A 54,898-nucleotide genomic window follows, 5' to 3' on the forward strand; every position below is an offset into this window, starting at 1 on the left:
GCAACCGGCTCGTCGGCATCCTCCACGGATGCCTCAAAACCCACACCCACTACGACCAAGCAACCGCATGGTCACACCGGCAACACGACCTCGCCGCTTGACATTCCGGCTCCAGGGATGTCTGTCCCGGTGGTGCGGACACCACTGGGGGCGGGGACCGGGCGCCAGTCAGGCCCTGGCCGTCTCCAGCAGCAGGTCGCACAGTGCGTCGGCGGCGTCCACCCGCCCGAGCTTGGCCGCCGCCTGTCCCATCGCCTGCCGCAGCCCCGGGTCGGCCAGCAGCGGCATCAGCTCGGCCAGCAGCTGCTCGGCCGTCGGATGCGGCTCGAGCAGCGCCCGCGCCGCCCCCGCCGAGACCAGATACCCCGCGTTCTTGCGCTGCTCGTCACCCCCGGTCGGGATCAACGGGATCAGCACCGCGGGCTTGCCGATCGCGGTCAGCTCTGACACCGTGCCCGCCCCGCTCCGCGCGATCACCACGTCTGCGGCGGCGAAGAGGTCGGCCAGCTCCCCGCCCACGTACGGCACCGGGTGGTAGCGGTCGGCCAGGTCGGCGGGCACCTCCACGGCCCGCATGTGCTCGATCCAGGCGGGACCGCACTGGTGCACGACCTGCGCGTGCGGCAGCAGCCGCGGCAGGATCTCCGCGATCAGCGTGTTGATCTGCTTGCTGCCCTGCGCGCCGCCCGTCACGTAGATCAGCGGCACCTCGAACGTCAGCCCGAACAGGTCGTACGCCGCCGCCCGGTTGCCCTGCAGCAGCTCGGGCCGGACCGGGTTGCCCGTCACCACGGCCCGCTTCCTGGCCGAGGCGGGCAAGTGCTCCAGCGACGACTCGTGCGACAACGCGATCCTGGTCGCCAGCCTGGCGAGGATCCGGTTGGCCAGCCCCACGACGGTCGTCTGCTCGTGCATCACCAGCGGCCGCCTGATCAGCTTGGCCGCGACCCCGATGGGCACCGCCACGTAACCCCCGGTCGACAACACCACGTCGGGCAGATAGCGGGCCGCGTGCCCGATCGCCTGGCAGACCCCGACCGGGATGCGGAACACGTCGGCGATGTTGGTGCCCAGCTCCTTGAGGTTCGGGCGCCGGCGCAGCTTCCCCGTGGTGATCGCCTTGAACGGGATGCCGTGCTCGGCCGTGATCCTGGCCTCCAGGCCGCCGGCGGTGCCCACCCAGAGCACGTCGTGCGGAATCTGCCGCCGCTGGATGGCCGACAGTGTGGTCAAGGCCGGATAGGTGTGGCCACCGGTGCCGCCGCCGGTGATCAACAGTCGCAGGGTTCGTGACATGCGATCAGACTATGGCCGCACAGCGGAAACCCGTGTGCCCGGTCGAGGAGTCCGGTGTGTTGGCGGTGCGGGCCGCCACCCGGTAGCGGTTGCAGTAGGAATCGTGGCACATGTACGAGCCGCCGCGGATCACCTTCGCCGTCCCCTCGACGGGTCCCGCGGGGTTCTCGGTGTGCGGCTCCCACGTCGTGCCCCACCAGTCGGCGGTCCACTCCCACACGTTGCCGGACACGTTGTACAGGCCGTATCCGTTGGGCTGGAACGACTTGACCGGCATCGTCCCCCTGCTCGGCGCGGTCGGGAAGCGGCCCTGCCAGATGTTGCACCGCGGCCGCCCGCTGGGGGCGAGCTCGTCGCCCCACGGGTACCTCTTCTGCTCCAGCCCGCCGCGGGCCGCCATCTCCCACTCCGCCTCGGTGGGCAGCCGCTTGCCCGCCCACGTGGCGTACGTGGTGGCGTCGTGCCACGACACGTGCACGACCGGGTGGTTCTGCCGGTCGCCGATCGACGACCCCGGGCCCTCGGGGGAGCGCCAGGTGGCGCCCTCCACGCCGGCCCACCACGGCGCGCCCGGCACGGTCGCGTCCATCACGCCGCCCGTGACGAACTGACGGAACACGAACGACCAGCCGATCCGCTCGGCCTCGGTGACGTAGCCGGTCTCCTTGACGAACGTGGCGAACTGCGCGTTCGTCACGCACGCCGGATCGATCATGAACGGGTCGAGCCGCACCTCCCTGACCGGACCCTCGCCGTCTTCGGGCCGGCCGTCCGGGTCGTTCCCGCCCATGAGGAACGTCCCGCCGGGAACGCGTACCATCCCGCGCGGCGCCGCCCGCCGCGTGGTGATCCCCACCGGCTGCTGGTGCGTCGCGGCGGCGGCGCCGTCCCTGCTCGGACCACAGCAAGCGCTCAAAGATCCCCCCAAACGTGTCACGACACCAAGGAAGGGTAGTCCCTGGAGCGTGCGCACCGGAGTTCGGATCACCGGGCCGCCTGCTCTGGTCGTCGTCCATCCGGATCTTCGCGACCACGGGGGCCCCGGGCGTTTCTGCGTGAGCGCTCAGTTAAGCCGTCCGTCACGTTGGAGGATCCGATGCCGGCACTCACCCTCTGTTTCGTAGTAAAAGCGGCAGAACGGTAGCGTTTGCCCATGCGACTCGGCGTGCTGGACATCGGCTCGAACACTGTTCATTTACTGGTCGTCGACGCCCACCGCGGCGCCCGGCCGATGCCCGCGTTCTCACACAAGGAGGGGCTCCGCCTGACGGAGTACCTCCGCAAGGACAACCGGCTGGCCGACGAGGGCATCGAGCGGTTGTGCGACTTCGTCCAGGAGGCCGTCCACCTGGCGGAGGACAAGGGGGTGGAGGACCTGCTGGCCTTCGCCACCTCCGCCGTGCGCGAGGCGGCCAACGGCGAGGAAGTGCTCGCGCGCGTCGAGGAGAGCTGCGGCGTGCACATCGAGGTGCTGTCGGGGCGCGACGAGGCCAGGCTGACCTTCCTGGCCGTGCGCCGGTGGTTCGGCTGGTCGTCGGGGCGGCTGCTGGCCTTCGACATCGGGGGCGGCTCGCTGGAGATCGCCGGCGGCGTGGACGAGGAGCCGGACGTGGCCGTGTCGCTGCCGCTGGGCGCCGGGCGCCTGACGCGGGACTGGTTCACCACCGACCCCCCGGCCGCCGACGAGGTGCGCAGGCTGCGCAAGCACGTACGCACCGAGATCGCCCGCACCGTCGGCGACGTCGTCAGGTACGGCGAGCCCAACCGCGCCGTGGCCACGTCCAAGACCTTCAAGCAGCTGGCCAGGATCGCCGGGGCGGCGCCGTCCAGCGACGGACCGTACGTGCCGCGCTCGCTGTCCAGGCAGGACATGGCCGACTGGGCGGTCAAGCTCACCACCATGGACGCGGCCGAGCGGGCGCAGCTGTCCGGCGTGTCCGAGGGCAGGGCGGCGCAGCTTGCGGCCGGGGCGTTGGTCGCCGACGCGGCCATGGACCTGTTCGAGGTGGACCGGCTGGAGGTCTGCCCGTGGGCGCTGCGCGAGGGCGTGATACTGCGCCGGCTCGACCTCCTGCCCGGGCGTCACGACCAGTCCTCCGCCGCACCGGAGAAATCGGAGTAAGAGTGATATAGCCCCGAAATCGGCATAAGGCACTGGTGGCCGGGCACCTTCCGGCGAATGTTGGACGTGTTCGGCACCATCGGGTCCGTGCTGGTCGTACTCCTGCTGATCGTCCTGGCCACCCTCGTCATCGCGGTCGTCGCGCTGGTCGCGCTCGCGGTCATGGCCGGGTCGATGACCAACTGGCGCAGGCTGTGGCGGCGGCTGACCGGCAGGCAGGCACGGCTGACGCTGAAGCTCAGCGGGAGCGCGGTGCCAGAACGGCGCCGGGCGGAGCTGAGCGGGGGCACACCGCGGCTGCGGCGGCGATTCTCGCTCGGCGGCACCGCAGCCAGGAGGCGCCTCGGCCTCCGCGCCTCGCGCCGTTCCGCGCCCCGCGGGCACCGGCCGGTGGAGCGGCACTCCAAGCTCTCCTAGGGCCGGGTCACGATGCCATGAGGGGTGGGCCGGCCGCTCCCGGTGCGTACCGGAGCCTCTTCTCCAGGCACACCACCGCCCCGTTCTCGCGTTTGTTGGTGAAACGGATCTCGTCGGCGAGCGCCCGCATGATCTGCAGCCCTCGTCCGTGCTCGGCCCCCGGCTCGGGTTCGATCACCTTGCGCGCGTCGAAGCCGTCGCCCGTGTCGACGACCTTGATGACGCACAGGTCGTCGTGGACGGTGGCACTGACCGTGTAGTCGTCGCTGGGCGTCGCATGCTTGATCACGTTGGAGCACGCCTCGGACAGCATGAGCTCGATGTCCTCGCGCACCTGCTGCTCGACGCCGAGCGAGCGGAGCGTGCCGTCCAACATCTGCCTGATCAGCGGGACGCTCGCCGCATCCCTGGGCAGCCGGAGCGCGATTGTGGCTTCCACGGCGCCTCCTCCCGAATGGATGCGTTTGTGCCCCCTGCCCCCGATCCTCCGCCCCAATCGTCCCCTTTAAAGGCGAAAAGTCCGGAAACGTTAGAGCTCGAGCAGCCGCCGGGCCACCTCGATGGACGCCTTGTCGATCTCATCCTGGGTGAGGTCTCCCTGTAGCGTGAGCCACTTGCCCGCGTGCAACGCGAACAACGCCAGGGAACGGCTGATCCGCTCCACCGGCGTGGCGCCGGGATCGCTCATCTGGTTCGTCAGCTCGAACATCATGTCGCGCATCCTGATGAGCTTCGGATGGTCGCGCAGCGCCGTCTGGTTGCGCTCGAGGAACCTCACCATCTCGAGGTGGCGGGGCCCCCGGAGGTTCGCCGCATAGCGCTCCAGCAGCTCGCGCCGCATCTCCGGCGTCCTCGGCTGCGTCTTCGCCCACTCCACCAGCTCCTCGATCTCGGCCACGCGGAGGTCGACCAGGCTCGTGACGATGTCGTCCTTCGTCTTGAAGTGGTAGTAGAGCGCGGCCTTCGTCACGCCGAGCTCCTCGGCGATCTCCCGCAGTGAGGTCGCCTCGTACCCCTGCTCGGTGAAGAGCCTCAGTGCGATCTCCTGGATCCGGGTTCGCGTGTCTTCCCGCACCTTGCACCTATTTCCAACTTGACGGCCGACAAGTAAGTATCTAGCTTAGTCTATGCTTGCCGGTCGGCAAGTAAGCAAGATCTTAATGCTGGGGGTGTGCGGGTGGCGGAAGCAGTCGGGCGGCGCCGTGAGGTCATGGTGGTCCTGCCGGGGCTGATGCTGGCGATGGTGCTGGCGATGCTGGACAACATGATCGTGGGCACGGCCATGCCACGCATCGTGGGCGAGCTCGGCGGCCTGTCGCAGCTGTCCTGGGTCGTGACGGCGTACGTGCTGGGCACCACGGTCTCGACGCCCATCTGGGGCAAGATCGGCGACCTGTACGGGCGCAAGAGCATCTTCATCATCTCGATCGTCATCTTCATGATCGGCTCCGCGCTCTGCGGCATGGCCGGGTCGTCGATGTTCGGCGGGCCGGGCGGCGGCATGGCCGAGCTGATCGCGTTCCGGGCGGTGCAGGGCCTCGGCGCGGGCGGCCTGATGGTGAACGTCATGGCGATCATCGGCGACCTGGTGCCGCCCCGCGAGCGCGGCCAGTACCAGGGCATCATGGCCGGCGTCATGTCGCTGGCGATGATCGCCGGCCCGCTGGTCGGCGGTTTCATCACCGACAACCTCGACTGGCGCTGGGCGTTCTACGTGAACCTGCCGGTCGGCGCGGTCGCCCTGGTCCTCATCGTGACGAACCTGCACCTTCCCAAGCTGCACAACAAGGTACGGATCGACTGGGCGGGCGCGATCCTGCTGTCGATCAGTATCACCGCGATGGTGCTCATCACGACCTGGGGTGGCAACCAATACCCGTGGGGCTCCTGGCAGATCCTCGGCCTGGCCGCGCTCGCCGTGGTCACGCTGGCGGCGTTCGTGGTGGTCGAGCGGAAGGCCGTCGAGCCGATCATGCCGCTGCAGCTGTTCAGGATCCGCAACTTCACGCTGATCTCAGCCATCGGCTTCCTGCTCGGCTTCGCCATGTTCGGCGCGATCAACTTCCTGCCGCTGTTCCAGCAGACCGTGCAGGGCGCCAGCGCCACCAACTCCGGCCTGCTGCTCCTGCCGATGATGGGCGCGGCCATGGTCGTGTCGCTCGTCGTGGGCAAGGCCATCACCAGCACCGGCAAGTACAAGATCTACCCGGTGCTCGGCGGTATCGGCATGGCGGTCGGCATGTGGCTGCTGTCCACGATGGGCGTCAGCACCCCCACCTGGCTGACCGGCGTCTACATCGCGGTGCTGGGCCTCGGCATGGGCTTCCTCATGCAGACCACGCTGCTGATCGCGCAGAACAGCGTCGAGCAGCGCGACCTGGGCGTCTCCAGCAGCGCCACCACGTTCTTCAGGTCGATCGGCGGCTCGTTCGGCGTCTCATTGTTCGGCGCGGTCTTCAACAACACCTTCCAGTCCGAGCTGACCGCCAGATTCGGGGCACGCGCGGCGGAGGGGATCGTCGCGGGCGGCGGCAGGATGGATCCCGCGGCCCTCGCCCAGCTGTCGAGTGCGGAGCGGACCGGGATGCTGGAGTCGCTGGCGACGTCGATCTCCGGCGTCTTCTGGTGGGCCATCGCCTTCGCCGTGGTGGTGCCGGTGCTGGCGGCGTTCATCAAGGAGATCCCGCTGCGCGGCGCCGATCCCGTGGCCGCGTCGCCGAAGGAGCCCGTCACTCCGGCGGCAGGCTGAACAGCAGGTCGAGCGCGGTCATGGCGAGGAGCTTGCGCAGGTAGGGCGTCAACGCCACCACTTGCACCACCGCGCGGGCGTCCGCGGCCCGCTGCTGGAGGCGCACGAGCGCGGCCAGGCCGGAGGAGTCGATGAAGGTCAGCGCCGACAGGTCCACGTCGATCCTGCGGTAGCCGTCCGCGAAGGTCAGGGCCGCGAGCTGGGACGCCGAGCCGTGATCCAGGTCGCCGCCGAGCACGAGCGCGACGGTCGTCGCGTCCTGAGTGGTGACCTCGATGCGCAACGGCATCCTCTCCAGCACCCCAACAGCTTAACCGTGGAAAAATAGGAGGCGCGGCAGAGGGTGGCAGGTGCACAATCCAGCCCATGCACACTCTCCGCCGGCCCCGCGTGGAAGACGCTGCCGCCATGTACGACCTCATCTCGGCATATGAGACAGCGGTCCTCGGCGCGCCGGACATGACACTCCAGGACGTCCAGGACGAGCTGGTGGAGCCGGACTTCGACCGCGACAAGGACGGTTGGCTGGCACAGGACGCCGATGGCAGGCTCCTCGCCTCGGCCTGGGCGTGCAGCAACGGCGACAGCGACCTGGTGGACGTGGACGTCATCGTCCGGCCCGGCGTCGAAAGGCTGGGGGAGCAGCTGTGGCCGCTGGTCATGGGGCGCGCCCGCGAGCTGGTCGCCGAACGTGGGCACGATGGCGTCACCCTGCACATCGGGATCTACCGCGCCGACCATAGCAAGCAGGGCATGGCCAAGGAGCAGGGCTTCGAGCCCGGCACGAGCTTCCATCGCATGCGCATCGACCACGAGGGCCCCGTCGAGGCGCCGGCCCCGCCGACCGGGCTCACGCTGCACTCCGGTGAGAGCGAGGACGTGCGGCGGGAGGCGCACAGCGTGCAGCAGCAGGCCTTCGCCGAGCACTTCGGCTTCGTGAAGCTCGACTACGACCTGTGGCATGAGCGCAGGCAGGCGCAGAGCATCAACGACTGGAGCCAGCTGGTGCTCGCCAGGATCGAAGGGCGCGCGGCGGCGGTGCTGATCGGCAACAACCAGTTCCTGCCCGACCAGGACTGCGGATATGTGGCCACGCTGGGCGTGCTGCCCGAGTTCCGGGGGTTGGGGCTGGGGCGGTTCCTGCTGCGGCACGCCTTCGCCGCCGACGCCGCGCGCGGGCGCAAGGGCACGATCCTGCACGTGGACTCCAACAACACCACGCCGGCGCTGGGGTTGTACGAGTCGGCCGGAATGCGTCCGGTCATGGCCATCGACGTCTGGCGCCGCCGCCTCTGACCCGGCTCCCCGCCCGCGCCGGGTCAGACGCGATGCCGGGACAGGTGTTCCAGCACCGACTGGTTGGCCTCCCACCCGTCCGGGAACTTCACCGGCACGCCGAGTTGCACCGGCTCGGCCGACGGATGGGCGTCCAGCAGTTCGGCGATGCCTGCCCTGGCCACCACCACGCACGCGTGCCGGTGCCGCGAGGCCAGCACGCACAGCCGGCCCGACTCCAGGTGGAAGGCCGTCGCGTCGCGCCGCCCGGACAGCGGGTGCAGCACGATCGTCACGTCGTACTCCCGCCCCTGCAGCCGGTTGGCGGTGTCCACGGTGATCTCCGGTGGCAGGCCCGCCGCCCGGATCGCCGCCACCTGGTCCCGGTGGGCGGCCCCGACCGCGATGCGATCCGCCGTCACCGGCCGCTCGCCCTGCTCCGAGTTCGCCACCGCGCCCCGCTGCAGCAGCCGCTCGGCCAGCAGCGCCACCGCCTGCACGGCCTCACCGTCGGTACGCACCGTGTGCCGGTTCGGGAGCTCCAGCAGCGCCCACCCGGACCGGGCGGCCTCCTCCAGCGCCCGGTCGTGCACGGTCCCCATGCCGCCCGTGACCAGCTCCAGCCGCCGGTCCCCAGGCCCCGTCCCCGACCTGAACCCGGTGAACGGGTAGAACGCCCGCGACACCACCGGTGCCGCCGACGCGGGCAGCCGCCACGACACCGGCAGCCGGTGCACCGGCAGGTCCGGATTGTGCCGCAGCAGCACCGACACCGCGCTCTGCAGCGGGTCCCACGACAACCCCGACCAGCGGTCGCCGTCCACGATCGAGAACGGGTCCAGCTGCCCGGGATCGCCCACGAACAACGCCCGCTCGAACAGCCCCGCGATCCGCAGCAGCTTGTCCGAGCGCATCTGGTACGCCTCGTCCACGATCGCCCACGGCCACACCCGGTCGCCGATCCACGCCCACTTGTCGGCGGTGGCGATGACGATGTCCGGGTCGCCGAGATCCTGGATCCTGGTGCCGAACCGCACGCCGGGTAGCTCCAGCAGCCGCAGCGGCGGCACGTACCCGCTCGCCGACAGCCGGCCCACGCTCAGCCGCGGATGTTTGTCGGAGATCCTGGTCACCAGGTCGTCGACCTGCTCGTTGGTCTGGGCGACGATCATCAGCGGCTCGCCGGTGGCCGCGATGTGCGCCGCCGCCCGCACGACGAGGGTGGACTTGCCCGCCCCCGGCGGCGAGTCGACGACCACGCCCCGGTGCCGCGGCAGGTCGGCCAGCACGTTCGCGATGACCTGCTCCGGGCTGCCGGTCACGACCATTCCTCCTGGGCGTCGTCGTCATCGGGCGTGTACTCCTGGGGCGGCCCACCGTGTGTCCACGGCGTGGCCTCGGAGTCGGGCAGGTTCGGCGAGCCCTGGAAGTCGTCGGTGAGCGAGGTGTAGCAGACCCGCTCGCCGACCTCGGGCACGGCCCCGGGGGTAGGCGTCTTGCCCCGCCCCATCCCCTTGGTGATCTTCACGGTGACCAGGCCCTCGTCCGCGGACACCAGCTCGGCGCCCTGGCCGCGGCGCTGCGGGGTGCCGAGAGACGCGCCGGGCGGCAACCGTACCGGATCGTCGGTTTTGATCACCACGAGCGGGCGGAGCTTGCGCGAGCGGCCCTCGCCCTCGACGTTGTCCGGGACGGTCTCGATCACCTCGCCCGCGAACGCCTCCCCGGTGAGCCGGTACTCCGCCATGATCAGCGGATCGTCGTAGGCGCGCTGCACGTCATAGGCGGCCTGGGCGCGTTCCATGCGGGCCAGTTTGGCGGCGGCCGCGACCGCGCCGTCCCTGCGGGCCTGCGGTGGCCCGCCTTCGGCGATGCTCTGCGCCATGCCGCTGAACGACCCGCGGTCCTGCTCCCACCGCTGGGCCACGCTCGCGCCCGCCTCCAGGCCGGCCAGCAGGTCGACGGCCTGCCACATGAGCCGCCACGTGGGTTCCAGCTGGCTGCGCAGCGCCTCGGTGATGCGCTCGGCCGACCCGCTGTCGATGGCGGGCGCGAGCACCTCCGCGTCGAACCCCGGGTCGGTCGCCGGCCCGGCGGGCGGCCAGCTCAGCGGGTCCTCGGCGGCGTCGCTCGGCCCCTCGGTGATCCAGCCGAGCAGCGCGGCGAGGTTGGCGTCCTCCAGCGAGCTCTGCCCGCTCGCCCAGTGCCGGCCCAGTTCCTCGGTCGCGGCCGGCATGAGCGAGGAGCCCGGGTGCGCGGCCCGCTCCCCGAAATAGGTCAGCCACCTTCCCAGCAGCGGCAACTCGGGTGGCACGGGGTAGGGCCCGTCGGCGCGGCGGAAGCGGGTGGAGCGCCCGAGGAGCCTGGTGAAGGCCACGCCGGCCGCGTTCGGCACGACGAGCTGCGGCGCGTCCAGCGCCCGCTCGTAAGGGTCGGCGCCGCGCCGCTCCACCGTCTCGGTGTCGGCGAGGAAACCCTCGATGTACGGCAGCAGCACCCCGGCCAGCTCGGCCGCCCAGGCGAAGCGCAGGTCGCGGTTGCGCGGCTGGGTCACCACGAGCAGGCGCGGCCGGTCGCGTTCGGTGCCGAGCATGGCGGCCAGCGGCGCGGCGGCCTCGCCCGACAGCTTCAGCGGGATGAACACCATCGGCCGGTCCGACAGGTGGCAGTGGCGGACGGTCGCGATGGGCTGCGCGATGCCCTCGTCCAGGGCCCGCAACCGGGCGAGCGAGGTCAGCAGGCTCACGTCCGGCACCCCCAAGGCGTCCGCGGGGTCACGTCAGGCACTCCCTGCGCAGGCGTTCGGCGTTGCGGAGCAGCCTGGCGATCTCCTCCTGGCCCTCCCGGGGATCCCGGACCCCGTCGGCCAGGCCCAGTGCCTCCGCCACCGACGCGACCCCGCCCAGCTCGTCACGCACCTGCCGCCCGAGCTGGTCGGACGCGCCTTCCTGCCGGGCCTCGTCACGGCAGAAGAAGCACAGGTCGCAGGCGGACAGGCAGTCGGGCGCGTACCGCGCCGTCGTCCTGCGCAGCGCGTCGGCCAGCTCGGCGACGGGCCTGGTGGGCCGGCCGTCCTCGCCGGGCCGCAGGTCGAACGTGAGATCGTCGGGCAGCCCCTCGAGGAGCCGGTCGAGCGTGGTCATCCTGGTGAGCTGGCGCCTCAGCACGGCCAGCTGCTTGCGCACGTCGACCAGCGTCGCGACGGGGCGGTTGGCGAAGTTCTCCGGGCAGACCAGCACCACCTCGTGGGAGACCCGCAGGGGGTCGTGGCCGAGGTCCTCCAGCAGCGTGCGCAGCGCCAGCACGTACACGGCCGCCTGCCGGGCCGCCGCCGCGACCGCCGACGGGTCGGCCTGACCGTCGATCACCGCGAACGACTTGATCTCCACGATGTGGAAGCGGCCGCCCAGCTGGAAGGCCACCACGTCGGGCTCCAGGTAGGCGGTGTGGCCGGCGATCTGGAGGGTGAGCAGCGGGTGGTCGTACAACGTGCCGGCGTCTTGCTCATCCCGGGCCGCCCGGTCGATCAGCGCGCGGGTGTGGGCGTGGCGCAGGTGCGCGCCGACGTTCTCGACGTCGTGGTAGGCCACCTCGGCGATCGGCAGGCCGAGCAGCTCGCGCAACATGCGCAGCAGCTCCGCGCACCCGTCGGCCTTGACCAGCGCCTCGAACACGTTGCCCCGCGTGATCGCGAACGGCGACTGCCCGAACGGCGCGGGGAACCCCAGGTGCCGGGCCGCGGCGTCCTTGTCGACACCGGCCCCGTCCATGAGCGCCCGGCGGGTGCAGCCGGGGTTGGCGGCCAGGGCCGCGATGGCGCGGGCGTCATGCGGCTGCGGCGGCGTCGTACCGCGCAACGCGTCGAGCCGGTGCACAGTGTCGCCTTGGCGCTTCAAGCCGCTCACGTGACGTACTCCTTCTTGATCGTGCTCAGCGTAGCGGCGCCGAACAGGCGGGCGGCGTCATCCAGCTGCTCGGCGGCGCGTCGCGCCAGCTCGGCGCGATCGTGCGTGTCGCGCTCCGCGTGCACCGCCAGCTCGGCGCGGGCCGCCTCGATCACCCGCTCGGGGTGGGGCGGGCCCAGCGGGGCGGAGCTCGCGCCGGTGGCGCCGGGGATGTTCCTGGCCATCCGTCCCAATAACCTGACCGCCCGCTCGTCCTCCGACCCCTGTGAAGCCACCGCGATGGCGCAGGTCAGGAAGTCGACGCGAGGACTGAGCGGCCCGACCACGCGCCGCTCCAGCGGCCAGCTGCTGAGCGTGAGCAGGCCGCGGCCGGGGGAGAGGCGGTCCGTGAGCGCCGCGCACAGGTAGTAGGGCCGCCCGTACGGCGAGGACCGGAACGAACGCTCCTCGTCCCTGCGCAGGCTGGTGAGCTGGGTGCTGCGGATCATGCCGCCGAGGAACGCCTCGCTCACGGCCACGATCAGCCTGGGCTGGGCGGTCGCCCCCAGCAACCGCAGCCCCTGGTGCACCTGCTCGCGCACGGTGACCAGCGGCGTCGGCTCGGGCCCGCCCTCCGGCCGCTCGCCGCTGACCAGGGCGTCCCAGTCCCGCTCGGCGGTGCGCAGCTCGGCGCGCAGCACACGGGCCTTCGCGCCGTCCCTGGCCCGCATGGCCTTGCGCACACCGGCCCGCAGCTCGTCGATCCGCCGCTCGAGATCGTCCAGCCGGTCACTCATGGCGGCGAGCGTACCAACAGTCCCAGCATTTTCCAGTAATTACACCAAGACCGAGGCCAATGTGTGATCTACGATGTAAAGGGCGCCGCGACGAGCCACGTCCGATCCTCGGTCAGGAACCGCTCCAGCCGTAGCCCCACGGCGGCGAGATCGGCCGCCAGGTCGTCGTCGGTGAGCCGTTTGGAGGAGAACGACTGGGTCCAGAGCTTGTCCTCGCCGTACCTGTACCGCATGGTCGCGTGGTGGACCCCGGGCGAGACCTCCTCGACGGCGGCCATCGTGATCGTCACATCCCCGTCCACCCGCCCCATGCCGACGTGCCAGCGATCGTGCGCCTCGGCGGGCATCCACTGGATCAGCACCGCCCCGCCCGGTTTCACGTGCCGGGCGCAGGTGCCGAGCAGCGCGTGCCTGACCGCGTCGTCCACGGTGTTGACCAGCTGGGAGGCCATCATGACCGTGTCGAAACGCCGGTCGAGCCGCAGCTCCTCGACCCGCGCCAGCACCGTCTCAGCATCGCGCACCCGGGCCAGCATCTCGGGCGACTCGTCCACGGCCACCACCTGGAAGCCGCGCTCGATGAGCGGGTGCGTCACCCGGCCCACGCCGGAGCCCAGCTCCAGCACGGAGCCGCCGGGCGGGGTCACCTGGGCGACGATCTCGGGCTCGCCGCCGGGTTTGAGCACGCTGTAGAACTCGACCGAGGATCCGTCGGGGGTGATGGGCCCGGGGCCCGTTCCGGTGTTCGCCATGATCCGACGCTAACCCGCCAGTACCACCACGTCGGCCGACTTGCCGGGCGCGAGGGAGCCGATGCGGTCCTCCATGCGCAGGGCGTGTGTCCTGTGCCCACGAACCTTGAGCGTGTGACAGCGATGTTTGAGTGAGGTGCTCGCTCGTTGGCGTGGTCAGCTAGCCGTCCGAGCCCGCAGTCGACGGCGGTACCTCGACGACGAAGAACAGGAAGCTGAGTTTGGTTGAAAGGTCATGGAAGTCGTCGGGGAACAGCTCACGGGCGGCCGGGTCGGGCTGCGGCTCGCTGATGACGGTAAGGCGGAAGCCGGCGGTGGTGAAGGCATCGGTCATCGCGTGCAATGGCTTGCGCCAGAACCTCATCGGGAAGGACTGTCCATTGAACGTCCAGTCGAAGGTATAGCTGGTGGTCGCGAAATAGTTGGGCCGAGGATCCTGGATCGTGTAGGCCACGAAAGGGTGGTCCACCGACGCGATCAGCCGGCCGCCGGGCCTGAGCACTCGCCGTATCTCGGCCAGCGTCGGCCCCCAGTCCTCCAGGTAGTGCAGGACCAGCGACGCGACCACGTCGTCGAACGCACCGTCGTCGAACGGCAGGCGGTCGCTCAGGTCGACCACGTGCAGGGCCGCGTCGTCACCGAGCCGCCGCCTGGCCAACGCCAGCATCCCGGCGCTGGCGTCGATGCCGGTGACGACCGCACCGCGGTCGCGCAGTGCAGCGGACAGAGGGCCTGAGCCGCAGCCGGCGTCCAGGATCCGGCGGCCGGCCACGTCTCCGGCGAGGGCTAACATCGCGGGCCGCGCGTAGTACGCGTTCACGAGGTTGTTCTCGGTTTCCGCCGAGTACGCCTCGGCGAAGCTGTCGTAGTCATTCACCTGGGCCGTCGGATCTGCAGGCTGGGTTGCGGTCGAAACCGAGGCGGGACGCCTTGGTGCGGAACTCTCGGGCACGTCGGTTACGCGTTCCATCGTCGCAGCCTAGCGATCTTTGGTCGCATTCCTGGACGTTCCGTTATGACCCTGCTGGACGCCTGCTGACCAAGGCGCTCACGGAGATCGTCATCGGGCTTGATCGCGAAGATGACAACGCTCCTCATTCGCGGCGTTCGGGGGCGCTGAGGACGTCGGCGAGGTCGTCCACCGACAGTCCCCGGCCCGGCTTCGCCTCGCCGATCGATACGAGATGGGCTCCGATTACCTGAGCCGAGGCTTTGGGCCGGCATCCGGCTACTGTTGCTCCGCATGACCCACACCGAGACCGAGATCACCGCGGAGTTGGTGCGGGATCTGCTGCGCGACCAGCACCCCGATCTGGCCGATTACCCGGTGAGGCTCGGCGCGCGTGGCTGGGACAACCAGCTTTGGCGGCTCGGCGACGACCTGGCCGTCCGGTTGCCCTGGGCGACGCAGTCCGCGGACGCGCTGCTGCGCAATGAGCACACCTGGCTGCCCGCCCTCGCCCCGCGCCTTCCGCTGCCGGTTCCCGTCCCGCAGCGCCTCGGCGAGCCCTCCGCTCTGTTTCCACGACCCTGGATCGTCACCACCTGGGTGCAGGGCGAACCTGCCGACCGCGCCCCCGTCACGCGCGCCGCGGAGGCTGCTGACGTCCTGGCCGCTTTCCTGACGGCTCTGCACCAACCCGCCCCCGATGGGGCGCCCGCTGGCCGCTTTGGCCGCGGAGGGTCGCTGGCCGACTGCTCTGAGGGGTTCGCCAAGCAGCTCGCCGAGGCCACTGAGCTGGGGCTCATCCCCGACCCAGACGCTGTTCGCGCGGTCTGGGACGACGCCGTCGCCGCGCCCGGCTGGGCCGGCCCGGCGCTCTGGCTTCACGGCGACCTGCATCCGGCAAACGTCCTCACCGCGGACGGCACCATCTGCGGCGTGATCGACTTCGGCGACCTCTGCGCCGGCGATCCGGCCGGCGACCTCGCCGCCGCCTGGACTCTGGTGCCGGACGGCGCCGCCGACCGCTTCCATGCCGCCTACCAGCCGACCCCGGACGCCGCGACCCTGCGCCGCGCCCGCGGATGGGCGGTGGGGCGGGCCCTCGCCGGCATCCTCATCGGAGACGCCGGCGTCCGCGGCCGCCCAGGCGGCAAGGCCACGTGGGGCCCACCCGCCCACGCCGCGCTGCGGCGCCTCATCGCAACGACCCATCGCTGATCAATCGCTTCCCCACGCGCGAGAGGACCGTTGCGCCGGTCCCGGCCATGCTCGGCATCTACTTGCCTGTGTCATGCCGCCCTCGCGCTTACCCGGTGAAGGAGGTGGGGACGAAGCCGGTGTGACCCCTGAGAGTCGTCATGTGATGGGAGCCGCCGCCGGCCTGGCCGCCCTCGTTCCCGTCTACTACCTGACCGAGGCAGGCGCCAAGGCCCTGCGCATGGGCATGGCCGTGGCCGGTCCCGCGCCGGCCGGGCTGGCCTGTCTGGCGGCGGTGGCGGTGCTCGTCGCCGTCCTGGCCGCCTGGCCCGCGGCGGCGCTGACCTGCGGCGTTCCCCTGATCTCCGCAGGCGCGCTGTTCGCCCTGGACGCCGAGGCCGCCCTGGGCATGGCAGCGACCCTGCCGTGGGAGGGGTTGCTGTGGGACGGGTTGCCACCGGCAGAGCTGGCCGAGCCGCCCGGCACGCTGGCCGGCCTCACGGGCCTCTACACGCTCATCGGCGCCCTGCTGGTGCTCTCGGCGCTGCTGCCACCCCGTTTGCGATCTATTCTGAGCGGGTGAGCGGACGGGACCCGGATCGGCGCAGGGCGCTGCTGGACGCCGCGGATCGGGTCATCTCCAGCGAGGGCCCGGAGGTGTCGATGGCGGTCATCGCGGCCGCGGCCGGCGTCACCAAGCCCATCCTCTACCGCCACTTCGGCGACAAGAGCGGCCTGTACGAGGCGCTCGCCGACCGGCACGCGCGCACGGTGATCGCCCAGCTGCGGCCGCGGTTCGCCGAGCCGGGGACGGACCTGCGCAGCCGGGCCAGGGCGACGATCGGCGCCTACCTGGACCTGATCGCGGCCAACCTCAACCTCTACCGCTTCCTGTTCCACCGGGCCAGCGCCGAGGACACCAGGATCCGCTCCCACATGACCTCGCTGGTCCGGGGCCTGGGCGAGGAGCTGGGCGGGGTGCTCGCCGCCGAGCGGCCGGCGCTCGATCCGGTGCGGGCGCAGGTGCTCGGCCACGCGTTCGTCGGCATGGTGCAGACGACCGGCGACTGGTGGCTGGAGCATCCCGAGGTGGACCGGGATCAGGTCGTGGAGGGCCTGGTGGAGGTGATCGCCGCCGCGCTCAGTCCCCGAAGCGGGAGAGCTTCCCATGCCGTCGGGCGTACCTCAGCGCCCACGCGAACAAGCCCAGCGTCGCCGCCAGGTATCCCACGTTGAGCGCTGCCGCCCAGGCCAGCCGGTCCCACGGCAGCGCGCCGCCCGCCAGGACCGTGCGCATGCCCTCGAAGACATGGGAGGCGGGCAGGATCCACGACACGGCCTGCAGCGGCGCGGGCAGCACGGACACCGGGTAGAAGATCCCGGCGATCGGCTGCACCACGAACACCAGCGACCAGGCGATGACCTGCGCGTTCTCGCCGAAACGCAGCACGGCCGCGATGCCGATCAGGCCGAGTGACCAGCCGAGCACGAGCAGCACGCCCATGAACGGAACCAGTCCCACGCCGATGCTCGTCACGCCGAACCCGTAGAGGCCGAGCGCGAGCGCGGCCATCACGGCGACCGCGAAGGCCACCTTGCCCAGGGAGAACAGCATCAGCCCGATCAGGTATTCGACGCTGGACAGCGGGCTGACCTGCACGTTGAGCAGGTTGCGCGACCAGATGTCCTCAAGGAAGGCGATCGAGATCTCGTTGCTGGCCTTCTGCAGCAGCTGCCACAGCAGCACCGCGCCGAGCAGGAACGACACCACGAACGGCACCCGCTGCGCCTGCAGGAACAGCGTCATGAACCCCCACAGCACCAGCTCGACGGTCGGCCAGAACAGGATCTCGAACACCCGGACCGAGCTGCGCCGCAGCGCCGCGAAGTCGCGCCGGACCACGCCCATGACGCGCATGCGCCGCGCGGCCAGGCTCAGCGGAGGCAGGGTCAGGGTCGTCATCCGCGCGCCACCTTCAAGAACACCTCTTCCAGGTCCTCGGCCCCGTAGTGCCCGGCCAGCTCCGCGGCGCTGCCAGCGGCCACGATGAGGCCGTCCGACATGAAGTGGATGCGGTCGCACATGCGCTCGACCTCCCGCATGTTGTGCGAGGTGACCAGCATGGCGCTGCCGTTCTCCCTGGCCAGGCGGGACAGCAGGCCCCGGATGCGGTCGCCGGCGTCGGGGTCGAGGTTGGCGGTGGGCTCGTCGAGCACCAGCAGCCGGGGCGCGTTGAGCAAGGCTTTGGCCAGCTGCACGCGGGTGCGCTGCCCCGACGACAGCGCCATCGTCTGCCGCTTGCTGAGCGGGCCCAGCTCGAACAGCTCGATCACCTCGTCGACCCGCCGGCGCGGATGGCGTACGGCGTAGAGCCGGGCGAACGCGTCGAGCACCTCCCGCACCCGCAACACGCCGGGCAGGTCGACGTAGCTGGCGGCGAAGTTGACCTGGCTGAGCGCCTCGGTCCGGTGCTGGGCCAGCTCCATGCCGAACAGCTTGATGCTGCCGGCGTCCGGGGTGATGAGCCCGAGCAGCATGTGGAGCGTGGTCGACTTGCCGGCGCCGTTGGGGCCGAGCAACCCCACGACCTCGCCCTCGCCGACGGTGAGGCTCAGGTCGCGGACGGCCGTGACCGATCCGAACCGCTTGAGCAGATGGGATGCTTGCAGGATGGCCACCGGTCCAGCCTGCGATTCCGGGCCTGGTCAAGGCAACGGGTTTTCCGCCCGGTCGCGCAACATCCCGAGCAGGTCCCACTCGTTCTCGCAGACGCGGCGGCCGATCGCGGCCAGCTCGACGGAGCGGGCGCCGCCACGCAGGTGCCGCATGGTCTGCATGACGCAGATGACGCCCCACTTGAGCACGCCGAAGGTCTCCCACCAGCGCAGCGCGTCCCGGTCCACCGGGTCGCCGCCGGCCCGCTCGTAGGCGTGGACGAGGTCGTCGTACTCGCCGAAACCGCCGACGGGCAGCGGAGAGCCGAACCGCCAGGCCTTCACGCACAACCAGCCGAGGTCCTCCAGCGGGTCCCCGGCGTGGGCCAGCTCCCAGTCGAGCACCGCCCTGATGCCCTCGGGGCCGACGATGAGGTTGCCGTTGCGGAAGTCGCCGTGCACGACGGTGCGCCGGCCGGGGCGCGGCCGGGTCGCGGCGAGCCGGCGCAGCGCCAGTTCGAAAACCGGGTGCGGCTCGCCCAGCCGGTCGAGCACGTCCCGCCAGCGGCGCAGTGGATCGGTCTCGGGTCCGGTCTCAGCGGGTACGCACGACAGCGGCATGCGGTGGATGTCGGCCAGCGCCTGGCCGCACTGCGCGGCGAGTCTGGGCCGGGCCGTGGCGTAGGCGTCGTCGCGCAGGATCTTGCGCGGGATCGTCTCGCCGGGCACGCGGGTCATGAGGATGTGGGACTCGCCGCTGGAGACGATCCGCGGCACCGGCACCCCGGCTTGGAACGCGGTGCGCATCAGCACGGCCTCGGCCGCCAGCGTGGCGCCGGCCTCCAGGGCGGCGCCGGGGGAGTCGAGCCGCAGGACCAGCTCGTGCCGGGTGCCGTCGGCCGCGGCGACGTTCAGTGCCCACGTCTCGCGCGAGGCCCCGCCGGGCAGCCGCACCCGGTGCGGGATCGCCGACCCGGGCCCGAACACCGTGCGGACGATCTCCTCGAGCCGGCTCATCGCAGGCCGAACTCCCAGTTGCCGCCGGCCGCGTATGCGCTCAGGATCCGCCGTCCCACCGAGTCGATGTGCACCTCGTCGGGGCCATCGTAGATCCGCCCGGCGCGCGCGTGCCGGTACATCCGCTCCAGCGGCGTGTCCGGTGTCAGGCCCGCGGCCCCGTAGACCTGGATGGCACGGTCGATCACGTTGTGCAGCATTCGCGCGCCGGCGACCTTGATCGCCCCGATCTCCACCCGCGCCTCGGAGCCGGCGTCGATGGCCTCGGCGGCGTGCAGCGTGAGCAGTCTGGCGGCTTGGATCTCGGTGTAGGAGTCGAACACGTGGCGGCGCATGAGCTGCTTGTTCGCCAGCGGCTCGCCGAACGCGCTGCGCTCGTGCAGCCTGCGGCACATCAGGTCGAAGGCGCGTTGGGCCTGCCCGAGCCAGCGCATGCAGTGGAAGATCCGGCCGGGGCCGAGGCGTTGCTGCGCGATGACGAATCCGTGGCCGCGCCGGCCGAGCAGGTTGGCGGCGGGCACGCGGACGTCCTCGTAGCGCACCTCGCAGTGCGCCCCGTCCAGTCCCAGCACGGGCGTCTCGCGGATGATCGTGTAGCCGGGCGTGTCGGTCGGCACCAGGATCATGGAGAAGGCCCGGTGTGGCGGGGCGTCCGGCTCGGTGCGGCACATCACGGTCGTGTACGCCGCCCGCGAGGCCCCGGTCGTGAACCACTTGTGCCCGTTGATCACCCATTCGCCGCCGTCGAGCACGGCGGCCGTGCGGATCTGGGTGGGGTCGGAGCTGGACACCGACGGCTCGGTCATGGCGAAGCTGGGCCAGATGTCGCCGCGCACCAGCGGCTCGAGGTAGCGTTCGCGCTGCTCGGGCGAGGCGTGCTCGTGCAGCATGAGCGAGTCCTGCAGGGTGAACGTGCCCAGCGCGAGTTGCCCGTACTCGCTGCGGCCCTGCACCTCGTTGACGTAGACGTAGTCGAGGAACGGCAGCCCGCCGCCGCCCAGCTCCCGCGGGTGGCCGAGCGCCCACAGGCCTTCCTTCTTGGCCTCGGCCCGCAGCTCGTCCAGAGCGGCCGCGGCGGCCGGACCGCCCGCGTGCAGCACCGGCTCGGCGGGCTCGACCCGCTCGGTCATGAACGCGTGGACGGCGTCGCGGATCGGCCGGACGCCGGCGGGCACGGCGAAGCTCATGAAAGGATCTCAGCCGACAATCGTTGCCGAGTCAACGGTGTCAGGGCAGCCAGCTGACCCGGCCGCGCAGGAAGGCGTACCCGACGAAGGCGACGGCGTCGATGAGCGTGTGCGCCACCACGAGCGGCGTCGCGCGCCCCCACCGCTGGTACAGCCGCCCGAACACCACGCCCATCACAACATTTCCGACGAATCCACCGAACCCCTGATAGAGGTGGTACGACCCCCGCAGCAGCGACGAGACCGCGACGGCCTTCCACGGCCCCCATCCGGCCTGCCCGAGCCGGTGCAGCAGGTAGCCGGCGACCAGCACCTCCTCCAGCACGCCGTTCTGCGCCGCCGCGATCAGCAGCACCGGCACCTGCCACCACACCTCGGGCAGTGCCCCGGGAACGACGGTCAGGTTGACCCCGGACGCCCACACCGCCAGGTAGAACGCCAGTCCGCTGCCGCCGATCGCGGCGGCGAGCAGCGCCCCGCGCATCACGTCGCGCCGCGGCTCGCGCAGGTCCGCGCCGATCGTGCGCATCGACTCCCCTGAGCGCACCAGCAGGTACGCCACCAGCCCCACCGGCGCCACCGAGATCGCGATCTGGACCAGCTGCAACGTCAGGTCCAGCCACGGCCGCCCCGGTGCCATGGACCCGACGAGCACCGCCTGCTGGCTCTTCAGCTCCTTCGGCGCGGTGAGCGCCCCGATCAGGCGTACGAGCGCCACCAGGCCGCTGGCCCCGAGCGAGACCGACATCACGACGAAGATCTCGGCCCGGATCAGCTGGGGTCCGAGCACCGGGGCAGGTGCGGTGGGAGACTCTGTGCGCATGGCCGCAGGTTAGCCGCTCCAGGCTCGGATCTGGATAAAGGGAGATCAGATGACGAAGGGGCCGCATGACGTGCCCACGGCGGCGCAGCTGGTGGCCGCCGTGCGCGACTTTCTCGAGAGCGACGTGCTGCCGGCCGTCGAGGGCCGTGTGCGGTTCCACACCCGGGTCGCGATCAACGTGCTGGGCATGGTCGAGCGGGAGATCGAACTGGGTCCCACCCAGGCAGAGGAGCACGCCGCGCGGCTGGCCGCCCTGGGGGTGGCCGACGACGCTGAGCTGGCCGCCGCCGTTCGCGAGGGCCGGATCGCCGACGACCACGAGCTCGTCGGCGCCCTGGAGGAGGCCGTGCGGGCCAAGCTGGAGGTCGCCAACCCCGGCCACCTCGTGGCGGATTGACCGGCGGCCCGCCCCCCGGGGGGACGGGGGCGGACCGCCGGGGCTTTAGTGAGAGCCGGTCAGGTCCAGGTCCTTGACCTTGGGGTCGCCCTCGTCGGCGAAGTAGTCGTCGCGCGTGGTCGTGTCCTGGCCGTCGGCCACCTTGAGCGCCCGGAACAGCAGCGTGCCCAGCGCCGCCACCACCAGATTGACGATCACCGCCACGAACCCGACGTAAATCGTCATCTTGGTGTCGAACCCGAAGTTGGCCAGCGGGAACGCCGAGCCGCCGAAGTGCAGCTTGCCGCTGGCGGGGTTCGGGATGAGGTAGAGCATCCACATGCCCGCCGCCAGGCCGGCCGCCCAGCCCGCGATCAGGCCGCCCTTGTGGAACCAGCGCGTGTAGAGGCCGAGCGCCACCGACGGCAGCGTCTGCAAAATGATCACGCCGCCGATGAGCTGCAGGTCGATGGAGAACTGCGGGTCCAGCACCAGGATGCACAGCACCGCGCCCACCTTGACCACGAGCGAGACCAGCTTGGACACCTTGGCCTCCTGGGCGTCGGTGGCGTCCTTGTTGAGGTACTCGCGGTAGATGTTGCGGGTGAACAGGTTGGCCGCCGCGATCGACATGATCGCTGCGGGGACCAGCGCGCCGATGCCGATGGCGGCGTAGGCGACGCCGGTGAACCAGTCGGGGAACATCTGGTCGAACAGCTGCGGCACGATCGTGTTGGCGTCGGGCTTGCCGTTCGCGTTCATGACCGGCTTGGTGCCGGCCGCGATCGCCATGTAACCGAGCAGCGCGATCAGGCCGAGCAGGAGGCTGTAGGCGGGCAGCGCGGACATGTTCCGCTTGATCACGTTGCGGTTCTTGGAGGCCAGCACGCCGGTGAGGCTGTGCGGGTAGAGGAACAGCGCCAGCGCGGAACCGAAGGCCAGGGTGATGTACTGCAACTGGTTGGCGGCGTTGAGGGTGATCCCGTCGCCGGGCGCGGGGGAGGCGGCGAACTTGTCGGCCGCCGCGTCGAAGATCGATCCCCAGCCGCCCAGCTTGGCCGGGATGTAGATGACCGCCGCCAGGATCACGATGTAGATCAGCGTGTCCTTGACGAAGGCGATCAACGCGGGCGCGCGCAGGCCCGACTGGTAGGTGTAGGCGGCCAGGATCGCGAACGCGATGATGATCGGCAGATGCCCGGTGACGCCCATCGACTTCAGCACGGCCTCGATGCCGACCAGCTGCAGCGCGATGTACGGCATGGTCGCCACCAGCCCGGTGATCGCTATCAGCAGCGCCAGCGTCGGCGACCCGAAGCGGGCCCGCACGAAGTCGGCGGGCGTGACGAACCCGTGCACGTGCGACACCGACCACATCCTGATCAGGACCAGGAACACCAGCGGGTAGATGATCACGGTGTACGGCACGGCGAAGAAGCCCATGGCTCCCGCGCCGAACACCAGCGCGGGCACCGCGACGAACGTGTACGCGGTGTACAGGTCGCCGCCCACCAGGAACCAGGTGACCCAGGACCCGAAGTTCCGGCCGCCCAGCCCCCACTCGTTCAGGCTCTCGATGTTCTCAGGCCGCCGCCAGCGGGCCGCCACGAATCCCATGGCGCTGACGACCAGGAACAGCAGGGTGAAGACGACCAGCTCGGTCGTGTGCCCGCTCACTTGGTCATCCTGTACACGATCGTCGTGGACACGACGCCGACCGCGATGAAGGTCAGCTGCAGCCAGTAGAACAGCGGGAAGCCCAGCAGGCGGGGCTCGTCGCTGTTGAACAGGAACGTCAGCAGCGGCAGCACGATAGGCACGATCAGCAGCCAGTTCCAGGGGCTGCGGTCGGTGCGTGGCTGCCCGGGTTCCCCGGTAGTCATCGACCCTCCGATGGCATGGATCAGCAGCCGGCGGTGACCGACTCCTGACAGGTAGTCAATGGAGGGAGAGTAGCTTTACGGCGGTATTAAACCCAATGTCGGTTATGTTACGTTTTGGCCTAAATACTGAGATTTTATCTTGGTATATGAGACACGTAGGCGTAACGCCGTTTTCGGAGCTTAGTTACCAGGACGTCGCCTGCTGATCGTCGATCGGCGAGTGGTCGGTTGCGCGCGCCGAACGGACTCCCGCTGAAAACATGACAAGAGATGTCCTCTTTCCCGGAAACCATCGGTCGCATGATTGCTTTGGTGGCGGGCTCGACCCGCGGTACGGGACGAGGGATAGCGGTCGCGCTGGGCGCGGCCGGCGCGACGGTCTACTGCACGGGCAGGAGCACGCGCGAGCGCCGCTCCGAGATGAACAGGCCGGAGACCATCGAGGAGACCGCGGAGCTGGTCACGGCGGCCGGCGGCACGGGCATCGCCGTCCAGGTCGACCACCTGGACCCCGTGCAGGTCGAGGCGCTGGCCGGGCGCGTGGAGCGCGAGCAGGGCCGGCTCGACGTGCTGGTCAACGACGTATGGGGCAGCGACCACCTGTGGGAGTGGGACACCCCCGTGTGGAAGCACGACATGGACAAGGGGCTGCGGCTGCTCCGGCTGGCCATCGACACCCACATCATCTCCAGCCGCCAGCTGCTGCCGATCATGATCAAGGACAAGGGCGGGCTCGTGGTGGAGGTCACCGACGGCACCTGGGGATTCAACGAGACCCGCTACCGGGAGAACGTCTACTACGACCTGGCCAAGATGTCGGTGAACCGGCTGGCGTTCGCCTGGTCCAACGAGCTGCGTCCGCACGGCGGGACCGCGGTGGCGGTCACGCCCGGGTTCCTGCGCTCGGAGGCGATGCTGGACAACTTCGGCGTCACCGAGGACAACTGGCGGGAGGCGAAGGTGGACAGCGCCTGGATGGTCTCCGAGACGCCCGCCTACGTCGGCCGGGGCGTCGCGGCGATCGCCCGGGATCCCGGCAAGCAGCGCTGGTCCGGCAAGTCCGTCACGAGCGGAGAGCTGGCCGAGGCCTACGGGCTGACCGACGTGGACGGCAGCCGCCCGCAGGTGTGGCGCTACATCACCGAGGTCCGCGAGAACGGCGGCGACACCGGCTGGGAGGCCTACCGGTAGACGCGGACAGCGTCACCCGTGGTGGGCCGCTGGAAGGGGCCCACCGTAGAGGGCGGAGGTGCGGGCGGCGGCCTCGGCGACCATCGTCCGCAGCTCCGCAGGCGCCAGCACCTCCGCCTCCGGCCCGAACCGCAGCACCTGCGAGAACGCCACCTCCACCGACTCCACCGCCAGCTGCACGGTCCCGTCCGGCTGGAGCGAGCCGAGCGCGTCCGCCAGCGCGGCCGGGTCGGCGATGTGGCGCAACATGCGCTGTCCCCGCTCGCTCAGCCGCAACGTGATCACGTCACGCAGCAGCGAGCGGGTGAACTCGGCCGACTGCTGCGCCCAGAAGGCGGCCAGGTCGAAGCCGGGATCCCGGTCGAAGGTCTCGGCGAGCACGTCGATCGCGCCGAACCGGTGCACCCGGAAGGTCAGGAACCGCGAACCGAGCCGCGCCGCGAGATACCAGACGCCCGCCTTCAGCACCAGCCCGTACGGCTCCAGCGTGCGCTGGTTGCCCTTGTACGCGGTCCGCACGCGGCGGTCGTTCCACACCGCCCTGGCCAGCGGCGCGAGCGCGGCCGGCGGCGGGTCGTCGCCGGCGAACCAGCCCGGCGCGTCCAGGTGGAAGCGTTGCGCCGCGGTCGACGGCGCGTCACGCAGGGCGGGGGACAACGCGGCGGCCGCCTTCAGCCGGGCGGTCGCCGCCACGTCCTGCAGCCCCATCTCGCGCAGCGCGGCCGGCACGCCGGACAGGAACAGCGCCTCGGCCTCGGCCCGGTCCAGCCCGGTCAGCCGGGTACGGTAGCCCTCCAGCAGCCGGTAACCGCCGCCCCGGCCGCGGTCGGCGTACACGGGCACGCCGGCCTCCGACAGCGCCAGCACGTCGCGGTGCACGGTGCGCTCGGAGACCTCCAGCTCCTTGGCCAGCTCGGCCGCCGTCATCCCGCCCCGGCCCTGCAGCAGCAGGACCAGCGACATCAGCCGCGAGGCGCGCACGAGTGAGTGCCGTCGTCTGGAGGAGCGGCGGGAGCGTAGCGACCAGAGCGGGGGAAGGCGGCGGCATCGGGCGAACGAGTCCGCCTCACGGAGTGAGGCCATGAACACAGCGGCATCACCACCGCAGAGGGCCGGTCGGGGGAGTGGAACACCTCGACGTCGGCGGGCACCATCGGGCCGCCCGCGCCGAGCGGGTCGCCGGTGCCGGGGTTGCGGGCGATCGTCGGGTACGCCCCGGCCGCCACGTGCACCCGGATCCGGTGGTCGCGCCGGAACCGGTGCGCGATCGGCCACATGTCCACCTCCACCCGGCGCACCTCCCCGGCTGCCGGCGGCCCGAGGCGGCGCACGCCCTCGCACACGTTGAGCGAGCGCCCGTCCGGCCAGACGTCGCACACCCGCACCACCACGTCCACGTACGGGGTGGTGGAGCGCACGAACACCTCCGCGCGGACCGGACCGATCATCTCCACGTCCGACTCCAGCGCCGGCGAGCTGTAGACCAGCACGTCGCGGCGCTGCTCCAGCCGCCGCTGGTCGCGCGGCCGGGAGTCGCCGAGCAGCACCGGGCCGCCGATCACGGGCGTCGGATGGGCCGGGTGGTAGCGGAACCGGTCGGGCTCGGCCTCCCGCGGCCCCTCCACCCCCAGCCCGAACCCGTGCTGCAGGTGCCAGCGCTGCTCGCGCATGCCGGGGACCGGCCAGTCGGGGTGGTCGCGCCACTCCTCGGCGCCCGTCACGTAGATCCGCACGGGGTCGGGCCGCAGCCGGGACAGGTCGCCCATCAGGTGCGCGCGGAACCACGCCGACGCCTCGACCATCGTGGGCCGGGCGTGCCGCGTGTCGATGTGGTACCAGGGCCCGATCGTCAGATACGGTCGCCGGCCCGCCGCGCGCATCGCCGCGTAGTCCTTCAGCTGCCACGGCAGGAACACGTCGTACCAGCCGCCCAGCATGGTGACGGCCGCGTCCACGTCGCCCACCTTCAGGGAGAAGTCCCGCTTGTCCCAGTACGGCACCGCCGGATCCGCGTGATGCGTCACCAGATCCTGGAAGAACGGCAGCGGCCGGCCCGCCGACACCAGGTCCAGCTCGGCCACAGGCCGGCCGGACAGCACCGCCCTGCGGGTGAGCCGGGGCGCGGTCCACACCGCGGCGCCGCCGAAGCGCCGCGACATGGCGTCGGTGAGCGTGGTCCAGCTCAGCGCCGACTCCAGCGCGAACGCGCCGCCCACGTAGGCTGCGTCCCTGAACTGGGAGGCGGTGATCTGCAGGGACATGGCCTTCAGGTCCGGCCCGGCGTAGGGGGCGATCGCCCACTGCGTGTAGCCGAGGTAGGACGGGCCGAACATCGCGAAGGAGCCGCCGTACCAGGGCTGCTCGCGCAGCCACGCCACGGTGGCCAGGCCGTCGTCGTGCTCGTCGCCGAGCGGGTCGAGCAGGCCGCCGGAGCCGAAACCGCCCCGGCAGCTCTGGATCACGACGTGGAAGCCCTGCCTGGCGAAGCCGCGGCCGAAGAACCAGCCGAGCGGCCCGCGCCGGCCGTAGGGGGAGCGCATCAGAATGACGGGGGCCCGCTCGCCTGTGGCCGGAGCATAGTGGTCGGCCAGCAGCGTCACGCCGTCGGGCATCGGCACCGGAAGGTCGCGGTGGAGCCGCACGCGTCTCATGTACTAACCAGTAACAGATGCCGCCCGGGGTGCGGTAGCCCGGGGGCACCATGTGAACTACCTGTCGAGCTGGACGGCGATGTCGGTCACCTGGCGGTTGCCCGGGAACGTTCCAACGAAGTTCGCCGCGCCGGTCAGCACGTTGACCGTGTAGAAACGGTACGCGCCGCGGACCTTGAGCGTGGCGTACGCGGTGTTGGACACCGTCACGCCCCTGCTCAGCTTGCTGTAGACGTCGAACCCGGCGTCGGTGGCCGCGTCCACGCCCAGTTTGCCGGTCGGGGCCAGGTTGCCGGCGTTGGCGGGGGACTGGAGCGAGACCTGGTCGTTCATGGTGTCCACGTCGGACAGGGTCGTCGCGGTGGCCGCGTCCAGGTCGTTGTTGGTGTACCCGGCGCCGGTCACGCCGGTCGCGGTCGCCCCGGCCGTGGCGGGGGGCACGGGCGGGTTGGTGAGTGGTCCGTCGGTGGCGGTGGTGTTCCTGGCGGGCGCGCCGTTCGGGTCGTCGATGTTGTGCCGCAGGTTCTGGCCGGTGTCACTGATCACGCGCAGCCGGTTGGCGGCCGGGTTGAAGTCGACGCCGAAGGTCCGGCCCTGCAGCGCGACCGCCAGCTGCGACACCTTGGTCGCCCGCGCCCGGTTGTCGAGCGTGTAGATGCCGCCCTTGTCGCCGACGGCGTACAGCCGGCCGTTCTGGACGCGGTAGTCGATGCCGACGACCCTCACGTCGCCCCTGAGGCCGCTGATCCTGCCGACCCGGTTGACGTTGCCCGGGTTCTCGCTACGGAAGACCACCAGATCGCCGGCGGTCGTCAGGCCCGCCACGAGCGGTCCGGCGTTTCGGTGCTGGGCCTGCGCGGGCGAGGCCAGAACCGCGCCCGCGCCGAGGACGGCGACGGCGAGCGCCAGTTGCTTACGCATCAGATCTCCTTGTGTGGGGTGTTGCCTTGCCCCTTTCTTCGCTGATGGGATCGTTATGGATGAGACCCCGCCCCGCATTTCAGGCAGAGACGGCCGTTCCATGCAGGGCTCAGTTAGACGTCGTCACCGCCGGGCGAAACCCCATTTGCCTCATGATCGCTATGAAGTACGCCTTGATCTTCGCGGAACCCTCGTCGTCGGGGTGGGAGCCGAGGTGGTTGAGCACCGCGCCGGTCAGCAGCTCCTGCACCACGTCCAGATCCAGCTCCGCGGGCAGGTGACCGAGGTTGCGCGCGTGGACGAGCGTCTGGCGGACCATCGCCGCCCGGCGCCCACTGTTGACGCTGCGGTAGGTCATGGGGAGCGCGGGATAGTCATCGCGGGCGGCGTAGATCCGGCGCAGCAGGCGGCGGTTGCGCGGCACCGCCAGATGGGCCGCCCAGTCGCCGAGCATGTGGTCGACGTCGCGCCAGCCGGTGAAAGACGGGTCGTTGTCGTGGTTGGACCACTCCAGAGCCCGCACCAGCAGTGTGGTCTTGTCGGCGTAGCGGCGGTAGACCGTCGCCCTGGTGACCCCGGCCCGCCGCGCGACCTGCTCGATGCTGGTCTGCTCGGCGCCGATCTCGATCAGCAGGTCCAGCGCGGCGGCCAGGATGGCCGTGTCCGCCTCCTGACTGCGTGGCCTGCCCACCATGTCAATGCCCCCCGTCCCACGTGACCGGCAAGTCCAGCACGCCGTGGATGAGCACGTCGGGAGTGCGCGACCGGACCTGCTCCGGCGGCACGGCCAGGCGCAGCGACGGGAACCTGGCGAACAGCGCGGGCAGGGCCGCCCGCATCTCGACCCTGGCCAGTTGCTGGCCGAGGCACTGGTGCACGCCGTGGCCGAAACCCACGTGCCCGGTCGCCGTCCGGCGCAGGTCGAGGGCGTCGGGGTCGGGGAAACGGCCGGGGTCGCGGTTGGCGGCCGTGATCGAGATCGTGACCGTCTCATCGGCCCGCACCTTCTCGCCGCCCAGCTCGACGTCCTCCAGCGCGGTGCGGGTCAGGAAGGGGATGATGCTGAGGTAGCGCAGCAGCTCCTCGATCGCCTGGTCGGGCGCCGAGCGCAGCGCGGCGATCTGGCCGGGGTGGCGCAGCAGCGTGAAGACGCCCAGGGAGATCATGTTGGCGGTGGTGTCGAGTCCCGCGCCCAGCAGCATGAAGCCGATGTTGGCCAGCTCTTCATCGCTCAGGTCGCTCCTGGTCAGCCCGCTGAGCACGTCGTCGGTGGGCGCGGCCCGCTTGGCCTGGATCAACTCCCTGATGTGGTCGCGCATGGCGAGGAACCCGGCGATCCTCTCCTCCTGCGGGACGCCGGTTGCGGTCATCGCGGCGGCCTGCGTGCGGAACCGCTCCCGGTCCTGCTCCGGCACGCCGAGCACTTCGCAGATCATCACCGCGGGGATCGGCGACGCGAACGCCTCCTGCAGATCCACGGGCGGGCCCTGCCGCTCCATGGCGTCCACATACGTGCGGGTGATCTCCTCGGCGCGCTCGGTCAGCAGGCGCATCCTGCGCACGGTGAACTCGCCGGTGAGCAGGCGGCGGTAGCGCGTGTGCTCCGGCGGGTCCTGCGAGACGAAGATGCCAGGCGGCGCCGGCTGGGCCGGGCCCCGGCCTGGCTGCTCGACGGGGATGTGCAGCAGCTCCGCGCGGACGCTGAAGCGCCGGTCGGCCAGCACTTCGCGGGCGAGGGCGTGGGTGGTGACCACCCAGCCGCGGTGGCCGTCGGGGTAGGCCAGCGGGGCGATGGGCCGCCTCTCCCGAAGCTCGGCCAGGCCGGTGGGCGGGTCGTCGGGCAGGGGCCGCTCGGTGGGCAGGAGCACGGCGCCGCTTTCGGTCATCTCGGGATCTCCTTCGTCCGGTGACAACAACAATACAGTACAGATCTGTATTGAAACTAGACGCGCCGTGCGGGCCGCGTTGCGCGATCTTGTTCTGCCGGTTAACCTGTCGGCATGCGAAATCACGCTCAGCTCCAGTGGTGGCGCCGCTCTTAGGCGGCGTGGGATTTCGCGTTTCTCGACGGACGGCCGCCCCGGATGGCGGCCATTCTCGTGTCCGCCCCCGGGGCTCGATCATTTGACGTGATAAGGGGCAGCACATGGAGACCAGCGGATATACCACCGCCGGGGGCATCGGGGTCGAGCGCGAGTCTCGCGAGGTGGAGGAGGCGGCGCTCGAAGAGATCGTGACGGCACTCGGCGAACGACGCGGCGGCGCGTTCTCCTCGGGGATGGACTACCCGGGCCGCTACAGCCGGTGGGCGTTCGGCTATGTCGATCCGTGCCTGGAGCTGGTCGCCAAGGGCCGGACGATCATCGCGATCGCGCTCAACGAGCGCGGCAGGGTCGTGCTGCCCGCCGTCACCTCCTGCCTGCTGGCCGCGGGCAAGCCGGTCACCGAGCCCACGGCCGACCGCGTCGAGGTGCACGTACCCGAATCCGAGGACCTGCTGCCCGAGGAGATGCGCAGCCGGCGGCCGACCGTCTTCACCGCGATCCGCGAGGTCATCGCCGCCTTCCGCGGCGACGACCCGCACCTGGGTCTCTACGGCGCCTTCGGCTACGACCTGGCCTTCCAGTTCGAGCCCATCCGGCAGGAGCTGCTGCGCCCCGACGATCAGCGCGATCTCGTGCTCCACCTGCCCGACCGGCTGGTGATCATCGACCGGCAGCGCGAGACGTGCGTCGAATACCGCTACGAGTTCACCGTGGACGGGACCACCACCCGCGGCCTGGAGCGCACCGGCGCGAGCACGCCACTCGCCGTGCCCGGCGAACTGCCCGCGAACCCCGAGAAGGGCGAATACGCCAAGGTCGTCGCCGCCGCCAAGGAGAAGTTCAAGCGCGGCGACCTGTTCGAGGTCGTGCCCGGGCAGGTCTTCCACGCCGCCTGCACCGACCCGGCCGCCTTCTACCGCGGCCTGCGCCACAGCAACCCGGCCCCGTACGAGTTCATCATCAGCCTCGGCGAGGGCGAGCACCTCGTCGGCGCCTCGCCCGAGATGTACGTCCGGGTGACCGGCGACCGTGTCGAGACCTGCCCCATCTCCGGCACGATCGCCCGCGGCAGCAACCCGGTCGAGGACGCCGAGGCCATCCGCACGCTCCTGTCCAGCATCAAGGAGGAGTCGGAGCTGACCATGTGCACCGACGTCGACCGCAACGACAAGTCGCGGATCTGCGTCCCGGGCACGGTCAAGGTCATCGGCCGACGCCAGATCGAGCTCTACTCCCGCCTCATTCACACCGTCGACCACATCGAGGGCCGGCTGCGCCCCGAGTTCGACGCGCTCGACGCCTTCCTCACCCACATGTGGGCCGTCACCGTCACCGGCGCGCCCAAGACCTGGGCCATGCAGTTCATCGAGGACCACGAGGCCACCACCCGCAGGTGGTACGGCGGCGCCATCGGCTTCATCGGCTTCGACGGCTCCATGAACACCGGCCTGACCCTGCGTACCGCCCAGATCAAGAACGGCGTGGCGACCGTCAGGGCCGGGGCCACGCTGCTGTTCGACTCCGACCCCGAGTCCGAGGAACGCGAGACGGAGCTCAAGGCCAGCGCCCTGCTCGGCGCCCTGGCCACGGTCAACCAGCCCGACGCCATCCCGGTCGCCGAGCCCAGGCCGCAGCCAGGCTTGGGCATGAAGGTGCTGCTCGTCGACCACGAGGACTCCTTCGTCAACACGCTCGCCGACTACTTCCGCCAGGAGGGCGCGGACGTCGTGACGTTGCGCCACGGCTTCCCGATCCACATGATCGACGAGATCGGCCCCGACATGGTGGTGCTGTCGCCCGGACCGGGCTGGCCGACCGACTTCGGCATGGCGGCGCTGCTCGACCAGGTCTATGCCCGCGACCTGCCGGTCTTCGGCGTCTGCCTGGGCCTGCAGGCCATGGTCGAGCAGGCAGGCGGCACGCTGGAGCTGCTCGGCTACCCCGAGCACGGCAAGCGCGGCCAGGTCACGCGGCTCGGCGACAGCGCGCTGCTGGACGGGCTGCCCGAGCAGTTCACCGCGGCCCGCTACCACTCGCTGCACGCCAAGCAGCCCGGGGTCGTCGGCTTCACGTCGATCGCGCTCACGCCCGACGGCAACGTCATGGCCATCGAGGACGTCGAGCGGCGGCGCTTCGCCGTGCAGTTCCACCCCGAGTCGATCCTGACCCAGGAGGGCGGCGCGGGCGCGAAGATCATCGCGAACGTGCTACGCCTCTGCCGCCGCTAGGGCGGCGCAGGCCTGCGCCGCCCGGCAGCGAGGCGGCCGCGCTTTCGCGAAACGCGCCCGGGCTGCGGACCTGGTAAAACCTCGGCGGGGGCATGCGGGACTCCCATAGAGTCTCCGCATGCACCCCGTAGATCTACCCGATACGGTGCGTGACGCGCTGCTGGCCCCGCTCGTCGACCACCACTGTCACGGGGTACGCCGAGACGACCTGACCAGAGCCCAGTTCGAGCTGCTCATCCACGAGGGCGGCAGCCCGGCCCCGCCGGGCACCACCCATTTCGACACTCCCTTCGGCCTGGCGATACGGCGGTGGTGCGCGCCCCTGCTCGACCTGGAGCCGCACGCCCCGCCCGCCGTCTACCTCGCCCGCCGGGCCGAGCTGGGCGCCGCCGAGGTCAACAGCAGGCTGCTGGCCGCGGCCGGGGTGGTGGCGTTCCTCGTGGACACCGGGTCAGAGGACGCGGACCTGCTGTCCGCGGCCGAGATCGGGCGGTACGGCGGCGCGGCGGCCGACGAACTGGTCAGGATCGAGCAGATCGAGCGCGACGTGGCCGAGACCGCCGAGATCGCCGTCGACTACCTCGACGACCTCGGCGAGGAGCTGGCCGCCAGGGCTGCCAGGGCGGTCGGGCTCAAGACCGTCATGGCCGGGCTCTGCGGGCTGGACTTCGATCCGGCCAGGCCGAGCAGGGGCGCGGTGATCGCGGCGGCCAACCGGCGGCTGTCCGACCCGAAGGAGCCGCTCACCGACCCGGTCCTGCTGCGCCACCTGCTGTGGTGCGCGATCGAGGTCGCCAGGGAACGCGGCCTGCCCGTGCAGTTCCATACGGGTCTCGGCGGCGTGGCCGGGCCCGGCGGCGGGGCGGGGCGATGGGGCGGCGGGGCGGGGGCGGACCTGCACCGCACGGACCCTGCCCGGCTGAGCACGTTCATCGCCGCGCTCCAGCCCGCCGGCGTGCCGGTGATCCTGCTGCACTGCTACCCGTTCCACCGCCAGGCCGCCTACCTGGCCGGCCGCTACCCGCACGTCTACGTGGACGTCGGCCTGGCCCTGCCGCTCACCGCCGCCGCGTCCGCCAGGGTCATGGAGGAGTTGCTGGAGCTGGCGCCGTTCCACAAGCAGCTGTTCAGCTCCGGGTGCCGCGGCGCGGCCGAGAGCTGCCTGCTGGGGGCCCTCTACTACCGGCAGGCGCTGGGGGCGGCGCTCGCGGCGAGGGTCGGCGCGCGGGAGTGGAGCGCCGCGGACGCGGCCAGGATCGCCCACATGATCGGCTCGGGGAACGCCCGCCGCATCTACCGCTTGTGAGGCACATCCTCCTCACGGAGGAGGTGTGATCCACTCTGCCGGGTCAGTGCGGGCGGCCGTCGAGGCAGGCGCCGAGTTTGGTGCCGACGACCTGCATGGCGTCGGCCAGGGCGGCCGTCTGCTCCGGCGTCAGGTGGTCGAAGAGGACCTCACGAAGAGCCTGTGCATGGTGAGGGGCGATCTCCGCGATGACCGCGCGCCCCGCATCGGTGATCTCCGCCACGCTGGCCCGCCCGTCGCTCGCGTCCGGCCGCAGCCGTACGTACCCGCGCTCGACGAGCTTGCTGACCCGATGGCTGAGCCGGCTGATCGACACGTTGCCCACGGTCGCCAGGTCGCTCAGCCGGAGCGGTTGCCTGCTCAGGGCGTTGAGCAGCCCGTATTCGATGTGGACCAGGCCGTGAGCCCGGAAGGTGCGCTCCACCTGCGGGATGCCGACGAGCATGACCGCGAGCAGACCCTGCCACGCCCGCTGCTCGTCCTCGCCGAGCCCTTCGACCAACGAACCCCCACGGTCAGATGCGTCCCGCCACCACGATGACGGCCATCGCCAGCAAGACCAGATTAACCGTGAAAGGCTCCTTCCGCCTCCGGTGCACCAGGGCGGCACCGATCATGATGAGCCCGAGCCCGGCGGCCGCGAGCGGGGTGAGGACAGGGGCGATCCCGGTGGCCCAGGGCAGCACCACGCCGATCCCGCCGAGCACCTCCAGCGCCCCGACGCCCTTGAGCTGCGCGCCGGTGAAGTCCTCCCGGTACGCCTGCTGCTGCCGCATCCGCTCGCTGAGCGGTACGAACTTGCCGATCCCCGACAGGACGAAGGCGACGCCGAGCAGGATCTGCACGATCCAGAGGAAAGCGTCCATAAGCTTGACCCTTCAAGTTTTTCACTGGAGCCCCGACTGTAGACCTAAAAACTTGAAGCGACAAGCATTGTCTGGCCGCACCGCCCCTGACCTGCCCGGGCGCTCGCCGTACCGCAGAGAATGGGGCCAGTGAATGGGGAGGGACGCCGACTCGCGCCGAGGCGCGCGAGCTGGTTTGCTTGGGGCTGTCACAACGCGGTCGATCCGAGCGGGGGCTCCCAATGGGCATTGTCGAACCCGAGATCAAGTTTCGTAGCGACATGGACGTGGAGCTGATCAAGTCCGCCGCATCGGACGCCGATGTGCTGTGGGCCGCACGTGTCTCCACGAAGGGGGAGAGCTCCTTGGCCGAGCTCGAAGCCGATCCCCAGCGCTCCAAGGGCCTCATCAACTTCCTGATGCGCGACAGGCACGGCACGCCGTTCGAGCATTCGTCCATGACGTTCTACATCAACGCGCCGATCTTCGTGTTCCGCGAGTTCATGCGGCACCGCACCTTCTCCTACAACGAGGAGTCCGGCAGGTATCGTCAGCTGGTCCCGGTTTTCTATGTGCCCGGCCCTGACCGCAAGCTGGTGCAGGAAGGCAAGCCCGGCAAATATGTGTTCAAGGACGGCAGTCCCGAGCAGCACGAGATCGTGACCGAGGCGACTCAGGAGAGCTACCGGCAGTCCTACCGTGCCTATCTGGACATGCTGGAAGCCGGGGTCGCCCGTGAAGTGGCCAGGACGGTGCTCCCAGTCGGTCTTTACTCCTCGATGTATGCGACCTGCAACGCCCGCGCCTTGATGAACTTCCTGTCCCTTCGTGTCAAGCGAGAGGACTCGACGTTCCCGTCCTTCCCGCAGCGGGAGATCGAGATGGTCGCGGAGAAGATGGAGAACCTGTGGGCGGCACTCATGCCCCTGACCCATGAGGCGTTCGAGGCCAACGGGCGCGTCTGCCCGTGAACGACATCGCCTCGCGTGCCCCGCTCACGAGTCCGGGCGGAAACGGCGAGGCGGGGTGTGGATGTCGAAGCGCAGGCGCGGCTGTCCCAGGATCGAGTGCGGTGGCGTACCGGGCGTGATCAGGCCAAGGCGTTCGAACACGGGGAAGCTCACGGAGATCGCGGTGAGATGGCGAGGGCGCATGACCGGGTGCCAGATGCTGTAGACCCCCAGGTTGCCACCCCGGCGCCGATACCAGCCCAGGGTGGGATGCGTGAGCCGTTCCAGCCAGTCCGGCTCGCCCGTGAAGCCGTCCAGGAGGCTGAGCGGCTGGGGGAGCTCGGCGGCGTCACAGTAGGCGTCCCCGGCGTCGAGCAGCCAGCGCGCCGGGGAGCCGTCCCAGTCCGCCTCGATGCGGATGCGGTCGCGGCGCCACGGCATGCCCCACAGGTGCTGCGGGATCGCGACGACGGGGTGGTCGAGGCTGGTGCCGAAGAACCACACGCCCGTCTTGCCGTACGCCGTGACGTAGGCCCGGTAGTTGATCTGACCGCAATCGATACTCACCTGCGGCAGGAAACGGAAGTGGAAGTTGCGGTCCTTGAAGGCCACCGCGGAGATCAGGGTGCCCGGCCCGTCGTCGAAGTCCATCTTCATCGGTGCGAAGCCCTCGGGCAGGTGCCGGGCCACAGCATCGGCATCCACCCGGTAACTGATGATGGCGAAGTCGTCGAGGTCGGTCTGCGCGTGGTGCCAGCGCGGGTCTGGCCGGGGTGTGCCGACGAAGCTCATGACGTCAACACTAGGATCGCCGCCCGGGAGAGCGACGTGGAATCTGCGACGTGCGGCCGGCACGTGTACAGGCGGGTCGGTCGCCGCGGTGCGGGGCGGCGACCACCGGATCGAGGAGGCGCGGGCTCAGGCCAGTGCGGGCAGGACGTAGACCTCGGCGCCCGGCGGCAGGGCGCAATCCAGGCCGCCGAGGCCCCGGGAGTTCTCTCCGCACACGATCATGCTGATGTGCCTTCTGATGCGGCCGTAGTCGTCGCGCAGCCGCTCCTCCAGCAGCGGATGCGTACGCCGGAGCATGTCGAGGGCGGAGCCCAGCGTGGGCGGGGAGTCGCGGTCGGCGCCCACGGCGAAGACCTTGACCTCCGTGCGCCCGCTCACCCACCGGCGCAGCACGCTGGGCAGCACGAACACCACCATCGTCACGGGTTTCGTCACCATCGGCTACAGCACCGCCGCGCGCACGGTGAGCACGTCGGGCAGGTGCCGGCCGACCAGTGTCCACGTCTCGCCGTCGTCGCGGGATCCGTAGACCTCGCCGTCGCGCGTGCCGAAGAACAGCCCCGCCTCCGACATGGTCATCGCGTCGCGCAGGACGGTCGCGTGCACGGGCTCCTCCGGCAGGCCCCGCTCGAGGGGCTGCCACGTGGCGCCGGCGTCGTCGCTGCGGTAGACGCGGTAGCGGTGGTCGACGGGTGTGCGGTCCATGTCGGCGTGCAGCGGCAGCACGTAGACCGTGTCCGGCCGGGACGGGTGCACGACGATCGGGAAGCCGAAGTCCGACGGGAGCGGGGAGCCGATGTCGTGCCAGGTCCCGCCGAAGTCGTCGCTGCGGTAGACGCCGAAGTGGTGCTGCAGGAAGAGCCGGTCGGGCCGGGACGGGTGCATGGCGACCTTGTGCACGCACTGCCCGAACTCCGGATACTGCTGCCCCTCGGGCATGAACGGGGCGCGGATTCCCTGGTTGGCCGCCTCCCAGGACAGGCCGCCGTCGGTCGAGCGGTAGAAGCCGCCTGTGGAGATCGCCACGCCGATGATCTTGGGCTCGGACGGGTGCGGGATGACCGTGTGCAGGCACAGGCCGCCGCCGCCCGGCTGCCATTGCGGGCGGTGGGGATGCTCCCAGAGGCCTTCGACGAGCTCGTAGGTGACCCCGCGGTCCTCCGAGCGGAACAGCGCGCCTGGCTCGACGCCCGCCCACACCACGGCGGGCTCGGAGGGTGAGGGCGTCAGCTGCCACACTCTGGTCAGGGTCGCCTCGGTCTTCTCGGGGAAGGCGATGGGCGGCTTGTCCGCCTCGCCCCAGGTCTGGCCGAGGTCGTCCGAGTACATGACAGACGGGCCGAAGTGCCCGTATTCGATGCCGGCCAGGAGCCGGGGTGTGGTGCCGCGGGTGTCGATCGCCACCGAGGGCACCGCGACCGTGGAGAACTGGATCGGCTCGATCTCGAACGGACCGCCGTCCGCGGAACGGGCGAGGAACAGGCCCTTGCGGGTGCCGATGGCGAGCAGTGTGTCACTCATGCGTTGCTCCCTTCGCTTGCGGCCATCGTGCCACGCGGCACCGACAAGTTCCCAGGACTGGGAGATTCCCGCCAGCCTGACCCCGCAGTCTCCCGGTTGGGGGCCCGCATTACCTGGCGGGTAATCGTGACGCTTCCCTCCAACCGATAGGTTTCCGGGCATGGGAGCGGTAGCCGTACGAGAAGAGTCCTTTGGTGATCTGTTGCGCTCATGGCGCCAGCGGCGCCGTGTGAGCCAGCTCGACCTGGCCATCGAGGCCGACGTCTCGGCCCGCCACATCAGCTTTCTGGAGACCGGGCGCGCCCGGCCGAGCCGCGAGATGGTGATGAAGCTGGCCGAGGAGCTGGAGGTGCCGCTGCGGCATCGCAACAGGCTGCTGATGGCGGCGGGGTTCGCGCCGGTCTATCCGGAACGCGAAGTACGCGCCCCGGAGATGGAGGTCGTCCGGCAGGCGCTGGACAAGATCCTGGCGGGGCACGAGCCGTACCCGGCGCTCGTGGTGGACGCGGCGTGGAACCTGGTGGCGGCCAACTCGGCGGCCGCGATGTTCATGGAGGGCGTGCCGGCCGAGCTGCTGAAGGAGCCGGTCAATGTGATGCGGCTGTCGCTGCACCCGGACGCCATGGGCGGCAGGCTGCTCAATCTGGCCGAGGTGCGCGCGCACCTGCTGCACCAATTGCGCAGGCAGGCCGAGATGTCCGGGAACGGGCGGCTGGCCGAGTTGCACGACGAGCTGGCGTCGTACACCTATCCCGGGGTGGATCTCAACGTGGCGCATGTGCCGGGGCCGGCGGACATCCTGGTGCCGCTGCGGATCGCGGCCGGGGAGCGGGTGTTGTCGATGTTCACGACGATCGCGACGTTCGGGACGCCGGTGGACGTGACGGTGTCGGAGCTGGCCATCGAGACGTTCTGGCCCAATGACGAGGAGACCGCGGCCGCGTTCCGGTAGACAGCGGACGGTGGCAGGGTTCAGGGGGCGGTGCCAGGGGGTCAGCGGGCGGTGGCCGGTGTGCCGGGCGGCGGGGTGTCGCCGGCCGCGACGGGGCCCTCGATGGAGAGCGGGGCGGGGCCGCCTCCCGTGATGGGCAGGCCGCCGGAGACGGTGTAGGTGCGTACGTTGTACGCGCCGCCCGCGGGCGCGGCGGCGACCGCGAAGGCGGGGAAGGCGTTGCCGCCCGGGACGATCGAGGTGGAGATGTAGTCGCCGGCCATGCGGCCCTGCGCGGTGTTGGCCAGCCAGTCCGGCTTCATCGGCCCCTGCAGCTCCGCGGGCGCGGACCAGGTGCGGCCGCCGTTGGCCGAGGAGGTGTAGGCGACGGTGAGCCGGCAGGTCGCGGCGGCGCAGGCGGCGTCGGGGTAGCGGTAGTAGGCGAGCGCGAGCCTGGCCGAGCCGCCCGAGGTGGAGCGGTCGACGCCGAGGCCCGGGATGACGTGGTCGCCGCCGTCGGCGGTGACGCGGGTGACGTGGTCCCATTCGGCGCCGTCGGCCGACGTGGCCAGCACGATGTCGTTGCCGGCGCAGAAAAGCTGGAAGCGGCAGTCCGGCCAGACGACGTACACGGTGCCGGCCGCGTCCGTTTCGGCCGACGGCAGCGGTAAGGCGCGTAACCCGCCTGCGACCGGGTGCCGCTGCACTGTGGAGACCGGCACGCTGTCGCTCCAGGTGGCGCCGCCGTCGCGGGAGCGGAAGGCGTGAATCCGGTCGTCGCCGCCCAGGTAGGGCACCACCACGGCGCCGTCAGGACGCACCACCGGCTGCGCGCCCAGCCCGGTCGCCGAGGTCGCGGTCACGGCCCAAGTCAGGCCGCTGTCGGACGAGCGGGCCATGCTGATCGTGTTGCCCGCGGCGTGGTCGTCGAACGCGACGTGGCAGCGGCCGTAGTACGGGCTGGCGGGGGTGTTGTCGCAGGCGATCCAGCTCTTGTCGAGGTCGCCGCCGTTCGCGACGACGACCGGCTTCTCCCAGGTACGCCCGCCGTCGGTGGAGCGGCTGACGACCACCGCCGCACCCGTGATCCCGTCCGTGTCGGTGATTCCCAGCGAGGCGACGAGCCAGACGTCGTGCCTGGCGTCATAGGCCACGGAAGGATTGCTGACCCGCTGGTACGGCCCCTCGCCGAACGCGGTGATCCCCGGCAGCACGCCATTGGCCCACGTGCCGCCGTTGTCGCCCGACGTCGCGAACGCGATTCCGGACGCCCCGCCGTCGAAGAACCTGCCCGCCTGCTGCGCGGCCACGATGGTCGTGCCCCACTGGTAGGTGTCGGGCCCGGCCTGCGTGCCGTGCTGGCTGGTGGCGTTGGCGTACGCGTCGGCCCCGATCTCGGTCAGCGGGACCCCCTCCGCGGCCGCCGCCGGGGCGGAGGCGAGGAGCAGCGTGCCGGCGATGAAAAGCGCACCGATTCCCCGGCGACCCGCGGGCGATGGCACAGTCGACCTCCACGGTTGGACGGCGCGTGTGTCAACTTCCACATGGCACCGTCCAACCCCGGCTGTCAACCTCCTGATCAGAAGACGGGCCTGCGAGCCGTGAAGATCTCCTGCTCGTTGGCCGGGTCGGCCTGCGGCATCGGCACCGTGCACGTCTTGGGCGGCGCGCCCGGCTCTCCTGTGCCTGGGCACAGGAACAGCGCGGGTTCGCGGGTGTCCACCCAGACCGGGTAGGCGCTGGTCGCGGTGGCCGCCACCTGGATGTAGTCACCGAAGAACAACCCGCCGAACTGGGTGGGCGGCGGCATGCTCGACGAGGTCACGCGCTGGGTCGCGTAGCCGGAGCCGGTGCGCGTGGACAGCGAGATGTCGGAGAAGCCGGTGACGGCGGCGTCGCCGTACTGGCGGTCGTAGTACGTGACCACGTACTTGCCGGTCGGGCTGTAGTCGGAGCCGTGGAAGAACTGGTCGGTGGTGCGCTGCCCGGGCCGGTCGGTGGCGGTGGGCAGGGTGCGCACGTCGGCCGAGGTACCGGCGAAGGCGGCGCCGCCGTTCGTGGATTCGGAGATCACGATGTCGTTGTTGCAGGCGGCCTTGACCCCGGTGTAGAGCGGGTTGCCCAGCGGCCCGGTGAAGCCGGCCGGCGTGCAGCCGCCTGACTCGCGCGAGTTGCGGCTGATGAACGATCCGTACGACACCGTCACCTGTGCCGGGTTCTTCGGGTTGACGTTGACGTAGGGATAGTTGGCGGCCCGGAAGATCGAGTTGAACGTGGCACCCTTCTCCGGCACACACGAGCGGCCGGGGTCCTGGCCGTTCTGGTACGTGGCGCAGTCGGGCAGGTCGAAGAAGTCGCCGACCTTCACCGGGGCGGAGAAGGTGGCGCCGCCGTCGGTGGACTTGGCCAGCAACACCTGCAGGTGGTTGTCGCCCGGGCCGGTCGGGGTGGTGTTGTAGTTGGCCCACACCACGTAGAGCGCGCCGTCGGGGCCGACCGTGGGATGCGAGAACTGGTTGACGTTGCACCTGCCCTGCGGCGTGGGGATGCCGAAGGTGCTGGAGCAGAGCGCGGAGTCGCCGCTGACCAGGACGGGGTCGCTGAACGACTCGCCGTAGTCCGCTGAGTGGGCGCCGAAGATGTACGCCGTCCCGTCGGCGTCGAACGTCGTCCACGTGACGTACACGCGGTCCCTGAACGGGCTGGAGACGTAGTGGTCGACGGCCATGAGCTGTTTGTCCAGCAGGACGTTCCCGGCTCCGGCGGTGTCGGCGTGCTCGGCGACGGGCCGTCCGGCGAAGTTGAAGGAGGCGCCGGCCGTGCCCGTGGAGCGGAAGACGTACATGGCGCTGGACTGGTCGGGGTTGGGGCTCACGGTGTCGCCCCGGTTGAAGGCCAGGCACGACAGGTAGACGTTGCCGCGGCTGTCCCAGTCCATCGACGGGTCGCCGCCGCCCTGCCAGTACTGGCGGGGCACGCCGCCGAACGCCGTGCCCCTGGTGAAGCCGTTCGGCACGGTGGAGTCGGCCCAGCTCGCGCCGGCGTCGCCCGAGTACGACACGCCGCAGGTGCCGTCACCGCGCCGGTAGTCGTTGTAGCCGGCCACGATCTGCTTGGGGTTGTTCGGGTTGGCCGCGACCCACGTCTCGTTCTGGGCCTGCGAGCGTCCGTGCAGGTCGGCGTCGGTGATGTTGGCGCAGTTGACGTTGACCTTGACGTTGTCGCCCCGACGGTCGCCGCAGTCCGGTGTGGCCGCGGGTCTGAAGCCGGTCAGGCCGCGCCGGGCGGCGCCGGACCGCTCGGCCAGGGCGTCCACGAGGGCGCCCGAGGCCAGCCGTTGCTGCCAGGGCTTGAGATCTTGGTAGCCGAACCCCTCGGCGGTGGCCTGAGGGCCCGATAAGGAGGTCGCGGCGAGCACGAGAGTGCCCGCGACGGCCAGGGTGAGGGCATGCCGGATGCGCATCCTGCCTCCAAGAGACGGTCGGGACCGATGTCGGGTTCTCCCCGATCGGCCGCTCCACCCTTGGGGGAAGGACCCGAGAACTGGACGGTAAGCCCATATGGCTCCAGCGCCAACCCCTCGGGGTTGACCTCATGTGGACATTTCGGTAAGGGTCAGCGTTCGCCCTGGATGATGTCCCGGTGAATGCGTGACAGCGGCACGCCGTCGATCTGCAGGCGGCGGACGGTCTCGTTGACCATGCCGGGCGGGCCGCACACGTAGACGTCGTGCTCGGCCCAGGAGTGGAAGCGCTGCGTCACCTCGGGCAGGCGGCCGCGCATCCCGTCGTACGACTGCTGGTCGGAGACCACCGGCAGCACCCGCAGCCAGGGGAACGACGACTCCATCGCGATCAGGTCGGGCAGGTCGTAGAGCTCGTCGGCGGTGCGGGCGCCGTACAGCAGGTGGATGTTGGGCCGGCGGCCGGAGGCGATGATGGACTCGATGATCGCCTTCAGCGGTGCCAGGCCGGTGCCGCCCGCCACGCACAGCACGTCGCGCATGCTCTGCTCGCGCGGCGTCATCGTGCCCATCGGCGGCCCCACCATGATCGTGTCGCCGATGCGGGTGTGCCTGATGAGCGTCGTGGACACCCAGCCGCCCGGGATCGAGCGCACGTGCAGCCTGATCGTGTTGTCCGTGCGCGGCGCGTTCGCGATGGAGAACGTCCGCCACACGCGCGGCCAGCGCGCGGTCTGCACGTTGACGTACTGGCCCGGCTGGTACGGCAGCCGCTGCGTGGGCCGCAGCGTGATGACCGCGATGTCGCGATGGCGCAGCTCGTGGTCGATCACCTCGGCCAGCCACCACGCGGGGGAGACCCCCGAATCGCCGTCGGCGGATTCGATCATCAGATTGGCCGCGGCCGTGTAGGCCGCGACCCAGGCGGCCTCGATCTCCTGGTCCCAGATGTCGGCGGCGAAGCGGCGGATGGTGGCGAGCAGGGCGTTGCCGACCGCCGTGTAGTGCTCGGCGATCACGCCGTACTTGCGATGGTCCCTGCCCAGCTGGCCCAGGAACGCGGCCAGGCTGTCCGGGCTGTCCAGGCTCCACACGATCCGGGTCAGCGCACTGAACAGGCGGTCGCGCTGGACGTCCATGGCGGGCGGGAACATGGCGCGAAGGTGCGGGTTCTCTGCGAACAAGCGGCCATAGAAGTAGGCCGTGGCCCGCTCGGCCTGCGGCTCGACGACGGAGAAACTCTCCTTCACCAGGCGCGGATTCAACGACATAAATTGCAACCCCCACTATTCGACCGGAAACATATTCCGGTCTTTCGTTCCACCTCCCTGACGGCTCCGGGTCGTGAGCGTGCGGCGGCCCCGGCACATCCGGCGCGCTCGAAAGTGAGTCTTACACCGCCCATGACGCGCCACAACCGTTTCCCCCCAATACGGTGCGAAGCAGAACTTTGCGTAGCGGGCTCGTGATTCTCCGCGCATGGCGTTAATGTCTTTTTAGATGGTCAATGTGAATAAAAGTCATATTCGCAGTTAGTCGTTCAGCTCGGCGGGGAGGCCGAAACAGCGGAACACGCCCGGGTCCAGGAATCCGGCGATCTCCGTGATGCGCCCGTCACGCAGGCTCAGGACGTTGACCGCCCCGAGCCGATAGCCGCCCTCGTGCCGCTGGTAGCAGGCGAAGGCGAGCTGCGCATTGGCCCGGATCGGCACCAGCCGCCAGCCGGTGGCGAACAGGCGCCGGCGCAGGAAGCGCTCCACGGCGTCCCTGCCGTCGAACCAGGCGGGCAGCGGCGGCATGGTGAACCTGGCGTCCCGGGTCAGCAGCTCCAGCAGGGCGGGCACGTCCGCCCGCTCCCACGCCGCGACGAAGGCGTCCACCAGCTCGCGGCGGCCCTCGTCGCCGAGCGCGGTCAGCTCCTCCTGCTGCGTCGCCGGCGGCACTCGTTCCTCGATCGCCTTCCTGGCGCGCTGCAGCGCGCTGTGGACCGAGGCGGGCGTGGTGTCCAGGATGCGGGCCGTCTCGGCGGCGGAGAACTCCAGCACCTCGCGCAGGATCAGCACCGCCCGCTGCGTGGCGGGCAGGTGCTGCAGCGCCGCCACGAACGCCAGCTCCACGCTCTCGCGCCGGGTGTAGTGGTCGGCCGGGTCGTCGGGCCACGGCTCCAGCCACACCTGGCCCGGCACGAACTCGCCCAGGTGCTCCGGATCGTCCAGCGGTCCTGCAGCGCGTCCTCGGCGTCCTGAACCGAGCCGAGCATCCGGTAGCAGTGGGCGTACAGTTCGCGCCGGTAGGCCCCGGCCAGCCGCTCGAACGCCTCGGCATCGCCGTCGCGTGCCGCGGCGATGGTCTCTGGATCGATCATGCCGCCGGAGTATGTCACCTGCGGCGGACAGGATCCCGAAACATTCCGGAAACCTCCTGGCGGGCGTACGATCCGGCCATGGCAGTCCTCCACCCCAGGCGGGTGGCCTGGGAAGGCGCTCGGATCTTCGTCTTAGCCGCCAACACGGACGCCTACTGGTGGCTCAGCGACACGGTCGGGCACTACCTCGGGCTCATGTACCAGCTGCAGCTGTGCGAGACGCGGCTGCGCCTGCAGGCGGCGGACGACGTGCTCTACGCCGAGGCCGGGGCGTGGCGGGCCCGCTTGGACGAGCTGCTCGACACCCACCCGGACACCGCCTCGATCCTCACCCAGCTGACCGCCGAGACGTCCTCCCGTCTCGGGATGAAAAGGCACGAGTCCGGTGGCGGGGGAGGCAAGTGGTAGGAGGGGATCTTTGGGAGAGGTGACATATCGGAAAGGCTGTGCGCCATGATTGGGACAAGTGGCCGTCACCGCAGACGGGCTGGCGGCACGAACTCCACCCTGCTCCGGGAGATCGCATGGCCCGACCGCTGATCGGAATCACCGCCTACTTCGAAGCCGCCCGCTGGGGCGACTGGGTGCGGGAGGCCGTACTGGCCCCGCCCTCCTACGCCAAGGCGGTCGTGCGGGCAGGGGGCGCGCCCGTGGTGCTGCCGCCGCTCGGCCCGCACGCCATCGAGGACTACGTACGCGGGCTCAACGGGGTGGTGCTGGCCGGCGGTGTCGAGGTGGCGGCCGCCGCCTACAACGACGAGCAGGACGAGCGCGTCCCGGAGCCGCAGGTGCACCGCGACCGCTTCGAGCTGGCCCTGGCCAGGGCGGCCGTGCGCGCCGACGTCCCGATCCTGGCCATCGCCAGGGGCATGCACGTGCTCAACGTCGCGCAGGGTGGCACGCTGATTCCGTGGCTGCCCGAGATGCTCGACCACGACCGGCACGGCGAGCAGGGCGCCACGCACACGATCCAGGTCAGCGTCTCCAGCAAGCTCGGCAAGGCCGTCGGCGACCACGTCGAGGTCGTCGCGCCGCACCACCAGTCCGTTCGGCGGCTCGGCAGCGGCCTGCTGGCCGTGGCCTGGGCGGAGGACCAGATCGTCGAGGGCATCGAGCTGCAGGGCCACCGGTTCGGCGTGGGCGTGCAGTGGCACCCGGAGCGGGGCGCGGACAACCGGCTCTTCGATGCGTTCATCGAGGCGGCCCGCTAGGCTGCGATCATGCCGCTGCACCCCCAGGCGCGGGACTACCTCGCCTCCATCGGGCCGGACGAGGACACCGACTTCGACTCGATCACGCCGGCCGAGATCCAACAGACGCGTGCGCAGCCCGACAGCGTCGCGCTCCACCGCGGCCCGCTCACCAAGCTGCCCTTCGTCCGCGACGAGGTGGCCGAAGGCGTGCCCATCCGGATCTACCGCGCCGACCCGGGCGACGGGCCGCTGCCGGTGGTGGTCTACTTCCACGGCGGAGGCTGGGTCTTCGGCAGCGTCAAGCGGTCCGACGCGTTCGGGCGCTACCTGGCCGTCCACAGCGGGGCGGTGGTGGTGTCGGCCGACTACCGGCTCGCGCCGGAGCATCCGTTCCCCGCCGCCGCCGACGACGCGTTCACTGTGGTGCGCGATATCTTCGCCCGCCCCGCCTTCTACCAGAGCAATGGCAGCGTGGCGGTCGTCGGCGAGAGCTCGGGTGGCAACCTGGCGGCCGTCGCGGCCTGGCAGGCCCGTGACGCCGGGCTGCGGCTGGCGCACCAAGCCCTCGTCTGCCCGGTGCTGGACGCCGCCATGGACACGCCCAGCTACGCCGAATACGCGAAGGGATACGTCCTGCCGGCCGCAGAAATGGCGTGGTTCGCGCGGCAATACGCGGACGGGGTGGATTCCGCCGACCCGCGGCTGTCCCCGCTGCGGCTGCCCGACCTCTCGGGCTTGCCGCCCGCGACCGTGGTGACGGCCGAATACGACGTGCTGCGCGACGAGGGCGAGGCCTACGCCCAGCGGCTGGCCCAGGCCGGCGTGCCGGCCGAGAGCCGCAGATACGACGGTGCGCTGCACGGTTTCTTCGGCCTGCCCGGCCTGTTCGACCAGGCGGCCGAGGCCCGTGACTACGTGGCGCGACGGCTCAGGGAATCGTGGTGACCTACGAGGCGTACACCAAGCTCAAGATCGACATCCCGGCCGGCGGCGTGCTGCGGATCACGATCAGCGAGCCGGGCAGGCTCAACGCCGTCGACATGACCGCGCACCGCGAGCTGGCCGAGATCTGGCGCGATGCCGGCCGCGACGAGAGCGTGCGGGCGATCGTGGTCAGGGGAGAGGGCCAGGCGTTCTCCGCCGGCGGCGACCTGTCCATGATCGAGGAGATGACCCGCGACCACGCCACCAAACTGCGCGTGTTCGCCGAGGCCCGCGACATCGTCTACAACGTGCTCAACTGCGCCAAGCCGGTCGTCTCCGCCATCCAGGGTCCCGCCGTGGGCGCCGGGCTCGCGGTTGCGCTGCTGGCCGACATCTCGGTCGCCGGCCGCACCGCGCGCATCATCGACGGGCACACCAGGCTCGGCGTCGCGGCCGGCGACCACGCCGCGATCGTCTGGCCGCTGCTGTGCGGCCTGGCCAAGGCCAAATATCACCTGCTGCTGTGCGAGCCGGTCACGGGGGAGGAAGCCGAGCGGATGGGCCTGGTGAGCCTGTGCGTGGACGACGACCAGGTGCACGACAAGGCCATGGAGATCGCCGTCCGGCTCGCCGCCGGCGCCCAGGAGGCGATCAGGCTGACCAAATACTCGCTCAACAACTGGCTCCGGCTGGCCGGGCCCACGTTCGACGCCTCGCTGGCCATGGAGTTCCTCGGCTTCAGCGGCCCGGACGTGGCCGAGGGCGTGCGCGCGCTGCGGGAGAAGCGGCCCCCGTCGTTCGGCTGAGGCGGGCGTGTGCTGCGGGAGAAGGGGCCCCCGCTGTGCGGCTGAGCGCGGGCGTGTGCTTCCCCCGGCCTCGGGTAGGCGCAGGCTTATGAAGGACAACGATGTGGTCGACCTGCTGCTACGCCAGCACGAGGAGATCAAGGGCCTGTTCGACGAGGTCGAGAACGCCGCCCCGCAGGACAAAGCCGAGGCCTTCCAGAGTCTGGTGCGGCTGCTGGCCGTCCATGAGACAGCGGAGGAGGAGATCGTCCACCCATACGCGCGCCGCAAGATCGACCACGGCGGCGAGGTGGTGGATGAACGGCTGGCCGAAGAGAACGCCGCCAAGGACATGCTCACGCAGATGGAGAAGGACGGCGTCGACCATCCTAAGTTCGCCACCAACCTCGCCACGTTGCGCAAGGCCGTCGTCGAGCACGCCGAACACGAGGAACGCGAGGAGTTCCCCAGGTTCAGGCAGGCTACCGGCGACAAGGAGCGTCAGGCGATGGCCGTCGGGGTGAAGGCAGCGGAGGCCATGGCGCCCACGCACCCGCATCCCGGGGTCGAGACGGCGACCAAGAACCTGCTCGTCGGCCCGCCCGTCGCGATCATGGATCGGGCCCGGGACGTGATCCGCAAGGCGATGGGCAAGAAAGGCTGAACCGCGAGCAGGGCCGAGCACCCGGGGCTGTGAGGTAGTTGAGCAGGAGCTCCTCCGCCACGGGTGCCACCTTTTCCCCTCACGTCCCGTCAGGTCCTAGTCAGATTCTGGGCCGGCGCGCGTGGAACACGAACGCCGGGGGAGTGTTGCGCCACACCGTGCTGCTCCGCACGACCTCCTCGAAACGCTCGGCCAGCAGATCGCGGAATCGGCGCGCTGAATTCAGCGGGATGGCGTGAATGTAGGAGAACGTTGTGAACGCCGCTCCCTGGCACATCGCGCTCGTCACCGCGCCCAGCAGTTCGCGCTGCACTCCTTCAGGGAAGGCCGCCCACGGCAGGCCGCTCACCACCACGTCCGCCTGCCGCAACCCCCGTTGCCGCAGGAGCTCGCCCAGGTGCGCCGCGTCCGCGTGCGCCACGTCCACGGTGGGGAAACGCTCCGCGAGGAGCCGCGCCAACGGCCCGTTGACCTCCACGGCCAGGTGGTGGCCCCGCCCGGCGAGCCGCTGCTGGATCTCCGTGGTGAATGACCCCGTGCCCGGGCCCAGCTCCACCACGGTCGGCTCGCCACGCTCGGGGATCGGCGTGCACACCGCGGCGGCCAGCCGCCGGGAACTCGGCGCCAGCGCGCCGATCATGGCAGGAGAGCGGAGGAACTGACCGAGAAAGAGAGCAGTGCCGTTAGACATAGGACAAAACTAGGGCCAAGATCTGACTAAGTGCTCCCCCTTGAGGACGGTCCATGCGGCCAGAAGGAGGAGGCGGGATCCTCCGCCGGGGGGATTGGCCGTTCGTCGCGGCCGGATACCGTGAGCGCATGCGTTGGCGCGGTGTGCCGCTGGATGTCCTGCTGGCCGTTTCGGGTGTGGCTCTGGACCTGTTGACCACGGCCCATGCGGGCGACACGAAATATCTGCCCGCCGAGATGAACATCCCGATGGCGCTCCTGGCGGGCCTGCCCATGGGGCTGGTCCGGCGCTGGCCGGTACCGGTCACCCTCTACCTGGCCGTCCTGCTCGTCGTCACCGACCAGCTGGAATCGTTCACCTCGAACACGGCGCAGATCCTCGTCTGCGTCGCGCTCGGCGTGGCCGGGTTCCAGTCCGGCTGGCGGGCCACCGCCGTGGCCGTGGCCGCCACGATCGGCGCGACCGCGGTCAACATCGCCGACCCCGGCATCGCGCTCACGGCCAACGCGTGGATGTACTCGGTCCTACTGCCGGTCTTCCCCGCCGTGCTCGGCGCGTACCTGCGCAGCTCGGCCGGGCGGCTGGAGGAGCGCGACGTCACCCCGGACGCGCTCCTGGCGGCCGGCGGGGTGGCGATCACAGTGCTCAGCACCTGGACCTCCTGGCATTCGGGCACGCAGCCCGTCTGGGTCGTCGGGCTGCTGGCCGTGGTGGGCGGACTGTCGCTGGGCATCGCCAGGCGCTTTCCCGGGCTGGTCTTCCTGTTGCAGGGCGTGCTGTTGCTGTCCGCCGACACCTACCTGAACGACGCCGTCAACACCTGCGTGATCCTCACCCTCATCGCGATCGGCGTGTTCGCCATGCGCGTGGCCTCCTGGCCGTGGACGGTGGCCGCGTACTTCGCCGGCTGCCTGCTGACCGCGATCGCCGTCGTCGCGGACGACACCGACGTCACCCCGTTCCGCGTCGGCGTGCTCATGACGCTGGTCGCCACGCCCATCGCGATCGGCCGCTACCTCGGCGTGCGGCAGTCCGCCGCGGCCGCCGAGCGGCTGCGCGCCGAGGAGGCCGCCCGGGCGGCGGTCGCGCAGGTGCGGGCCGACCAGCTGGCCGAACGCGAGCGCATCGCCCGCGACGTGCACGACATCGTCGCCCACCACGTCGGCGCCATGGTGCTGCGGGCCAGCGCCGCCCGCTACACCGCCCCCGACGGCCCCGTCGCCGACGCGCTCAACGACATCCGCGAGACCGGCCATCAAGTGCTGCAAGACCTGCGGGACCTGCTCGACCTGCTGCGCGCGGGAGCCCGGCCGGAAAACGAGCCCCACCTGCTGGCCAACCCCGCCGACGTGGTGCGCGAGTCTGCCGAGCGCATGGCCGCCGCCGGGCTCGTGGTAGACCTGGATCTCGACCCGGCCACCGATCAGGCGCCGCTCATCGCCCGCACCTCCGCGGCCCGCATCGTCCAGGAAGGACTCACCAACGTGCTCAAACACGCCGGCCCCGGCACTCAGGTCCGCGTCACCGTGGTCCCCGCCGGGGAGGGGCTGTCGGTGGAGATCCGCAACGGCCGGCCGCCCACTAGCATCGAACGCCTGCCCTCCTCCGGCCGCGGGCTGGCCGGCATGCGCGAGCGCGTTCGTGCTCTCGGCGGCACCCTCACCGCCGGCCCCGACGGCGAGGGCGGCTGGCTGCTGGCCGCCAGCCTGCCCGCGAGGAGCGCCGCATGATCCGCGTGCTGGTGGCCGACGACCAGGCGCTCGTCCGCGCGGGCGTGCGCATGCTGCTGCAGGCCGCGGGCGACATGGAGGTCGTGGGCGAGGCCGAGGACGGCGCAGAGGCGGTCCGCCTGGCCGAACGCCACCTGCCCGACGTGATCCTCATGGACCTGCGCATGCCCAGGGTCGACGGCCTGAAGGCGATCAAGCGGGTCCTGGCCGCCCGCCCGGCGACCAGGATCGTGGTGCTGACCACGTTCGCCGAGGACGGCAACGTCTACGCCGCCTTGCGAGCCGGGGCGGTCGGCTTCCTGGTCAAGGACGACGAGCCGGAGCGCATGGTGGAGGCCGTGCGCCGGGCGGCGGCCGGCGAGCAGCTGCTCGCGCCGTCGGTGCTGAGCAGGGTCGTCGAACGTTTCCTGGCGGCCGAGGAGCAGGCCGCCCCGCCGCCGCCCCCCGGGCTGACCGAACGCGAGGTGGAGGTGCTGGCTCTGGTCGGCACCGGACTGTCCAACGCGGAGATCGCCGAGGAGTTGCACGTCGGCGTCACCACGGTCAAGACCCACATCGCCGCCGCGATGGAGAAGCTGGGACTGCGCAACCGCATCCAGGCCGCGGTCGTGGCCCACCGCACCGGCCTCGTGGACGCGTCCTTCCGCCCGGTACGCCGCGGCCCCGGCTGACGCCTCGCCGGCGTCGCACGCTGCAGGTCACCTGCCTCGGCCTGACCGCCGCGGTGCTGATCTGGGCATGGTCACCGGCAGCCACGCGTCCCCGCTAAGGTTTCAGGTGTGCCCCAAGATGCGCCGCGAAATGTGTACGTCAAGATCTGCGGGTTGACCGAGCCCGAGCACGTGGCCGCCGCCGTCGAGGCAGGCGCCGACGCCGTCGGGTTCCTCATGACCCGCAGTCCCCGGCAGATCGCGCCCGAGCGGGCGGCCGAGCTGGCCGCGCTGGTCCCCGGCCATGTCCTGACCGTCGGCGTGTTCCGCGGCGAGGACCCCGGCACGGTCCGGGCGGCGGCGCTGACCTCGGGCGTGCGGGCCGTCCAGCTCCACGGCAGGCATCCGCACGGCGACTTCACCGCGCTCAAGGACCTCGGAGCCGTTCTGCTCAGGGCCGTCGACGCCGAGGCCGACCTGCGGTGCGGCGCCTACGACGAGGACCTGCTCCTCGTCGACGCCCCGCACGCGGGCTCCGGCCTGCCGTGGGACTGGGCCGCGATCCGCGGCCGCCCGTCGGGCAAGTGGCTGCTGGCCGGCGGCCTCACCCCGGCGAACGTGACGGAGGCGATCGCCGCCGCCGACCCGTGGGGGGTCGACGTGTCCAGCGGCGTGGAGTCCTCGCCCGGCGTGAAGGACCCGGCCCTCATCAAGGCGTTCCTGCAGACGGTGCGTGGCGCCGGCGCAGGAAGCCGATCGGCGTGATGGACGAGCTCGCTCAGGCCGCCGCGCTGGAGCGACAGGGCGCGGCGGCCGACTTGGCCCGCGCTGTCGGCTTCATGCGCGCCTTCGCCCGCCGCAAGGCGCCGCGGGAGGTCCCGGTGCTCGACGGCTTCGCGGTGCTCGACGTGTCGGTCGACGACGACCGTCTGGGCACGGCGCTGGCGGAGACCCGCCTGCGCGGCGCCGACGTGGTGGCCTTCCGCGGCGTACGCGCCCCGGACGGCCAGATCGCCGCCAGGGCGAGCTGATCTTCCTGGTGGCCGACGGGTCCGACTGGCCGAAGGAGTTCTACGCCCGGCTCGGCTTCGAGGAGCTGGGCCGCGTCCACGTGTTCCGGCGCGCCTGACCGGTCCCCTGGCAGTCCACCGCAGGCGGGGCCGCTGCGGTGGAGTTCCACGCAGTAGGGTCTGCCTCGTGAGCGAAACTTCCGCCGAGGACCGGATCTGGACGGTTCCCAACCTGCTGAGCTTTCTGCGCCTCCTTGGCGTGCCCGTGTTCCTCTGGCTGGTTCTCGGGCCCAAGGCGGACGGGTGGGCCATCGGGGTCCTCGCGGTTGCCGGGTTCACCGACTGGCTCGACGGAAAGATCGCTCGCGCGTTCAACCAGACCAGCAAGCTCGGCCGGATCATCGACCCGGCCGCTGATAAGCTCTACGTGTTCGCCACGATCTTGGCGCTGCTCCTGCGCGACGTCATCCCGTGGTGGCTGGTCGCGGTGATCCTGGCGCGGGAACTCTTCGTCGCGAGTTGCTTCCCCGTACTCCGCAAATACGGCTACAGGGCACTTCAGGTGCATTTCCTGGGCAAGGCCGCCATGTTCAACCTCATGTATGCCTTCCCTCTCCTCTTCCTTGCATCCCACACTGGGTGGTATGCCGATATAGCCCGAATTGCCGGGTGGGCGTTCGCGCTCTGGGGAACAGGCCTCTACTGGTGGGCAGGAGTGCTGTATGTGGTACAGGTGCGCCAGCTCGTAACCTCGGCCAAAAAGGAGTGATCGGGTGAAGGCGGTCGTCATGGCAGGCGGGGAGGGCACTCGGCTGCGTCCCATGACCGCCAACCAGCCCAAGCCCTTGCTGCCCGTGGTCAACCGCCCGATCATGGAACACGTGCTGCGCCTGCTCAAGCGGCACGGCGTCACCGAGACGGTGGTCACGCTCCATTTCCTGGCGGCGCTGGTGCGCAACTATTTCGGCGACGGCGACGAGCTCGGCATGAGCCTCCAGTACGCCACCGAGGACCTGCCCCTCGGCACCGCGGGCAGCGTCAAGAACGCCGCCGACCGCCTGCGTGACGATCGTTTCCTAGTGATCTCCGGCGACGCCCTGACGGATATCGATTTAACGGAAATGGTCCGATTTCACCGGGAAAATTCGGCGTTAGTGACAATCGGTCTAAAACGCGTGCCGAACCCGCTCGAGTTCGGCATCATCATCGTCGACGAGCAAGGCCGCGTGCAGCGCTTCCTCGAGAAACCCACCTGGGGGCAGGTCTTCTCCGACACCGTCAACACCGGCGTCTACGTCATGGAGCCGGAGATCCTCGACGCTGTGGCGGCCGGCGAACCCGTCGACTGGTCATCCGACGTCTTCCCCGCCCTGCTCGAGCGCGGCGCCGCCATCTACGGGTACGTGGCCGACGGCTACTGGGAGGACGTCGGCACCCACGAGAGCTATCTCAAGGCCCAGGCCGACGCCCTGTCCGGCAAGGTCGCCCTGGACATCGGCGGCTTCGAGCTCTCACCCGGCGTCTGGGTCGCCGAGTCGGCCGCGGTCGACCCCGACGCCGTGCTCAAGGGCCCGCTGCTCATCGGCGACTACGCCAAGGTCGAGGCGGGCGCCGAACTACGCGAGTACACCGTGCTCGGCAACAACGTGGTCGTCCGCGAGGGCGCGTTCCTGCACCGCGCGATCGTCCATGACAACGTCTACCTCGGCCCCGGCGCGCACCTGCGCGGCTGCGTGATCGGCAAGAGCACCGACGTGATGGCCGGCGCCCGCATCGAGGAGAACGCCGTCGTCGGTGACGAATGCGTCATCGAGGCCGAGGCGTACGTCTCCAGCGGCGTCAAGGTCTACCCGTTCAAGACCATCGAGGCGGGCGCGGTCGTCAACACCAGCGTCATCTGGGAGTCACGCGGCCAGCGCAACCTGTTCGGCCCCAGGGGCGTCAGCGGCCTGGTCAACGTCGAGATCACCGCCGAGCTGTGCGTGCGCCTGGCCAGCGCGTACGCCACCACCCTGAACAAGGGCGAGCATGTCGTCACCTCCCGCGACTGCTCGCTGGCCGCCAGGGCGCTCAAGCGGGCCGTCAACGCCGCGCTCACCGCCAGCGCCATCAACGTGCTGGACCTGGAGGCGGCCCCGCTGCCGGTGGCGCGCTTCCACACCGGGCGCGAGTCGGCCGCCGGCGGCATCTCGCTGCGTACCACGCCCGGCGACCCGCAGAGCGTCGACATCGTCATCATGGACGGCCGCGGCGCCGACCTGCCCCCGGCCGCGCAGCGCAAGCTGGAGCGGGTCTTCTCCCGTCAGGAGTTCCGCCGCGCCTTCCCCGGCGAGATCGCCGAGCTCACCTACCCGGCCAGGGCGGTCGAGGACTACACCCGCGAGCTGCTGCGCCACGTCGGCATGGACGGCGTCAGGGACATGAAGGTCGTCGTCGACTGCGCCGGCGGCACCTCGTCGCTAGTGCTGCCCTCGCTGCTCGGCCGGCTCGGGGTGGAGGTGCTGACCGTCAACGCCCGCCTCGACGACGTCTCGCCCACCGAGACGCTCGCCGAGCGCCGCCGCGACCTACAGCGCCTGTCGGAGCTGGTCAGCTCCTCCCGTGCGGCGTTCGGCGTGCGGTTCGACCCCGTCGGCGAGCGCATCGCCCTGGTGGACGAGATGGGC

57 protein-coding genes (1 of these 57 cut by a window edge) are annotated in these 54,898 nt (G+C 70.7%); 24 read left to right on the plus strand and 33 right to left on the minus strand.

Features of this window, described 5'->3' with window-relative positions; all coding sequences use genetic code 11:
- Positions 1-168 precede the first annotated feature (168 nt).
- Together ACTWPT_RS25390 and ACTWPT_RS25395 are read right to left on the minus strand one after the other, a co-directional pair.
- Entirely contained in the window at positions 169-1,296 is a 1,128-nt protein-coding gene (locus ACTWPT_RS25390) for a UDP-N-acetylglucosamine--N-acetylmuramyl-(pentapeptide) pyrophosphoryl-undecaprenol N-acetylglucosamine transferase (protein WP_443179945.1), read from the minus strand.
- A 4-nt stretch (positions 1,297-1,300) separates the two neighbouring features.
- Positions 1,301-2,116 carry a formylglycine-generating enzyme family protein gene (locus ACTWPT_RS25395; protein ID WP_443180170.1) on the minus strand — a complete coding sequence of 272 codons (816 nt, stop codon included), beginning with the start codon at positions 2,114-2,116 and terminating at the stop codon, positions 1,301-1,303.
- Between the two features lie 333 nt (positions 2,117-2,449).
- Between ACTWPT_RS25395 and ACTWPT_RS25400 the strand changes: the two genes are divergently transcribed.
- Both ACTWPT_RS25400 and ACTWPT_RS25405 read left to right on the plus strand, forming a co-directional pair.
- A complete protein-coding gene (locus ACTWPT_RS25400; RefSeq protein ID WP_443179946.1) occupies positions 2,450-3,418 on the plus strand; it encodes a Ppx/GppA phosphatase family protein in 969 nt (322 codons plus the stop codon).
- Between the two features lie 57 nt (positions 3,419-3,475).
- Positions 3,476-3,835, plus strand: a complete 360-nt coding sequence (locus tag ACTWPT_RS25405; RefSeq protein WP_443179947.1) for a hypothetical protein — start codon at positions 3,476-3,478, stop codon at positions 3,833-3,835.
- A 7-nt stretch (positions 3,836-3,842) separates the two neighbouring features.
- Here ACTWPT_RS25405 and ACTWPT_RS25410 read toward each other — a convergent pair whose 3' ends face one another.
- Both ACTWPT_RS25410 and ACTWPT_RS25415 read right to left on the minus strand, forming a co-directional pair.
- On the minus strand, positions 3,843-4,274 hold the full coding sequence (locus ACTWPT_RS25410; protein WP_443179948.1) for an ATP-binding protein: 432 nt from the start codon (positions 4,272-4,274) through the stop codon (positions 3,843-3,845).
- 90 nt (positions 4,275-4,364) lie between these two features.
- Entirely contained in the window at positions 4,365-4,910 is a 546-nt protein-coding gene (locus tag ACTWPT_RS25415; protein WP_443179949.1) for a TetR/AcrR family transcriptional regulator, read from the minus strand.
- 102 nt (positions 4,911-5,012) lie between these two features.
- On the opposite strand from ACTWPT_RS25415, the gene ACTWPT_RS25420 reads away from it, so the two are divergent.
- Positions 5,013-6,584 (plus strand): MDR family MFS transporter, encoded by a 1,572-nt coding sequence (locus ACTWPT_RS25420; RefSeq protein ID WP_443179950.1) that lies wholly within the window; start codon positions 5,013-5,015, stop codon positions 6,582-6,584.
- Here the strand turns inward: ACTWPT_RS25420 and ACTWPT_RS25425 are convergent.
- The gene (locus ACTWPT_RS25425) at positions 6,565-6,885 is read right to left on the minus strand and encodes an STAS domain-containing protein (RefSeq protein ID WP_443179951.1); all 321 of its coding nucleotides are present in this window, start codon (positions 6,883-6,885) and stop codon (positions 6,565-6,567) included. The genes ACTWPT_RS25420 and ACTWPT_RS25425 overlap by 20 nt on opposite strands.
- 65 nt (positions 6,886-6,950) lie before the next feature.
- Here ACTWPT_RS25425 and ACTWPT_RS25430 point away from each other — a divergent pair, with 65 nt between their 5' ends.
- Complete coding sequence (locus tag ACTWPT_RS25430; protein ID WP_443179952.1) at positions 6,951-7,880, plus strand: GNAT family N-acetyltransferase; 930 nt, start codon at positions 6,951-6,953, stop codon at positions 7,878-7,880.
- Between the two features lie 23 nt (positions 7,881-7,903).
- Here ACTWPT_RS25430 and ACTWPT_RS25435 read toward each other — a convergent pair whose 3' ends face one another.
- From ACTWPT_RS25435 to ACTWPT_RS25460, 6 genes are all read right to left on the minus strand, one after another.
- Entirely contained in the window at positions 7,904-9,187 is a 1,284-nt protein-coding gene (locus tag ACTWPT_RS25435) for an AAA family ATPase (protein ID WP_443179953.1), read from the minus strand.
- The gene (locus ACTWPT_RS25440; protein WP_443179954.1) at positions 9,178-10,605 is read right to left on the minus strand and encodes a hypothetical protein; all 1,428 of its coding nucleotides are present in this window, start codon (positions 10,603-10,605) and stop codon (positions 9,178-9,180) included. Before ACTWPT_RS25440 ends, ACTWPT_RS25435 begins: the two co-directional genes overlap by 10 nt.
- A 28-nt stretch (positions 10,606-10,633) precedes the next feature.
- Complete coding sequence (locus ACTWPT_RS25445) at positions 10,634-11,764, minus strand: hypothetical protein (protein ID WP_443179955.1); 1,131 nt, start codon at positions 11,762-11,764, stop codon at positions 10,634-10,636.
- Entirely contained in the window at positions 11,761-12,540 is a 780-nt protein-coding gene (locus ACTWPT_RS25450; RefSeq protein ID WP_443179956.1) for a hypothetical protein, read from the minus strand. Before ACTWPT_RS25450 ends, ACTWPT_RS25445 begins: the two co-directional genes overlap by 4 nt.
- Positions 12,541-12,608: 68 nt before the next feature.
- Positions 12,609-13,292, minus strand: coding sequence for a class I SAM-dependent methyltransferase (locus tag ACTWPT_RS25455; protein ID WP_443179957.1), 684 nt, complete (start codon positions 13,290-13,292; stop codon positions 12,609-12,611).
- Positions 13,293-13,452: 160 nt separating this feature from the next.
- On the minus strand, positions 13,453-14,262 hold the full coding sequence (locus tag ACTWPT_RS25460; protein WP_443179958.1) for a class I SAM-dependent methyltransferase: 810 nt from the start codon (positions 14,260-14,262) through the stop codon (positions 13,453-13,455).
- A gap of 273 nt (positions 14,263-14,535) precedes the next feature.
- Here ACTWPT_RS25460 and ACTWPT_RS25465 point away from each other — a divergent pair, with 273 nt between their 5' ends.
- The 3 genes from ACTWPT_RS25465 to ACTWPT_RS25475 all read left to right on the plus strand — a co-directional run bounded on the left by ACTWPT_RS25465 (position 14,536) and on the right by ACTWPT_RS25475 (position 16,671).
- Positions 14,536-15,456: an aminoglycoside phosphotransferase family protein gene (locus ACTWPT_RS25465; protein WP_443179959.1), complete on the plus strand. Its 921-nt coding sequence runs from the start codon at positions 14,536-14,538 to the stop codon at positions 15,454-15,456.
- A gap of 121 nt (positions 15,457-15,577) precedes the next feature.
- The gene (locus ACTWPT_RS25470; RefSeq protein WP_443179960.1) at positions 15,578-16,018 is read left to right on the plus strand and encodes a hypothetical protein; all 441 of its coding nucleotides are present in this window, start codon (positions 15,578-15,580) and stop codon (positions 16,016-16,018) included.
- Positions 16,015-16,671 carry a TetR/AcrR family transcriptional regulator gene (locus ACTWPT_RS25475; RefSeq protein WP_443179961.1) on the plus strand — a complete coding sequence of 219 codons (657 nt, stop codon included), beginning with the start codon at positions 16,015-16,017 and terminating at the stop codon, positions 16,669-16,671. Before ACTWPT_RS25470 ends, ACTWPT_RS25475 begins: the two co-directional genes overlap by 4 nt.
- Here ACTWPT_RS25475 and ACTWPT_RS25480 read toward each other — a convergent pair.
- From ACTWPT_RS25480 to ACTWPT_RS25500, 5 genes are read right to left on the minus strand one after another with little or no spacing between them, the layout of a single operon-like run.
- The gene (locus ACTWPT_RS25480; RefSeq protein WP_443179962.1) at positions 16,577-17,398 is read right to left on the minus strand and encodes an ABC transporter permease; all 822 of its coding nucleotides are present in this window, start codon (positions 17,396-17,398) and stop codon (positions 16,577-16,579) included. The genes ACTWPT_RS25475 and ACTWPT_RS25480 overlap by 95 nt on opposite strands.
- On the minus strand, positions 17,395-18,114 hold the full coding sequence (locus ACTWPT_RS25485) for an ABC transporter ATP-binding protein (protein ID WP_443179963.1): 720 nt from the start codon (positions 18,112-18,114) through the stop codon (positions 17,395-17,397). The genes ACTWPT_RS25480 and ACTWPT_RS25485 overlap by 4 nt, the downstream gene beginning before the upstream one ends.
- A gap of 27 nt (positions 18,115-18,141) precedes the next feature.
- A complete protein-coding gene (locus ACTWPT_RS25490) occupies positions 18,142-19,107 on the minus strand; it encodes a phosphotransferase family protein (protein ID WP_443179964.1) in 966 nt (321 codons plus the stop codon).
- A complete protein-coding gene (locus tag ACTWPT_RS25495; RefSeq protein ID WP_443179965.1) occupies positions 19,104-20,294 on the minus strand; it encodes an acyl-CoA dehydrogenase family protein in 1,191 nt (396 codons plus the stop codon). Before ACTWPT_RS25495 ends, ACTWPT_RS25490 begins: the two co-directional genes overlap by 4 nt.
- 40 nt (positions 20,295-20,334) lie before the next feature.
- Entirely contained in the window at positions 20,335-21,117 is a 783-nt protein-coding gene (locus ACTWPT_RS25500) for a CPBP family intramembrane glutamic endopeptidase (protein WP_443179966.1), read from the minus strand.
- A 49-nt stretch (positions 21,118-21,166) separates the two neighbouring features.
- Between ACTWPT_RS25500 and ACTWPT_RS25505 the strand changes: the two genes are divergently transcribed.
- Complete coding sequence (locus tag ACTWPT_RS25505) at positions 21,167-21,514, plus strand: DUF6285 domain-containing protein (RefSeq protein ID WP_443179967.1); 348 nt, start codon at positions 21,167-21,169, stop codon at positions 21,512-21,514.
- Positions 21,515-21,559: 45 nt separating this feature from the next.
- Here the strand turns inward: ACTWPT_RS25505 and mctP are convergent, their stop codons facing one another.
- Together mctP and ACTWPT_RS25515 are read right to left on the minus strand one after the other, a co-directional pair.
- On the minus strand, positions 21,560-23,170 hold the full coding sequence (gene mctP, locus ACTWPT_RS25510) for a monocarboxylate uptake permease MctP (protein ID WP_443179968.1): 1,611 nt from the start codon (positions 23,168-23,170) through the stop codon (positions 21,560-21,562).
- Positions 23,167-23,376, minus strand: coding sequence for a DUF3311 domain-containing protein (locus tag ACTWPT_RS25515; protein WP_443179969.1), 210 nt, complete (start codon positions 23,374-23,376; stop codon positions 23,167-23,169). The genes mctP and ACTWPT_RS25515 overlap by 4 nt, the downstream gene beginning before the upstream one ends.
- 300 nt (positions 23,377-23,676) lie before the next feature.
- Between ACTWPT_RS25515 and ACTWPT_RS25520 the strand changes: the two genes are divergently transcribed.
- The gene (locus ACTWPT_RS25520) at positions 23,677-24,567 is read left to right on the plus strand and encodes an SDR family oxidoreductase (RefSeq protein ID WP_443179970.1); all 891 of its coding nucleotides are present in this window, start codon (positions 23,677-23,679) and stop codon (positions 24,565-24,567) included.
- 12 nt (positions 24,568-24,579) lie between these two features.
- Here ACTWPT_RS25520 and ACTWPT_RS25525 read toward each other — a convergent pair whose 3' ends face one another.
- The 5 genes from ACTWPT_RS25525 to ACTWPT_RS25545 form a co-directional block, all read right to left on the minus strand.
- Positions 24,580-25,548, minus strand: a complete 969-nt coding sequence (locus ACTWPT_RS25525; RefSeq protein WP_443179971.1) for a helix-turn-helix transcriptional regulator — start codon at positions 25,546-25,548, stop codon at positions 24,580-24,582.
- On the minus strand, positions 25,530-27,218 hold the full coding sequence (locus ACTWPT_RS25530) for a CocE/NonD family hydrolase (RefSeq protein ID WP_443179972.1): 1,689 nt from the start codon (positions 27,216-27,218) through the stop codon (positions 25,530-25,532). The genes ACTWPT_RS25525 and ACTWPT_RS25530 overlap by 19 nt, the downstream gene beginning before the upstream one ends.
- A gap of 57 nt (positions 27,219-27,275) precedes the next feature.
- Complete coding sequence (locus tag ACTWPT_RS25535) at positions 27,276-28,139, minus strand: DUF4394 domain-containing protein (protein WP_443179973.1); 864 nt, start codon at positions 28,137-28,139, stop codon at positions 27,276-27,278.
- A gap of 109 nt (positions 28,140-28,248) precedes the next feature.
- The gene (locus tag ACTWPT_RS25540; RefSeq protein WP_443179974.1) at positions 28,249-28,833 is read right to left on the minus strand and encodes a TetR/AcrR family transcriptional regulator; all 585 of its coding nucleotides are present in this window, start codon (positions 28,831-28,833) and stop codon (positions 28,249-28,251) included.
- Between the two features lies 1 nt (position 28,834).
- Positions 28,835-30,025: a cytochrome P450 gene (locus tag ACTWPT_RS25545; RefSeq protein ID WP_443179975.1), complete on the minus strand. Its 1,191-nt coding sequence runs from the start codon at positions 30,023-30,025 to the stop codon at positions 28,835-28,837.
- Positions 30,026-30,285: 260 nt separating this feature from the next.
- On the opposite strand from ACTWPT_RS25545, the gene ACTWPT_RS25550 reads away from it, so the two are divergent.
- Together ACTWPT_RS25550 and ACTWPT_RS25555 are read left to right on the plus strand one after the other, a co-directional pair.
- Positions 30,286-32,412, plus strand: a complete 2,127-nt coding sequence (locus ACTWPT_RS25550) for an anthranilate synthase component I (protein ID WP_443179976.1) — start codon at positions 30,286-30,288, stop codon at positions 32,410-32,412.
- Positions 32,413-32,530: 118 nt separating this feature from the next.
- Entirely contained in the window at positions 32,531-33,718 is a 1,188-nt protein-coding gene (locus ACTWPT_RS25555; protein ID WP_443179977.1) for an amidohydrolase family protein, read from the plus strand.
- Positions 33,719-33,761: 43 nt separating this feature from the next.
- On the opposite strand, the gene ACTWPT_RS25560 is transcribed toward ACTWPT_RS25555, so the two are convergent.
- Together ACTWPT_RS25560 and ACTWPT_RS25565 are read right to left on the minus strand one after the other, a co-directional pair.
- Positions 33,762-34,220, minus strand: a complete 459-nt coding sequence (locus ACTWPT_RS25560) for a MarR family winged helix-turn-helix transcriptional regulator (protein ID WP_443179978.1) — start codon at positions 34,218-34,220, stop codon at positions 33,762-33,764.
- A 13-nt stretch (positions 34,221-34,233) separates the two neighbouring features.
- Complete coding sequence (locus ACTWPT_RS25565; protein WP_443179979.1) at positions 34,234-34,584, minus strand: DoxX family protein; 351 nt, start codon at positions 34,582-34,584, stop codon at positions 34,234-34,236.
- Positions 34,585-34,805: 221 nt separating this feature from the next.
- Here ACTWPT_RS25565 and thyX point away from each other — a divergent pair, with 221 nt between their 5' ends.
- The gene (gene thyX, locus ACTWPT_RS25570) at positions 34,806-35,534 is read left to right on the plus strand and encodes an FAD-dependent thymidylate synthase (RefSeq protein ID WP_443179980.1); all 729 of its coding nucleotides are present in this window, start codon (positions 34,806-34,808) and stop codon (positions 35,532-35,534) included.
- Positions 35,535-35,558: 24 nt separating this feature from the next.
- On the opposite strand, the gene ACTWPT_RS25575 is transcribed toward thyX, so the two are convergent.
- The 3 genes from ACTWPT_RS25575 to ACTWPT_RS25585 form a co-directional block, all read right to left on the minus strand.
- A complete protein-coding gene (locus ACTWPT_RS25575; protein ID WP_443179981.1) occupies positions 35,559-36,305 on the minus strand; it encodes a DUF2071 domain-containing protein in 747 nt (248 codons plus the stop codon).
- Positions 36,306-36,431: 126 nt separating this feature from the next.
- Positions 36,432-36,743: a hypothetical protein gene (locus ACTWPT_RS25580; protein WP_443179982.1), complete on the minus strand. Its 312-nt coding sequence runs from the start codon at positions 36,741-36,743 to the stop codon at positions 36,432-36,434.
- A gap of 3 nt (positions 36,744-36,746) precedes the next feature.
- The gene (locus ACTWPT_RS25585; RefSeq protein WP_443179983.1) at positions 36,747-37,826 is read right to left on the minus strand and encodes a WD40/YVTN/BNR-like repeat-containing protein; all 1,080 of its coding nucleotides are present in this window, start codon (positions 37,824-37,826) and stop codon (positions 36,747-36,749) included.
- 160 nt (positions 37,827-37,986) lie between these two features.
- Here ACTWPT_RS25585 and ACTWPT_RS25590 point away from each other — a divergent pair, with 160 nt between their 5' ends.
- A complete protein-coding gene (locus ACTWPT_RS25590) occupies positions 37,987-38,778 on the plus strand; it encodes a helix-turn-helix domain-containing protein (RefSeq protein WP_443179984.1) in 792 nt (263 codons plus the stop codon).
- A 41-nt stretch (positions 38,779-38,819) separates the two neighbouring features.
- On the opposite strand, the gene ACTWPT_RS25595 is transcribed toward ACTWPT_RS25590, so the two are convergent.
- From ACTWPT_RS25595 to ACTWPT_RS25610, 4 genes are all read right to left on the minus strand, one after another.
- A complete protein-coding gene (locus ACTWPT_RS25595; protein WP_443179985.1) occupies positions 38,820-40,259 on the minus strand; it encodes an exo-alpha-sialidase in 1,440 nt (479 codons plus the stop codon).
- Positions 40,260-40,336: 77 nt separating this feature from the next.
- On the minus strand, positions 40,337-42,220 hold the full coding sequence (locus tag ACTWPT_RS25600; RefSeq protein WP_443179986.1) for a sialidase family protein: 1,884 nt from the start codon (positions 42,218-42,220) through the stop codon (positions 40,337-40,339).
- A 152-nt stretch (positions 42,221-42,372) separates the two neighbouring features.
- Complete coding sequence (locus ACTWPT_RS25605; protein ID WP_443179987.1) at positions 42,373-43,491, minus strand: globin domain-containing protein; 1,119 nt, start codon at positions 43,489-43,491, stop codon at positions 42,373-42,375.
- A 261-nt stretch (positions 43,492-43,752) separates the two neighbouring features.
- The gene (locus ACTWPT_RS25610) at positions 43,753-44,406 is read right to left on the minus strand and encodes an RNA polymerase subunit sigma-70 (protein ID WP_443179988.1); all 654 of its coding nucleotides are present in this window, start codon (positions 44,404-44,406) and stop codon (positions 43,753-43,755) included.
- A gap of 257 nt (positions 44,407-44,663) precedes the next feature.
- On the opposite strand from ACTWPT_RS25610, the gene ACTWPT_RS25615 reads away from it, so the two are divergent.
- The 5 genes from ACTWPT_RS25615 (at position 44,664) to ACTWPT_RS25635 (ending at position 48,151) form a co-directional block, all read left to right on the plus strand.
- Complete coding sequence (locus tag ACTWPT_RS25615) at positions 44,664-44,993, plus strand: hypothetical protein (protein WP_443179989.1); 330 nt, start codon at positions 44,664-44,666, stop codon at positions 44,991-44,993.
- Positions 44,994-45,109: 116 nt separating this feature from the next.
- Positions 45,110-45,796, plus strand: a complete 687-nt coding sequence (locus ACTWPT_RS25620; RefSeq protein WP_443179990.1) for a gamma-glutamyl-gamma-aminobutyrate hydrolase family protein — start codon at positions 45,110-45,112, stop codon at positions 45,794-45,796.
- Positions 45,797-45,805: 9 nt separating this feature from the next.
- Complete coding sequence (locus ACTWPT_RS25625) at positions 45,806-46,723, plus strand: alpha/beta hydrolase (RefSeq protein ID WP_443179991.1); 918 nt, start codon at positions 45,806-45,808, stop codon at positions 46,721-46,723.
- A complete protein-coding gene (locus ACTWPT_RS25630) occupies positions 46,720-47,508 on the plus strand; it encodes an enoyl-CoA hydratase/isomerase family protein (RefSeq protein WP_443179992.1) in 789 nt (262 codons plus the stop codon). The genes ACTWPT_RS25625 and ACTWPT_RS25630 overlap by 4 nt, the downstream gene beginning before the upstream one ends.
- 88 nt (positions 47,509-47,596) lie before the next feature.
- On the plus strand, positions 47,597-48,151 hold the full coding sequence (locus ACTWPT_RS25635) for a hemerythrin domain-containing protein (RefSeq protein ID WP_443179993.1): 555 nt from the start codon (positions 47,597-47,599) through the stop codon (positions 48,149-48,151).
- A 100-nt stretch (positions 48,152-48,251) separates the two neighbouring features.
- Here the strand turns inward: ACTWPT_RS25635 and ACTWPT_RS25640 are convergent, their stop codons facing one another.
- Positions 48,252-48,842: a class I SAM-dependent methyltransferase gene (locus ACTWPT_RS25640; protein ID WP_443179994.1), complete on the minus strand. Its 591-nt coding sequence runs from the start codon at positions 48,840-48,842 to the stop codon at positions 48,252-48,254.
- A gap of 128 nt (positions 48,843-48,970) precedes the next feature.
- Between ACTWPT_RS25640 and ACTWPT_RS25645 the strand changes: the two genes are divergently transcribed.
- From ACTWPT_RS25645 to ACTWPT_RS25670, 6 genes are all read left to right on the plus strand, one after another.
- Complete coding sequence (locus tag ACTWPT_RS25645) at positions 48,971-50,572, plus strand: sensor histidine kinase (protein WP_443179995.1); 1,602 nt, start codon at positions 48,971-48,973, stop codon at positions 50,570-50,572.
- On the plus strand, positions 50,569-51,243 hold the full coding sequence (locus tag ACTWPT_RS25650) for a response regulator (protein ID WP_443179996.1): 675 nt from the start codon (positions 50,569-50,571) through the stop codon (positions 51,241-51,243). Before ACTWPT_RS25645 ends, ACTWPT_RS25650 begins: the two co-directional genes overlap by 4 nt.
- Before the next feature lie 108 nt (positions 51,244-51,351).
- The gene (locus ACTWPT_RS25655; protein WP_443179997.1) at positions 51,352-51,987 is read left to right on the plus strand and encodes a phosphoribosylanthranilate isomerase; all 636 of its coding nucleotides are present in this window, start codon (positions 51,352-51,354) and stop codon (positions 51,985-51,987) included.
- A complete protein-coding gene (locus ACTWPT_RS25660; protein ID WP_443179998.1) occupies positions 51,987-52,253 on the plus strand; it encodes a hypothetical protein in 267 nt (88 codons plus the stop codon). Before ACTWPT_RS25655 ends, ACTWPT_RS25660 begins: the two co-directional genes overlap by 1 nt.
- 166 nt (positions 52,254-52,419) lie before the next feature.
- A complete protein-coding gene (locus tag ACTWPT_RS25665; protein ID WP_443179999.1) occupies positions 52,420-53,001 on the plus strand; it encodes a CDP-alcohol phosphatidyltransferase family protein in 582 nt (193 codons plus the stop codon).
- 4 nt (positions 53,002-53,005) lie between these two features.
- A protein-coding gene (locus ACTWPT_RS25670) for a sugar phosphate nucleotidyltransferase (protein ID WP_443180000.1) crosses the window boundary here: on the plus strand, positions 53,006-54,898 show its 5' portion. Its footprint extends 612 nt past the window's final position; 1,893 of the gene's 2,505 nt are visible here — the first part of the coding sequence; it begins with the start codon at positions 53,006-53,008; its stop codon lies beyond the right edge, outside the window.

Origin of the sequence: Nonomuraea sp. 3N208 (assembly GCF_052245935.1) — a bacterium.
In the GTDB taxonomy this organism is placed as follows: domain Bacteria; phylum Actinomycetota; class Actinomycetes; order Streptosporangiales; family Streptosporangiaceae; genus Nonomuraea.

Bases quoted from the DNA above. Each gene is read 5' to 3' on its own strand.
- ACTWPT_RS25640 (WP_443179994.1), bottom strand. From the start codon at position 48,842: ATGTCTAACGGCACTGCTCTCTTTCTCGGTCAGTTCCTCCGCTCTCCT.
- ACTWPT_RS25490 (WP_443179964.1), bottom strand. From the start codon at position 19,107: ATGAGCCGGCTCGAGGAGATCGTCCGCACGGTGTTCGGGCCCGGGTCG.
- ACTWPT_RS25615 (WP_443179989.1), top strand. From the start codon at position 44,664: ATGGCAGTCCTCCACCCCAGGCGGGTGGCCTGGGAAGGCGCTCGGATC.
- ACTWPT_RS25585 (WP_443179983.1), bottom strand. From the start codon at position 37,826: ATGAGTGACACACTGCTCGCCATCGGCACCCGCAAGGGCCTGTTCCTC.
- ACTWPT_RS25625 (WP_443179991.1), top strand. From the start codon at position 45,806: ATGCCGCTGCACCCCCAGGCGCGGGACTACCTCGCCTCCATCGGGCCG.
- ACTWPT_RS25505 (WP_443179967.1), top strand. From the start codon at position 21,167: ATGACGAAGGGGCCGCATGACGTGCCCACGGCGGCGCAGCTGGTGGCC.
- ACTWPT_RS25580 (WP_443179982.1), bottom strand. From the start codon at position 36,743: ATGGTGACGAAACCCGTGACGATGGTGGTGTTCGTGCTGCCCAGCGTG.
- ACTWPT_RS25530 (WP_443179972.1), bottom strand. From the start codon at position 27,218: ATGAGACGCGTGCGGCTCCACCGCGACCTTCCGGTGCCGATGCCCGAC.
- ACTWPT_RS25480 (WP_443179962.1), bottom strand. From the start codon at position 17,398: ATGACGACCCTGACCCTGCCTCCGCTGAGCCTGGCCGCGCGGCGCATG.
- ACTWPT_RS25575 (WP_443179981.1), bottom strand. From the start codon at position 36,305: ATGAGCTTCGTCGGCACACCCCGGCCAGACCCGCGCTGGCACCACGCG.
- ACTWPT_RS25645 (WP_443179995.1), top strand. From the start codon at position 48,971: ATGCGTTGGCGCGGTGTGCCGCTGGATGTCCTGCTGGCCGTTTCGGGT.
- ACTWPT_RS25550 (WP_443179976.1), top strand. From the start codon at position 30,286: ATGGAGACCAGCGGATATACCACCGCCGGGGGCATCGGGGTCGAGCGC.
- ACTWPT_RS25660 (WP_443179998.1), top strand. From the start codon at position 51,987: ATGGACGAGCTCGCTCAGGCCGCCGCGCTGGAGCGACAGGGCGCGGCG.
- ACTWPT_RS25590 (WP_443179984.1), top strand. From the start codon at position 37,987: ATGGGAGCGGTAGCCGTACGAGAAGAGTCCTTTGGTGATCTGTTGCGC.
- ACTWPT_RS25390 (WP_443179945.1), bottom strand. From the start codon at position 1,296: ATGTCACGAACCCTGCGACTGTTGATCACCGGCGGCGGCACCGGTGGC.
- ACTWPT_RS25460 (WP_443179958.1), bottom strand. From the start codon at position 14,262: ATGGAACGCGTAACCGACGTGCCCGAGAGTTCCGCACCAAGGCGTCCC.
- ACTWPT_RS25620 (WP_443179990.1), top strand. From the start codon at position 45,110: ATGGCCCGACCGCTGATCGGAATCACCGCCTACTTCGAAGCCGCCCGC.
- ACTWPT_RS25400 (WP_443179946.1), top strand. From the start codon at position 2,450: ATGCGACTCGGCGTGCTGGACATCGGCTCGAACACTGTTCATTTACTG.
- ACTWPT_RS25465 (WP_443179959.1), top strand. From the start codon at position 14,536: ATGACCCACACCGAGACCGAGATCACCGCGGAGTTGGTGCGGGATCTG.
- ACTWPT_RS25565 (WP_443179979.1), bottom strand. From the start codon at position 34,584: ATGGACGCTTTCCTCTGGATCGTGCAGATCCTGCTCGGCGTCGCCTTC.
- ACTWPT_RS25520 (WP_443179970.1), top strand. From the start codon at position 23,677: ATGATTGCTTTGGTGGCGGGCTCGACCCGCGGTACGGGACGAGGGATA.
- ACTWPT_RS25535 (WP_443179973.1), bottom strand. From the start codon at position 28,139: ATGCGTAAGCAACTGGCGCTCGCCGTCGCCGTCCTCGGCGCGGGCGCG.
- ACTWPT_RS25635 (WP_443179993.1), top strand. From the start codon at position 47,597: ATGAAGGACAACGATGTGGTCGACCTGCTGCTACGCCAGCACGAGGAG.
- ACTWPT_RS25430 (WP_443179952.1), top strand. From the start codon at position 6,951: ATGCACACTCTCCGCCGGCCCCGCGTGGAAGACGCTGCCGCCATGTAC.
- ACTWPT_RS25605 (WP_443179987.1), bottom strand. From the start codon at position 43,491: ATGTCGTTGAATCCGCGCCTGGTGAAGGAGAGTTTCTCCGTCGTCGAG.
- thyX (WP_443179980.1), top strand. From the start codon at position 34,806: ATGGGCATTGTCGAACCCGAGATCAAGTTTCGTAGCGACATGGACGTG.
- ACTWPT_RS25500 (WP_443179966.1), bottom strand. From the start codon at position 21,117: ATGCGCACAGAGTCTCCCACCGCACCTGCCCCGGTGCTCGGACCCCAG.
- ACTWPT_RS25455 (WP_443179957.1), bottom strand. From the start codon at position 13,292: ATGGCGAACACCGGAACGGGCCCCGGGCCCATCACCCCCGACGGATCC.
- ACTWPT_RS25450 (WP_443179956.1), bottom strand. From the start codon at position 12,540: ATGAGTGACCGGCTGGACGATCTCGAGCGGCGGATCGACGAGCTGCGG.
- ACTWPT_RS25515 (WP_443179969.1), bottom strand. From the start codon at position 23,376: ATGACTACCGGGGAACCCGGGCAGCCACGCACCGACCGCAGCCCCTGG.
- ACTWPT_RS25545 (WP_443179975.1), bottom strand. From the start codon at position 30,025: ATGACCGAAAGCGGCGCCGTGCTCCTGCCCACCGAGCGGCCCCTGCCC.
- ACTWPT_RS25555 (WP_443179977.1), top strand. From the start codon at position 32,531: ATGCACCCCGTAGATCTACCCGATACGGTGCGTGACGCGCTGCTGGCC.
- ACTWPT_RS25395 (WP_443180170.1), bottom strand. From the start codon at position 2,116: ATGGTACGCGTTCCCGGCGGGACGTTCCTCATGGGCGGGAACGACCCG.
- ACTWPT_RS25405 (WP_443179947.1), top strand. From the start codon at position 3,476: ATGTTGGACGTGTTCGGCACCATCGGGTCCGTGCTGGTCGTACTCCTG.
- ACTWPT_RS25435 (WP_443179953.1), bottom strand. From the start codon at position 9,187: ATGGTCGTGACCGGCAGCCCGGAGCAGGTCATCGCGAACGTGCTGGCC.
- ACTWPT_RS25540 (WP_443179974.1), bottom strand. From the start codon at position 28,833: ATGGTGGGCAGGCCACGCAGTCAGGAGGCGGACACGGCCATCCTGGCC.
- ACTWPT_RS25600 (WP_443179986.1), bottom strand. From the start codon at position 42,220: ATGCGCATCCGGCATGCCCTCACCCTGGCCGTCGCGGGCACTCTCGTG.
- ACTWPT_RS25650 (WP_443179996.1), top strand. From the start codon at position 50,569: ATGATCCGCGTGCTGGTGGCCGACGACCAGGCGCTCGTCCGCGCGGGC.
- ACTWPT_RS25495 (WP_443179965.1), bottom strand. From the start codon at position 20,294: ATGAGCTTCGCCGTGCCCGCCGGCGTCCGGCCGATCCGCGACGCCGTC.